38 protein-coding genes and 1 tRNA gene (1 of these 39 running past the window's edge) are annotated in these 57671 nt (G+C 50.6%); 15 read left to right on the top strand and 24 right to left on the bottom strand.

Annotated features, from left to right (window positions below; genetic code table 11):
* From V2I46_11550 to V2I46_11525, 6 genes are all read right to left on the bottom strand, one after another.
* On the bottom strand, positions 1–1368 hold the 5' end (the start) of the coding sequence (locus V2I46_11550; GenBank protein MEE4178131.1) for a choice-of-anchor D domain-containing protein. 5331 nt of this gene lie to the left of the window's left edge; 1368 of the gene's 6699 nt are visible here — the first part of the coding sequence; the start codon lies at positions 1366–1368; the stop codon falls past the left edge of the window.
* 611 nt (positions 1369–1979) lie between these two features.
* A complete protein-coding gene (locus V2I46_11545) occupies positions 1980–4103 on the bottom strand; it encodes a SurA N-terminal domain-containing protein (protein ID MEE4178130.1) in 2124 nt (707 codons plus the stop codon).
* An 83-nt stretch (positions 4104–4186) separates the two neighbouring features.
* Positions 4187–5455 carry a hemolysin family protein gene (locus V2I46_11540; GenBank protein ID MEE4178129.1) on the bottom strand — a complete coding sequence of 423 codons (1269 nt, stop codon included), beginning with the start codon at positions 5453–5455 and terminating at the stop codon, positions 4187–4189.
* A gap of 51 nt (positions 5456–5506) precedes the next feature.
* Positions 5507–6106 (bottom strand): LPS export ABC transporter periplasmic protein LptC, encoded by a 600-nt coding sequence (lptC, locus tag V2I46_11535; protein MEE4178128.1) that lies wholly within the window; start codon positions 6104–6106, stop codon positions 5507–5509.
* 9 nt (positions 6107–6115) lie between these two features.
* Positions 6116–7543, bottom strand: coding sequence for a tetratricopeptide repeat protein (locus tag V2I46_11530; protein MEE4178127.1), 1428 nt, complete (start codon positions 7541–7543; stop codon positions 6116–6118).
* 23 nt (positions 7544–7566) lie between these two features.
* Complete coding sequence (locus V2I46_11525; protein ID MEE4178126.1) at positions 7567–8847, bottom strand: hypothetical protein; 1281 nt, start codon at positions 8845–8847, stop codon at positions 7567–7569.
* A gap of 331 nt (positions 8848–9178) precedes the next feature.
* Here V2I46_11525 and V2I46_11520 point away from each other — a divergent pair.
* Positions 9179–9251 (top strand) — tRNA-Phe (locus V2I46_11520).
* A gap of 121 nt (positions 9252–9372) precedes the next feature.
* Here V2I46_11520 and V2I46_11515 read toward each other — a convergent pair.
* The 4 genes from V2I46_11515 to V2I46_11500 form a co-directional block, all read right to left on the bottom strand.
* On the bottom strand, positions 9373–10005 hold the full coding sequence (locus V2I46_11515) for a ribonuclease H family protein (GenBank protein ID MEE4178125.1): 633 nt from the start codon (positions 10003–10005) through the stop codon (positions 9373–9375).
* A 23-nt stretch (positions 10006–10028) separates the two neighbouring features.
* Complete coding sequence (thiL, locus tag V2I46_11510) at positions 10029–11084, bottom strand: thiamine-phosphate kinase (GenBank protein ID MEE4178124.1); 1056 nt, start codon at positions 11082–11084, stop codon at positions 10029–10031.
* A 10-nt stretch (positions 11085–11094) separates the two neighbouring features.
* A complete protein-coding gene (locus tag V2I46_11505; protein MEE4178123.1) occupies positions 11095–12195 on the bottom strand; it encodes a chorismate mutase in 1101 nt (366 codons plus the stop codon).
* Between the two features lie 245 nt (positions 12196–12440).
* Complete coding sequence (locus tag V2I46_11500) at positions 12441–14801, bottom strand: hypothetical protein (protein ID MEE4178122.1); 2361 nt, start codon at positions 14799–14801, stop codon at positions 12441–12443.
* Between the two features lie 211 nt (positions 14802–15012).
* On the opposite strand from V2I46_11500, the gene V2I46_11495 reads away from it, so the two are divergent.
* Both V2I46_11495 and V2I46_11490 read left to right on the top strand, forming a co-directional pair.
* Complete coding sequence (locus V2I46_11495) at positions 15013–15672, top strand: phosphoadenylyl-sulfate reductase (protein ID MEE4178121.1); 660 nt, start codon at positions 15013–15015, stop codon at positions 15670–15672.
* Positions 15673–15710: 38 nt separating this feature from the next.
* Complete coding sequence (locus V2I46_11490) at positions 15711–16640, top strand: SDR family oxidoreductase (protein ID MEE4178120.1); 930 nt, start codon at positions 15711–15713, stop codon at positions 16638–16640.
* Between the two features lie 380 nt (positions 16641–17020).
* On the opposite strand, the gene sprA is transcribed toward V2I46_11490, so the two are convergent.
* The 6 genes from sprA to V2I46_11460 all read right to left on the bottom strand — a co-directional run bounded on the left by sprA (position 17021) and on the right by V2I46_11460 (position 29480).
* Complete coding sequence (sprA, locus tag V2I46_11485) at positions 17021–24238, bottom strand: cell surface protein SprA (GenBank protein ID MEE4178119.1); 7218 nt, start codon at positions 24236–24238, stop codon at positions 17021–17023.
* A gap of 26 nt (positions 24239–24264) precedes the next feature.
* A complete protein-coding gene (ruvA, locus tag V2I46_11480; GenBank protein ID MEE4178118.1) occupies positions 24265–24855 on the bottom strand; it encodes a Holliday junction branch migration protein RuvA in 591 nt (196 codons plus the stop codon).
* Between the two features lie 97 nt (positions 24856–24952).
* Positions 24953–26410 (bottom strand): NADP-dependent malic enzyme, encoded by a 1458-nt coding sequence (locus tag V2I46_11475; protein ID MEE4178117.1) that lies wholly within the window; start codon positions 26408–26410, stop codon positions 24953–24955.
* Positions 26411–26554: 144 nt separating this feature from the next.
* Complete coding sequence (locus tag V2I46_11470; protein MEE4178116.1) at positions 26555–27538, bottom strand: OmpA family protein; 984 nt, start codon at positions 27536–27538, stop codon at positions 26555–26557.
* A gap of 117 nt (positions 27539–27655) precedes the next feature.
* Positions 27656–28426, bottom strand: a complete 771-nt coding sequence (locus tag V2I46_11465; GenBank protein MEE4178115.1) for an exodeoxyribonuclease III — start codon at positions 28424–28426, stop codon at positions 27656–27658.
* A gap of 445 nt (positions 28427–28871) precedes the next feature.
* Positions 28872–29480, bottom strand: coding sequence for a DUF1847 domain-containing protein (locus tag V2I46_11460; GenBank protein ID MEE4178114.1), 609 nt, complete (start codon positions 29478–29480; stop codon positions 28872–28874).
* 301 nt (positions 29481–29781) lie between these two features.
* Here V2I46_11460 and V2I46_11455 point away from each other — a divergent pair, with 301 nt between their 5' ends.
* The 5 genes from V2I46_11455 to V2I46_11435 all read left to right on the top strand — a co-directional run bounded on the left by V2I46_11455 (position 29782) and on the right by V2I46_11435 (position 34110).
* Entirely contained in the window at positions 29782–30231 is a 450-nt protein-coding gene (locus tag V2I46_11455) for a hypothetical protein (protein ID MEE4178113.1), read from the top strand.
* Between the two features lie 91 nt (positions 30232–30322).
* Positions 30323–31093 (top strand): GNAT family N-acetyltransferase, encoded by a 771-nt coding sequence (locus V2I46_11450; protein MEE4178112.1) that lies wholly within the window; start codon positions 30323–30325, stop codon positions 31091–31093.
* A gap of 218 nt (positions 31094–31311) precedes the next feature.
* Positions 31312–31830: a T9SS type A sorting domain-containing protein gene (locus V2I46_11445; GenBank protein MEE4178111.1), complete on the top strand. Its 519-nt coding sequence runs from the start codon at positions 31312–31314 to the stop codon at positions 31828–31830.
* A gap of 7 nt (positions 31831–31837) precedes the next feature.
* Positions 31838–32467 carry an outer membrane beta-barrel protein gene (locus V2I46_11440; protein MEE4178110.1) on the top strand — a complete coding sequence of 210 codons (630 nt, stop codon included), beginning with the start codon at positions 31838–31840 and terminating at the stop codon, positions 32465–32467.
* Positions 32468–32490: 23 nt separating this feature from the next.
* Positions 32491–34110, top strand: a complete 1620-nt coding sequence (locus V2I46_11435) for a hypothetical protein (GenBank protein ID MEE4178109.1) — start codon at positions 32491–32493, stop codon at positions 34108–34110.
* 115 nt (positions 34111–34225) lie between these two features.
* Here V2I46_11435 and V2I46_11430 read toward each other — a convergent pair whose 3' ends face one another.
* A complete protein-coding gene (locus tag V2I46_11430; protein ID MEE4178108.1) occupies positions 34226–37066 on the bottom strand; it encodes an alpha-amylase family glycosyl hydrolase in 2841 nt (946 codons plus the stop codon).
* 97 nt (positions 37067–37163) lie between these two features.
* Here V2I46_11430 and aroC point away from each other — a divergent pair, with 97 nt between their 5' ends.
* Both aroC and V2I46_11420 read left to right on the top strand, forming a co-directional pair.
* Positions 37164–38246 carry a chorismate synthase gene (gene aroC / locus V2I46_11425; GenBank protein MEE4178107.1) on the top strand — a complete coding sequence of 361 codons (1083 nt, stop codon included), beginning with the start codon at positions 37164–37166 and terminating at the stop codon, positions 38244–38246.
* Positions 38247–38328: 82 nt separating this feature from the next.
* On the top strand, positions 38329–41166 hold the full coding sequence (locus V2I46_11420) for an AsmA-like C-terminal region-containing protein (GenBank protein MEE4178106.1): 2838 nt from the start codon (positions 38329–38331) through the stop codon (positions 41164–41166).
* A gap of 129 nt (positions 41167–41295) precedes the next feature.
* On the opposite strand, the gene V2I46_11415 is transcribed toward V2I46_11420, so the two are convergent.
* Together V2I46_11415 and V2I46_11410 are read right to left on the bottom strand one after the other, a co-directional pair.
* Positions 41296–41676, bottom strand: coding sequence for a thioesterase family protein (locus V2I46_11415; protein MEE4178105.1), 381 nt, complete (start codon positions 41674–41676; stop codon positions 41296–41298).
* 405 nt (positions 41677–42081) lie between these two features.
* Positions 42082–42627: a hypothetical protein gene (locus V2I46_11410; GenBank protein MEE4178104.1), complete on the bottom strand. Its 546-nt coding sequence runs from the start codon at positions 42625–42627 to the stop codon at positions 42082–42084.
* 381 nt (positions 42628–43008) lie between these two features.
* Here V2I46_11410 and V2I46_11405 point away from each other — a divergent pair, with 381 nt between their 5' ends.
* From V2I46_11405 to elbB, 3 genes are all read left to right on the top strand, one after another.
* Positions 43009–44250 (top strand): efflux RND transporter periplasmic adaptor subunit, encoded by a 1242-nt coding sequence (locus V2I46_11405; protein ID MEE4178103.1) that lies wholly within the window; start codon positions 43009–43011, stop codon positions 44248–44250.
* A gap of 10 nt (positions 44251–44260) precedes the next feature.
* Entirely contained in the window at positions 44261–45622 is a 1362-nt protein-coding gene (locus V2I46_11400) for an ABC transporter permease (GenBank protein ID MEE4178102.1), read from the top strand.
* A gap of 175 nt (positions 45623–45797) precedes the next feature.
* Entirely contained in the window at positions 45798–46454 is a 657-nt protein-coding gene (gene elbB / locus V2I46_11395) for an isoprenoid biosynthesis glyoxalase ElbB (protein MEE4178101.1), read from the top strand.
* Positions 46455–46587: 133 nt separating this feature from the next.
* Here the strand turns inward: elbB and V2I46_11390 are convergent, their stop codons facing one another.
* The 5 genes from V2I46_11390 to V2I46_11370 all read right to left on the bottom strand — a co-directional run bounded on the left by V2I46_11390 (position 46588) and on the right by V2I46_11370 (position 54225).
* On the bottom strand, positions 46588–47004 hold the full coding sequence (locus V2I46_11390; GenBank protein MEE4178100.1) for an NUDIX hydrolase: 417 nt from the start codon (positions 47002–47004) through the stop codon (positions 46588–46590).
* 8 nt (positions 47005–47012) lie between these two features.
* Positions 47013–47420 (bottom strand): hypothetical protein, encoded by a 408-nt coding sequence (locus V2I46_11385; GenBank protein MEE4178099.1) that lies wholly within the window; start codon positions 47418–47420, stop codon positions 47013–47015.
* Positions 47421–47431: 11 nt separating this feature from the next.
* On the bottom strand, positions 47432–52399 hold the full coding sequence (locus tag V2I46_11380) for a C25 family cysteine peptidase (protein ID MEE4178098.1): 4968 nt from the start codon (positions 52397–52399) through the stop codon (positions 47432–47434).
* A 12-nt stretch (positions 52400–52411) separates the two neighbouring features.
* Positions 52412–53515, bottom strand: a complete 1104-nt coding sequence (locus V2I46_11375) for a PorV/PorQ family protein (protein MEE4178097.1) — start codon at positions 53513–53515, stop codon at positions 52412–52414.
* Positions 53516–53625: 110 nt separating this feature from the next.
* Positions 53626–54225 (bottom strand): nitroreductase family protein, encoded by a 600-nt coding sequence (locus V2I46_11370; protein ID MEE4178096.1) that lies wholly within the window; start codon positions 54223–54225, stop codon positions 53626–53628.
* 256 nt (positions 54226–54481) lie between these two features.
* Here V2I46_11370 and V2I46_11365 point away from each other — a divergent pair, with 256 nt between their 5' ends.
* Positions 54482–55096, top strand: a complete 615-nt coding sequence (locus V2I46_11365; protein MEE4178095.1) for a TetR/AcrR family transcriptional regulator — start codon at positions 54482–54484, stop codon at positions 55094–55096.
* Positions 55097–55267: 171 nt separating this feature from the next.
* Positions 55268–57301, top strand: a complete 2034-nt coding sequence (locus tag V2I46_11360; GenBank protein ID MEE4178094.1) for a S9 family peptidase — start codon at positions 55268–55270, stop codon at positions 57299–57301.
* Positions 57302–57671 lie beyond the last annotated feature (370 nt).

Genomic DNA, 57671 nt, shown 5'->3' with positions numbered 1-57671 from the left:
AACAGCAGCAAACTGGAAGTGCGTATTGAAGGGGATTTCATAGAAATCAGCCAGGCTGCGCGGAACAATTTGCAGCGTTGTATTGTACTGGATAATCACTCCCGTGATGTTGTGAGGGGTGGTAGGAATTTCTGTTCCGATATAATCTACGTTCCAGAAATCCGTACGCATCACAAAGGTATTGGTCCCATCAGTAAGAGTATAGTTTTGCCCGTTGGCAAAGGTACCGATAGAAGAAAAGGTAACGTTTTTAAACGTCACTAACTTGGCCTGATCATCCGTGGTCACACCATCGAGGGTGAAAACCGTGGGTACTACTGGGTTGCCAGTAGAAACGGCAGCACCGGGGTCGGCAACGGGCACAAACCGAAGCAAATTATTGGCCAGGGAAAGGGTTCCGGAAATGTTCTGGATCTTATCGCCAATCGAATACTCGGTGTCAATAATGCCCTGGTTGTCAAAAATCATGATGGCTGCAGTGCCATCCTGGATAAATTTGCGATTGTTGAAGCCATCCATGGCAGTGATCAGGGCCTCACCCGTCAGCCGGTAAGCCGTTCCGTCAGTCAGCCCTGCTCTCAGGCCAGCAATGGTAGCTACATCGGTAACTGCAGGAAAATTAAAGGTGGCCGAAGCAATGTTGCTGTCATCCAGTCCTTCCTTAATACCAATGGCTTTCACTGTAGTGGTACTACTCACCTCAAAAGGCGCCGTGTAAAGGGTAGCGGTAGCATCCGGATCCGTTCCATCGGTAGTGTAATAAATGGTTGCACCTTCTGTAAGGGTTGAAATGCTGACATCTATCGGAGCATAAAAATCACCTCCATTAGGAGAAAGGGATGGAGTAGCTACCTGCGTAACTGCACCTGCTGCAGTCCAGGAAATATTGTCAATAACAACCTGGCCGTCAGAATTATTTGCATTGATAAACTTTATGACAACGTCTCCACCAACATTCACCGTTATATCACCGGAGTTTTTAACAATGTTGGCTTCGCCAGCACTGGTAACATTGCCTACCAACACATCGTTAACCAACACATTTAGGTTAACATTGGTGGAAAAGGCTTGCATATAATCAAAGTTGATAATGCCAATCCCACCAGAAATAGTTCCTGAATAAACATTTGGCTGGGGGGTTCTGTTTCTTCCAAGCATGATTGCATTGCCCGTAATGGCAATATCTCCCCGGCATTGTTCGTAGGTCCAGGTCGAACCATCCTGACCAAGAAAAGTACCATCAAGGTAACTTGTGCCTGTCAAATCCAGGTTGTCAAATGTTTCTAAACCCTGTCCTGGGCTGTTAAAACTCAGAAAAAGGAATAAGGCCATAAACCAGGGTATGGCCAGTTGTAATTTTCTCTTCATAGTAATTGTTTTTAGTGAGTAAAAAAGGGTGTTTTGATTAAAAAAATCCAAAAGAAAAGCAAGGAAGCGAGTGCTTCCGGGGTGTTAAGGGGGTCTTAAGGCAAGCGGCATGAATCCCTCCTTTCGTTAACAGCGTAAGAAAAACCGGACTTATTAGCCCTTTTCTCCATATAACCGGGAAAAAAAGTCTGTCCGGTCCCCAATTCTTAGCCAAGGGCTAATATAAAAAGAAATATCCTTTTTTGAAAAGGATTTGAGTTAATTTATTCTTCCCCAAATTTGAAGCTTCTAGATATCCAAATTTCCTAAGGCAAGTTTCCTGCTCTATGATCTGAAAAGGATGCTTACAGAAGGACTGAATGTTTTTTTCTTTTAGCTTTGTTGCAAGCTGATTGTGAGATTATTAAGCTGTATTCCCGCCTTATGTTTCTCAGACCTCATTCATAGTTAATACGGAGTTTAGACGGTGTTTATTCGGTTTAAACCGAATAAACACCGTCTAAACTATGACCGTGGTAGGACCGAATAAGGAAGGAGGGAAGATAAAAAAAACCGCCCGGAGATGAATTCCCCGGGCGGTCAAAAATTAATTTTTTGGTTAACAGGTCCTGTTAATAGAACATGGTGCGGTTGTCCTCGATGCTTGCGTTTTCGCGAATGGCATTGAAGACGTCGTTGAGAACACGGTTTGAGAAAGCACTGCTGATCTGGCGGCGGGTGGCCGACATATCTTCGGGTTCAACGGCTTCTTCACGATTCATCACTTCAACCACCAAGACCCCTGCGTTACCCTTGATGGGCTCCGAAATGGTGCTGGGCTGCAGGCCGAATGCGGTGCCAACCACTTTGGGTTCGGGACCTACGTTGGGAAGATTCATCATGTTGAAACGGATTTCGAGGGCTTGCTCGGGAGTGAGCTGTAATCTTTCAGCTATGGCTTCCAGGTTACCTGCTTCGAGAGCTTCTTTCATTTCAGCGGAGAAGGTTTCAAATTTCTTTTCGCGGATGGCCAGGGCCTGGATCTCATCCCGAATCTCTTCCAGGCTGGGGATACCTTCTTCACGTTTTTCGGTGACGGTGGCCACAATAAAGCGATCTTCAACATCAAAGATCTGCGAAAATCCACCAACCTTGGTGTTTTCATCAAATGCCCAGCGGACGATTTCCCTTGGGTTCTCAATGCCGGGCAGGTTCATGTCCATTTCGCGGACCATTTCGATTTCTCTTACGCTAAGACCCTTTTCTTCGGCGGCTTCTTCAAAGTTCTTGTTTTCGCGCAGCAAGGCTGAAAATTCGCTTGCCTGCCCGAAGACGGCCTGGAAGGTGCGGTTGCTGGGTTCGATGTTGCGTGTCAGTTTGGCCACCTGCACTTTTTTGGTGGGGGCTGATTTGCCGGTTACCTCGATTACATGGATCCCAAACTGTGACTCGGCAGTGGTAAATGTGTTCACACCGGCTTCGATCACGGCCTCGGAAAACTCGGGCACCATTTCAAAGTCACGGAACCATTCGAGGTCTCCGCGGTTCGCTTGCGCGGAAGGATCGTCGGAGAGCTCGACGGCCAGATCGCCAAAACGGGCCGGATTACGCCTGACCACTCCAAGGATGCTGTCGGCCAGGATGCGGGCTTCCTCCAGCGTTCGGGTAGTGTTTGGATTGGCAGAAGCCGATCCAAGGTAAGAAACGAGGATATGGCTTGCACGCATGCTGTCGGGGCGAAACTGAACATCGGTCAACTTGGCCATTACGAAAGCGTTTTCCTCAACAATAGGCCCGTAAATGTTGCCCACCGGTGAGTTGAACATGACCGAATCGAGTTCGGGCGAGAGTTCGCCCTGCCCTACAAAGGTGGGGTTGAAACGTTCGTCAGAGGATGAGTTGATAAAGGTCTGAATGTTCTCAGTATTGGCAAATTCTTCCTGCAATTCAAGGATTTCATTACGAAGGGCCTCGCGGTCTTCTTCGCTCGGGAATACGGGAAAAGCCACATACTGCAGGCCGCGTGAGGCTTCCTGTTCGTACAAATGGCGGTTTTCTTCATAAACCCTTGTCAGCTCGCGGTCCGATACCTGGACAAGGCTGTCGGCCAGGGTATCGAAACGTTTTACTACATACTGGAAGTCAGCAGTAGCATTGCGGTCCTGGTATTCGCGGCTCAGCAGCAGCGAAGGCGTATAATAGCCCTGGCGAATCAGGTTATGGTATTTGTTTTCCTGACGCTCACGCTTGATATACTGTTCGATGAGCAACCACTGATTCTGGGTCTCGGGGTCCAGATTGTCAAAGTTTTGCAGAAAATTGATGACCTGTTGGGGATCGTAACTGCCATCATTAGGGTTGGAAAAGTTCCTGACGATGACTTGGTGGGGGTTAGGTCCGTGAATCAGGTAATACAGCTCATCGCCGGAAGTTTCAATGCCCAGTTTTTCCATCTCGCCGTCGAGGAGAATCTCGCGCAGCATGGTGTTCCATACTTGCTGCCTGATCTGGAAAGCTTCCTGGGGGCCGGGGTTTTGGTTACCGGTCTGCATCTTCCAGCCTTCCAGCTGGTCGTTGACGCGCTGTTCAAATTCCTGGTAGGAAATTTTTGTTTTATCAATTTTTCCAACATCAACACTCCCGCCGCGGCTGGGGCCGTATCCAAAGAAATCGCCAAGCACAAAAGCTGCAAGTGCAATACCAATTACGGCAATCAGCAAACCGGAGTAACTCCTTATCTTATTAATTACAGCCATAGCAAAAAATCCTTTTTAAAAATTAGATTGCAAAGGTATAACAGAAATTGAATTAACAACTTATAATTTTTGATTTAGTTCGATCAGGAGTGACTAATTCTTACCTGAACCATCTCAATTCGCTTTTCACTTACCTGGGTAATACGTAAAATAAACCCCGGGATTTGCAGTTCCTGTCCTTTTTCGGGAATGCTTTCCAGGTGATTCAGAATCAGGCCCCCAAGGGTTTCGTATTCTTCCGATTCGGGGAAGTTCAGGTTATAACGTTCGTTGAGATAATCGATTTCGAGGCGGGCTGAGAAAATATATTCGTCCTCCTTAATTTGTTTTTCCAGCAAATTGTCCACATCATACTCATCATCGATCTCGCCGAAGATCTCTTCCATGATGTCCTCAATGGTAATGATGCCTGAGGTGCCGCCAAATTCATCGATTACCACGGCAATGCTTTTTTGCTGCTGGATGAAATTTTTTAACAATTTGTTGACGTGCATGGTTTCGGGCACGAGCATGACCGGCCTGATAATGGGGCGGATGTCTTTTGGCTTTTTGAAAAAGTCGAAAGCATGCACATAACCAATGATGTTATCAATGGACTCTCGGAAAATCAGGATCTTGGAAAGGCCGGTCTGTGAAAAAATAGAACGGATCTCATCAGGCTGTTCATCATGAGGCACGGCCACCACCTCGGTGCGGGGGATCATGCATTCTCTCACCTTGATGTCGGGAAACTCGACGGCATTACGGAAGATCTGAATCTCACGGCTTTCTTCGTTTTCGTCCTCTGCATCGGGGCTAAACTCCTTAAGGAAGTTATCCATATCAACAATGTTAAAAACCTTTTTGCGGTTGCCCAGATCCATATGAAACAGATACCGCAGGATGAATTCGGATAACTTAATGGTGATGAGCACTAAGGGGTAAAGGATAAAATAGAAAAGATAAACCGGCAGGGCAAATATGGATAGAAAACGGTTAGGATTAATTTTAAACAGGGTTTTTGGCAGGAACTCGGCAAAGAGAAGAATGATCAGCGAAGAAACAATGGTCTGTAAAAAAAGGATTCCTGCTTCATTGTTAAAAGGTTCGGGCAAAGCCCTGGCAAATACAGGGTCAAGCAGGGCGGCTATGGCAATACCATAAACCACCAGAGCGATGTTGTTACCCACAAGCATTGCAGAGATGAAGCTGGATTCGGAATGAATGAAACGTGACAGCAAGCGGGCCGAAAAGCCTCCGCCTTTCTTTTCGACCTCCACCTTGAGTTTATTGGCCGAAATAAAGGCTATCTCCATGCCCGAAAAAAAGGCCGATAGCAGGAGGCTGATGACAATGATGGTGTAGGTGTTCAATGTTTGTATAAAAAATTTTTTCCAGGAGCAAAATTACCTAAAATCCAGCAATCAGGGCATGGGTTGTGGTTGTTCTTGCCCAACCTCTCCGGTTTCAACCCTGAAAGTGCCGCGGGGATTCTTGATCTCCCAGGTGGTGAATCTTTCATCGGCATCCATTCCATCGCCAAATAAGACCTCATCGGCTGTAGTGATCTTGACAAACTTCTCTGAATAGATGATGCCTTTTTTCTGGTCCCAGATCAATTGTTCGGTGTTGAGCTTTTCGTTGGCTTCATTGATGACCACCACATCGTTGCGGGCTTCGAAAAGCTCATTGCCTAGATAATTGATGGCGTAATTGGCGGTCAGGGTAGAAGTAACATTCATCAATGAATCATAAAATATCACAGAAATCCCTTCGGGCATTTCAATGTAATTTTTTTCCCCTCCATAGCGATCCATACGGGGGGCTTTGAGGATCATCTGGATCTGTGCATGCTGGCTATAGATCATTTCCACCTCAAACCCGCTCTCAATGGGCGACTCGTCTTTATGTGTCAGCGCCTGTATGGTATCCAGATCGCTTTTGCAGGAAACAAACATTGCCACTCCCAAGAGAATGGCAATGTTTGTGATCTTTTTAAAAAGGGATAAGCTATAGCTTTCCATTTTAATGTGTTAGGGTCTTGGGCGTGCAGTAGTGGTTTCGTTGATCCAGCATCCCACATTGTATGATTTTCCGCCATCCAGCCCGTGGAAGAACAGGATCTCATTATTGGGAAAATACTGTGAGAACGTTGATATTAACTGGTTGGCACGAGCAACGACATCGGGGTCGTCATCCACATTGCGCGCACGGATAAACTTGTCGACAGCGGCCCAGTAAACGGCGCCGGTAGAGACCTCATCGGTTCCGCAACTGCGGGCGCTGGCGGCATACAATTCGCCAATGAGTAGGTAGGGACGTCCATCATCAGGGTTTACTTCAGCGGCCCTGAGAGCATAGGTGCGGGCTTGTGACATCCTGTTGAGGTTACGATATAACAGATCGGCCATCAGCATATAAGTAGTGAACTTATCAGGTTCGTCCTGGTCAGCGCCCAGTTCGATGGCTTGCTCATAATATTCCAGCGCATCGGCATAGTTCTCCAGATTATTCTCCAGGCGGCCCATCAGGAAAGCAGACTGAGCAGTAGGATTTAACTTGTGGAAATTCCGAGTGGCCTTGTAAAACAACTCTTCGCCGGTACATCCCGAGCGGTCCAGCATAAAGGTGATCTTGTCGAGCAATTCGGGGTCTTCTGGACTGGCTTCAAAACGTGGGGTGTATATTTTAACCAGGTTTTCGCAGCTGGCATAGGGCTCAAACAAGGCCTCAATATTATTCTTGGCAGGGTTAAAATAAATGGAGTCTTCCGGGTTGTTCAACAGGTTGAAATCAATGTAGTCCATGGCCCGGTCATAGTTAATGACAATTTTTTCAGGGTCGAGCAAACCAGCTTCTGCCAAACGAATGGTAGCCTGGAAGTTGATCAGCAGCACATCGGCCTGTGAGCCATTGGCTTCCAGTTCGATGGAGCGTTCAGAGATATCATAATGGCTCTGGGCTTCGTTGGGCCGGAAAACATAAAGGTCGGCCACCTTGCGTCCAAGCACATAGCCTTCACGATTGAAATACTGGATGCGCTGATCATAAACCATCATCAGGGTGTCAACATAGGCTTCCCTTTTGATGGGGTCAGTTTCATTCTGATACATGAACTTCACCAGGGTGGCACCGTGTATATAAAGGTTTTGGGTTGCAAGGGGGCAGTTGAAGAACATCCAGCGCCAGGGGTCAATGGACATGGGATAGTTCCGCTGCTTGTAGTATTCAGCATACAAGGACCAATTGGTAACACACTTAACACTGTCATTGCCATAACGGGGTTGGTCCATCAGTGCAGCATCCAAAGCCTCATCGAAAGAAACTTCTTCTGTTTCGTTAGCATTTTCAACCAACACCATGTCTGCTCCACCAGCACTGGCTTTTGACCCGGCAAGGCATCCGCTCAGCCCAAAGAAGACCAATGCGGCAGTTAAGATGAGATAGCGATTCGTTTTCATTGTATTGTGGTTTTTGTTATCTTTTAGTAGAATCTCCGCCTTACAAACCACCTTTCGTGAACGTTTACACCGATGTTTATTCGGTAAAGATTCTCCTTAATCAGGTTATTTTCGGTTGAACCTCGCTGGCCAAGTTCAAAACTTACATTCAGGCCATTGAGTGTTCTCCTTATAGGCATACTTATACCAAAACTTATGCCAAACTCATTTATGGCTTGTTCGTTAAGGTTAAGATAGGTTTGTCCATAGCGTAATCCAGCTTGATATTCAAGGCGACTCAGGAAGTTGGAGTAAGTCTGAACATTGGGGTTGTGTTTCACACCCAATGCAATATTGTAAGTGTTGTTCAGGTTCTCCTGGGCATCAAATATCTCAAATTTTTCCCAGTTCTGCCATTGGAAGTCCAGTCCGCCAGCCCATTGGCTGTTGAGGCGGGCAAACACCCCAGCACCCCAGTAGGAGGGGAGATAGAGACTTCCCTTTACCCCTTCATAATGGCTGATGGTATCGTAGCTTGTAAAGCCGGGCAGCAGGCGCTGAACGGTTTCCATTTCACGGGTACTTATGGAAGTACCGGGGCCAAAGGTGGCGCCAAAGGTAATGTTTCGGGTATCGGAAATTTTATGATGGTATTGGGCGCCGAAACCAAAATAAAAGTCATTGACTTGGTTGGCCTTGATTTGGTTGGTCTGGAAAAATCCGGTGGAATCGGAGTTAACAGTGGTGTGGCGCTCCATGCTTCCAAACAGGTAGGAGGTATTCACCCCCACAGAAAGCCCCTTGAAGATCCTGAATGAGTTGCCGATAAAAACCTGGTTAATGCCACCACTGCCCTCATAGAGGTAGTTGATGGTTCCAACCTGGTCGTCCACCGAGCTGCTCATCACCTTGTAGCCCACTGCACTGAATGGCTTAAGCCCTGCACCGATACCCCACCAGCGTTTGATGGGAAAAGAAAAGGCCAGGTTGGCCAGGGAGGTGTAGTTCCCCATTTGTTTCTCGGTCTGGGTGCGCTGATCATAAAAGTGCGAAAAGGCCAGGGCTTCGAAAACAAAAGAGGTGGAATCGATTGCGGTATAGGAAGCCGGGTTGACGTCGTTGACCGAGTTATTGGAGCGGTAACCAACCCCAATGCCCCCCATTCCCATGTTGCGGAAATTCTGATTAAACATCAGCTCGCCTACCCCAAAGCGGGAGTAGGGTGAGGTGATACGTGTCTGGGCTCTGGCCGGGAACAGAAGCAATAACAGGATTACCAGGGTAAATATTTGCCTGTAAGACCTGCCTGTATGGGAAAAAGACATTATCGTTATGAAGTTGGTTAACCCTTCGGGGCTGTTAAAAATTGACTGCAAATATCCTATTTTTTAGGTTTTTGTCAAAATAAAATGATGGTGACAACTGCTAAAAAACCATAAATCACCCGGAAACGGTATAATAATGGGGAGGGAATGGCCCGTATGATCGTATTTCAAAATAAGTGTGGCTTGAAAAAAACTCAGAACAAAACTAACATTGTTCGTTGAAAATGAGCAACAAAGGTAGGAAAAATTACATTACGGGCTCCATTTGCAAAAAAACCTGCTGAAATTAAAAATGTTTACTTAAATTTGCAGCGTCAAAAAAAACGACAAAGGTACCATAGCTCAGTTGGTAGAGCAACGGACTGAAAATCCGTGTGTCCCTGGTTCGATTCCGGGTGGTACCACGCAAAGGACAGCCTCACAGGTTGTCCTTTCGTGCTTTATACAGTAAGATATTTTTGGATTAAGGGTTGTTTCAGATCAGGTTTGGAATCCCGGTTTCCGGGGGTAAGATCCTTGATTCCATCATTTTCTTCCATAATCTGCCGGAATCTCTCCCCACACTTCGGTTTCCCATTTCAGGATAGGGTTTTCCCAGTTATTATTTTTCAGCCAGTATTCAGCCCGGTCGATCAGGTCAAAAAGCGCTTCATTCTGGCTGTTTTCCTCCACTTTGGTTTTGGCGTGTTTGTTTCTTACCCAGGCCATGGCCGTTTTCGAATCGGAATAAATGGGTAGTTTCAGTTTATTCTTTTGACACCAGGCCAGGGCATGCACCAGTGCCAGGAATTCCCCAATGTTGTTTGATGCTTTGGGGAATGGCCCCTGCTTAAAGAGCAATGTCTTGCTGGCAGTATAAACCCCGCGGTATTCCATGTCGCCGGTGGTCATGTTGCAGGCGGCATCAACCGAAAGGCTGTTCTCAATGGGCATGCCAACGGCCTTTATTTTCTCAGGGTCGGGCGGAGACGGGGCGGCCTTTTTGCCAATATGCTGAAACGGGTTGTCCTGGTAAGCTTTTTTAGCCTGCTCCAGGGTTTCGAACGACTTGTAGCGGGCGCCTTCAAAACCATGGACGGCCTTCCGGCATTCGTTCCAATTGTCGAAAACGCCGGTTTGATGCCCGGCCCATACTACATAATATTTTTTTTTCGGCATGCCTGTCTGTTTTTTCGGGGAGATTAATCTTCCCTTTTTCGCAGGCCGTCCCAGCCCTGGGCAGTCAATTCGATCCACTGCCCGGAAGTGGTAACGAGGTGGGCTCCCTGGGAGGCATCTGCCATATGGCCAATAATTCTAATGCTTTCCAGTTCTTTTATCTTTTCATAATCTTCCTGGCGGGCGGTAAACAGCAGTTCGTAGTCTTCTCCCCCGCTGAGGGCACAGGTGGTGGGGTCGATATTGAATTCATGCGCCACGGCAGCCATACGCTGATCAATGGGGATGTGCTCTTCGTAAATGACAGCACCATTGCCTGAGTTTTTGCAAAGGTGCATCACCTCAGAAGCCAATCCATCAGAGATGTCAATCATTGAACTGGGCATTACTCCGGCCTTACTGAGCATATCCACAATATCCCGTCGGGGCTCAGGCTTTAACTGTCGCTCCAGCACGTGTTCATAACTACCCAGGTCGGGCTGAACATCGGGATTCCCCTTGAAGGCGGCCTTTTCACGTTTCAAAACCAGCAATCCGCAATAAGCGCCACCCAGGCTTCCACTCACACAAATCAGGTCGTTCACTGCCGAGCCTCCCCGGTAAACCACCTTCTCCTTTGGCGCGTGCCCTATGACTGTAACCGAAAGAACCATCCCTGATGGGCTGGCCGTGGTGTCGCCACCAACCATATCCACCCCGTATTTTTCGCAGGCCAGCAGCATGCCTTCGTAGAGTTCTTCGAGGGCTTCAAGCGAATAGCGGCTCGAGACGGCCAGGCCAATGATTACCTGGGCCGGCGTCCCGTTCATAGCATAAATGTCGGAAAGGTTGACGGCCACAGCCTTATATCCCAGATGTTTCAGCGGGGTGTAAACGATATCGAAGTGGACCCCTTCCACCAGCAGGTCTTTTGAGACCAGCATGATCTCCTGTCCGGTTTCGAGCACTGCGGCATCATCGCCAACGCCTTTCAGCGTTCCGGGATTCTTTAATTGGATGTTTTTGGTCAGGTGGTCAATAAGCCTGAACTCACCCAAGCTGGAAATATCGGTCAGGGCTTTCTTTTCGTGTTCACTCATGGGCACAAAATTAGCTGTTTTCGTTCATTATGCGGTTTTGAAGCTCGATGGACTGCTGGTGGACCATTTCGAGCAGGGTGCGCAGGAAGGCCGGGTCGATCCCAAGGTCCTGCCCGCGCTTCATGCGGTCGCGAAAAATATTGTTCCAGCGGCGGATCTGCAGGATAGTGATGTCGTTGCTTTTTTTTAATTGCCCGATCTTTTCCACGATCTCCATGCGCTTGGAAAGGAAATAGAGAATGTTCCGGTCAATTTCGTCGATTTGTCTGCGATAGGCTTCCAGCTGGCGTGTTGCTTCGCCCTTTACGCATCCGGCGCGTCTGACCACCAGGTGGCTGATCAGGTCGAACAGGTCCTCGGGAGTTACCTGCTGACTTGCATCAGTAAGGGCTTTTTCCGGATTACAGTGCGACTCAATCATCAGCCCATCATAATCCAGGTCGATGGCATTTTGGGCCACCTGAAGCAGCAGGCGCCGGCTTCCGCTGATGTGGCTGGGGTCGCAGATAATAGGCAGGCCCGGGAAAGTTCGTTTGAGTTCAATGGGGATTTCCCAGAGGGGCACGTTGCGAAACACGCTGTCGTCGTAAGTGTTAAAACCCCGGTGAACGGCAATGATGCGGTCGATGCCAGAATGGTAGATGCGTTCAATGGCGCCAATCCAGAGTTTCAGGTCGGGGTTGATGGGATTCTTCACCAGCACGGGCATCTCAGTACCAAAAAGGGCATCTGCGATTTCCTGAACAGAAAAGGGGTTCACGCTAGTGCGGGCACCAATCCAGACCATGTCAATATCATATTTCAGGCACAGCTCCAGGTGGGCGGGCGAGGCTACCTCCACCGCAATGGGCAGTCCCGTGGCATCGCGGGCCTCCACCAGCCACTGTAGGGCCTCTTCACCCCTGCCTTCAAAAGAACGGGGACGGGTTCGGGGCTTCCACACCCCTGCCCGCATCACACTTACCATTCCCGTGGCAGCAAGGCCCAAAGCCGTTTCCATCACCTGGCGCCGACTCTCGGCACTGCAGGGACCCGAGATTAGAAAAGGGGTGCTCACCGGTTTGATCCAGGAAGTCAGGGGACGGAATTTTATGGCGTCAACGGCCGGCATGGAACATGGTTTTTGGTTTACCAGCAAGGGCTTTTCTGTGCAAAATTACAACATTCAGACGGATAAATGGTTCAGCAGTGTTTTCAATAATAGACCTGGGTTAAGATCATGGCTGAGAGCAGCTTTTAGGATATTGCAGTTCACCAAAAGATGCCCGGGGTAATGATTTAGGCTGGATAATAATTTATTTCAGCAGGCAGGAAGGCTGCCAGATGAATGACTGGGGAACGGGTTTTGTTTCCCGCTTACCGGTAAGCCGGGAGTTCCTTCGGGTCAACAAAGCCAGCAGGAATGACCGACTTCCGGTGGAGCCTGAAGTTTCGCCGGCCTTTTCCCAACAGCAATTCCGCCCCTTCTTCCAGGCAGACCACACCACCCCTGTTAACCCGTATCCTTCCGTTGCCGGGGATTTGAACCCTGGCCTGTGATGATATTCTGAGGGTGTCGCCTGTGCCAACGATCAATGTGGCCCCGTCGCCGATCGAAAGCAGGCTGCCTGGTTTCAGCACCAGTGAAGAGCCCTGGCTTAGTCGTACTTTTGACCGCTCCTTCAGGATGAAGGCTGAACTTCCCTCCAGGGTCAGTACCGTTGGTTTTGCAAATAAACCCGAAACGGTGTCACGGGTGATCTGATTTGGGGTCAGGCTTTGGTTTAGTTCAATGATGCGGTTTTCCTTTACAGTGACTTTTTCTTTCACAACAATGTTTCCGGTCCAGCGGACATCGTCTGCCACCTCGTAATCGTCCCAGCTTATTTCCACCCTGAAGTTGCCCTGGCTGAGCGCTTCCATTTCGACCCTTAAACCGCTGAGATAAATGTGCGAGGTATTGATGTTTTGGCTGGAGATGGTGTGATTGTTATTCCCCTCATGGCGCTGGTTTACATAAAAAGTCGTCACATTGGCCGCTGGGGGATTGCTGCCCAGGTTGAGTACAGTTTTTCCTGTAAAGGCATCCAGGTCATCCCCGTAATAGGAATAAGACACGTCCTTGTCCCCTACGCGCCGGGAGAAATATTTGATGGCGATGCCATCGCCGTCCACCCTGCGGATCACATCCTGTCCATCGGGCGGGAAAAAGTGCGTTGTTTGATCCTGATAACCTGAAAGGGGATTGGGCTTAAGCCGGAGTTCCGTTCGCCTGTTGTGATCGTAGGCCACGCAGGAATATTCCCCCTCCATCAGTTCGAAGTCCCAGTTTCCCTCGGCGCTGAAAACCCGAAGGTTATCGGTTTCGTTAAAGGGAAACACCTCTGAGGAAGTGCCTTCCAGAATATCCTTGCCTACTTGAATGTAAGCATAAATGCCCGGTGTTCCTGTGTGGCGGCAGGGGTTCAGGGTATCCCCGAAAAAATCCAGCGAATATTGCAGATAGTCCAGCTTATTGTTCAGCCCCACCTGGTGGTTTTCGAGCCATAGGTATTGGTTAGATGCCCCTTCATCCTTATAGGGGAGCAAAACCCGGATGGCATCCCCGGTGGTGACAAAATCCCTCAGAAAAAAGCGCTTCGGACCATCTTCCTTTCGGATATCCGCCGGTTCCCCTCCAGCCTGGATGAGATATCCCCGGGGGTTGTAGTCCTGGCTGGTCCATTGCATGCGCCAGCGTTCATAGCCATTGCACGACACCAGCCCGGAATGGTAGCTGCCCATCAGGCCATAGCCTCCTTCCGTGCCGAAAAAGGTGTTGGTGCCTCCGCCCGTGTAATGATTACCCCCGGAGGCGTGAAAGTTGTTGCCGCCAAACAGGTTGTGCGAAAATTCGTGCTGAATAATATTGGTGGGGTTGTCCGTAAAGTTTACATCGCCGACACACTGGATGGTTCCAAGGTCGTAGCCGTAAAAGGTATTTCCTGCTCTGAGTTCATCGGCTGGTTTATAGTTTCCCCAGCCCTGCCCGTACCTCAGCTGCCCGTATTGAAGCCTGTGGGTTAGCGTTTTGCCATCCCTTACAAAAGTGGTGTCAACATAGGTCGTATTCCTTGTCATGATCTGGATGAAGTCAAACTTCCCGTTGGGTTCCATTGCCTTGGGCTTACCCATGCCTGATGGGGTAAAGGTGTCGTATTCTGCCATATCGTTGTGGCCGTAAATGGTTTTCAGCCCCCCATTTTCATTGATGAGGCTGATGGCAGCCCTGACCAGCAAGGTCAGTGAAAACTGACCCAGCTCCTTTCCGAAATAACGGTCATTGCTTTTTGGGATTTCCGATTGCCTGATGTTGACCACCATAAAATCACCCAGCAAAACCAACCGATCGAAGGAGGACTCGCGATACAGCCGGGTCATGACCCCGTAGCCGCCCGAAGCATAGAACTCCGTGTCCATAAACTGCTCCAGGTAGGCAGGTGCATCGGTGTTGATGCCTTCCTGGATGGCTTCCGGCCAGATGTCATTCGGCTTTTGGATGGGGTCGATATGCGGGGTCTCATCATAAATGATGTTGATAAAAAGATTCAGGACCCGGTATTGCCCGTGGGGGTTTATCATATTACCATTAGAACTCCTGAGGGGAGGATTCTCCTGTGCAGATAATTTCAGGCCTGCGACCAGAAACATCATGATCAGTAAACAAAATAAGCATACGTTGTGGGAGAATCGTTTCATTCAGCAATTTCTTACGGGCACCCCCTTCAAACCCTCATAAAGGGATGCTGGATCTTTGATCAATAAAGGTATTGATTTCCCTGCTCTTTGCAATAACTGTGCCTGCGATTTATCCCCGTTGCTGTTAACCTGAAATAAAGGAAGGGCTTTTTCCCCTGGAAACAGCCTGAAAATTATTGTTACATTTGTTCTGCAACAAGCTGGCTTAATAATGGATATTTCCTCCATTCAATATAAGATTGAACACTACCTTGAGCTTGGCAAACGCTTGTTTTCCACCTCCAGCTTCCAGACCCACAGCGTGGTGCTGCTGCACATCCTAAGCCGCATTGACCGCAGCATACCGGTATATTTTATCAATACTGGTTACCATTTTCCCGAAACCATTTTATACAAGGAGGAGGTGGCGGCCGCTTTCGGGCTGCGCGTGATAGATCTTTTTCCACTGGTGCCCAAGATCATGCAGCGCAACCGGGAAGGGACCCTTCTTTTTACTTCCGATCCCGACTATTGCTGCTATCTCAACAAGGTGCAGCCTGTGGAGGGCCTGCTGGAGCTTTATGATGTCTGGATTAACGGGGTGCGTGCCGATCAGAACAGCCACCGCCAGCAAATGCAGGAAGAACTTATGGTACAGAAAAACACCCTCCGTTATCATCCGGTGTTGCACTGGACAAGGGATATGGTGGAAGAATACATTGAACGTTTTGGCCTGCCCCGTCACCCCCTGGAAGAGAAGGGCTACACCAGCATTGGATGCGAGCCTTGCACTCGCCCCGCTGAAAAAGGAGATGGGCGCGGGGGCAGGTGGTTCGGACAAAAGAAAACCGAGTGTGGCCTCAATGCCGAACTGATTGAAAAAAAAGCCTGAAATCAGCAGGAAAAGAAAGATAATTAAATTGACCTGAGATGAAGATCCTGATCACCGGAGGAGCTGGTTATATTGGCAATGAACTGATTTTTGAACTGCTGAAAGATCCCGCAGTCGAAAAGATCGTAGTTTACGACAACCTGAGCAGGCGCAACCACAACCTCTTTCTCGACCACCGCTACGAGCCGCACAAGATCAAGTTCATCATGGGCGAATTGCTCGATTCGCGCAATCTGCGAAAAGTGCTCGAGGATATTGATGTGGTCTATCACCTCGCCGCCAAGGTTTCCACCCCCCTTGCCTCAGAGCATTCACACCTTTTCGAGCAGATCAACCACTGGGGCACGGCCGAACTGGTCTATGCCGTCGAAGAAAGCCAGGTGAAGCGCTTTGTTTATCTAAGCACCACCTCTGTATACGGTGCTTCCGACGAAATGATCACCATCGATACCCCGCCCGACCCCCGGACTTTTTACGGCAACAGCAAATTGCGGGGCGAGGCCCACGTGGAGCGCCTCTTTGACAAGATGAATACCTGGGTCATCCGTTGCGGAAACGTTTATGGCTACAGTCCCAGCATCCGGGTGGATGCAGTCATCAACCGTTTTATGTTTGAAGCCAATTTTATCGGACGCATCCAGATCACCGGCAACGGAAAACAGCAGAGGGCTTTCATCCACGTCGACAAAGTGGTGAACGTACTTGCCAACCTGCTCCGCGAGGATCTGCCTTCCGGAACTTACAACCTCAGCGAGCACAATGTCTCCATTGAATCCATTGCAGGGCTCATTAAAGAAATCTATCCTTCCCTGGATATGATCTTTGTCAACCAGCACCTGGTAATGCGTGAAATCAAGTTAGCGCCCGACCTTCGCATTCAAAAGCTGCTGTCCCTCCCCCCTGTCATCATGAAAGAAGAATTGATTCACCTAAAGGATAAGTTCTCCTTCTCTTCCTTTAGCAGCTAGGATTAATCCCCAGGAGCTTAATATCCAGGCGATCTCCGAAAGAAAATAAACTGCTCGTAAGGTCCAGGCACAACCCTGTCTGGTCCATTTCTTATTCGGAGTTTAAACGTAGTTCAGACGTAGTTCAGACGTAGTTAAGACGTAGTATAAACGGTTTTACACGTCTGAACTACGTCTGAACTACGTGTCAGATACGTTTGAACTTAGGTCCGGGTATAGCCTTGAAAGGGGATCTTTACGACCTGGACTGGGAGCAATATTCAAGATTGATTGAGAACAAAGGGGGTGAGGTGAGCCTTCTTTAATTTCTCGGGGGTAAAATGAAAAAGGCTGTCTCCGCGTTGTGAGACAGCCTTTTGTTTTTTTATGGCTTGCCTGCTTTACATCAGCATAAACCGCAAGCTAAAGCCGGCATTGGTGTTGACGTTGGTAAACTGGTTCGACACAAAGGGATTGGTGAAGACCCTGTCGTAGAAGAGGCGGAAATTCACCCTGGGGCTTACCTGGTAATCAGCCGAAGTATTGATCGAGAAGGTACGCTGGCCTGCAGAGATCAGGTCCACATCTTCCACCAGCTTGCGCAGCACGGTGCGGTTGGTGCGGATCGAGAGATCAAAGCGCAGCACCAGGTCGCTTTCGATGCGCTGACGGCCTCCGCCCTGTGAGATGTTAAAGGCCAGGTCGCGGAAGCGGTAACCCGTTCCCACGATGATCTCGTTGCTGCTTACATCTGTGATCTGGTTGTTGGCAAAGCTCAGGCCGATGTCTCTCGACTTGCGATATTCGAAACGCGTCAGCAGGCTGTTCTGCCAGGTCATGTCGAAGTTTATCAGCGGGTTGAACTGTTCGCTGATGGATACCTGCGAGATCTCGTATTCCGAAATGTAGTTTCCCGAAGTGGCTTCGCGTGCCTGCTGGAAGCCGTCGGCCGATTCGCGGTAGCGGATATCGGAGGTGAAGTTTCCAATGTTGAAGGTGCTCCGGTAGCCGTGTGCAATGGTCACGTTCTGGAAGTATTTCTGCAAGGCAGGGATCTTGGAAAGGCCATCGTAGGTCAGACGCCAGCTTGGCATGGGAATTTTCAGGAAGGGCGACAGCGATGAGCCTGAGGGATCCCAGCCTGCGTATGCCGCCATAAAGGCAGGGATCATGACATCCTGCGAGGTGGGTCCATAACCCGTTGGGAACCCGGTGATGGAATCGGTGGTCTGGTCCCAGTTAGGGTTCCGGTCTGCCAAACGGAAGGCGATTTGCTGACGGTATTCCTTAAAATTCTCGAAGTTCTCGGAGGTGTTGAAACGGTTGTCGAACGATTCAAACGTAGTCTTGAAAGAGAAGAACGAAATGCTGAAGCTACCCGTTTCCATGGGACTGAATGACCCAAAGTTACCCAATGAGTCGGCTTTGAAATATTCGGAGCGCGACAGGGCATAGTTTCGGATAGCGGTAAATTCTACCCGCAGGTTAGGCAGGGGCTCAAACTGGCTTCTGGCCGAGATGTTCTGCGTATGATTTTTTGCAAACGCATTGTTGAGCATGGGGTTGGTGGTGAGCCACCCTTCCCGTGCCGCCTGTTCGCGGATGTCTTCCTGGCTTCCGAAAATAAAGCCTGTACCCGGAGACATCAGTGTCCAGTTCTGTCCCAGCAGTCCAGGGGTAGGAACAAAGCCTGGAAGGCGCGTACCATTGCTTTCGGTGAAATTGATGGACAGGTTGCGGAACCCCATCAGGAATCGCATGGTGCCTTCAAAAAGGATTTTCCCGTAATCAGGACGTTCCGGTGGAAGGGTATCCTGTTGTTGCTCTTCCTCTTGTGGTGGACGGGGCCGGCCTCCGGGTCGCCGTGGCCCGGCACTGGCCTGGCTCTTCTGATTGATTTCGCGAAGGAAGCCCACTTTATTGTAAAGGTTGACAAAGTTAGCGTTCAGGTTGAGGCGCTTGGTCTGTGAGTTTTCGACCGTGTTGCCCAGTTCCCGGGCTGCAAGGGCTGCAGCAGCCCAGTCGTAATTACCGGCATATTCGGCATTGGCATTGACCCAGTCGAGCAAGGGAAGTTTGTTGATCGGGATATTATAGGTAACCTTCATGCGATGATTGTAGAAGGTGGTGCGCCCGAAACTGCGTATGTTCTCCCAAATGGAGTCGCGTTTCCACTGGTAATCATCCTGACCCCTTTGGATACGGCCTTCCGGCTCATCGATACGGGCATTGTTGGTGGCAGTGAACTCCAGTTTCAGGCCGCGGGTGAGATCCCACCGTAAGTCATACAACCTGTTCCATGCAAAAGTTTTCACATAGTTTGGCTCAAGAAGCACGATGCCTGTGCTCTTGGGGCGCATCAGCGACTCAGCATAACCCCTATCAATATTCGTGCGGAACGACAGCATGCGGGGCATGTAGTAAAAGTTGAAGTCGCGGATCAGGCTAAAAGCCTTATGGCTGAAGAGGTTTATCTTCGAAAAGGGGGTCACGGGATCGGGGTTGGCTGTAAAGTTATAACCCAAAGCGCCGCGCCACTGCCTTTGCAAGTCGTATTCAAAGTCCACGCTCCGCGAATAAATCTCGGTAAAAGCGTAACTCATGTCAAAATTCTCTATGCCATAGATCCTCGAGGGGCCTCCGCCGGTTCGGTTCTTGGCCACATTGGTGAAGTTAAGGCTCTTGCGTCTTGTATAGTCCTGCGCCAGGTGGCGGATGGAGTCGCGCTCAGCTTCGGTCTCATAGGTATCCAGATCATCCTTGAAAAGGATATCAGGGTTCAGCGGGTTATATTGCGGGTTGCTGATGGCTTCCGAGAAGCTGAAGTGCATGGGGATGCGCAGCCCGAAATCCTGCGGGAAGAAACGCCCCAGTTCCAGGTTGGTGGCCAGGTCGTAGGAGGTAAGCTGCTCTTTCGAACGTTCGTTTACCTTTTGTTCAATGCCACCAAATCCCGGCGTACTTAAAAAACCGGCCAGGGTTACATTACCCAAATCAGCCAGCGTGGCATTGAGGCGGCCGTTGGCAGCCCAGCCTCCCTGGTCATCAAATTCATAGAGGCGTAACTCGTTGACCCACACCTCTGCCGATTTGGGACGGCCATCGTCAAGGGGTGTTGTGAAAGTCTTGCGGGGATTGCGTACACCCACCATGATCACCTTTATGCTGCTCAGCGTAGGGGTACCAACAATGGTCATTTTGTTGTTACCATCGGGCTGGGTGAAAGGCACCGTCATGGTTACCCCAGTGGAAGCATCGCGCGAAAGCGAGTTGCGCAGCAGTTTCAACTCCTGCAGTTTGTTGAATTCCAGGTCTATCTCATTCTCTTCGGGCCAGATGCCTCGCTCATTGAGGGCGCTGGTATTCCAGGCCGTAACCCTGAGGGGGACCTCGTATTCATAATAGTTGCTCGTAAAGTCCGATCCCAGCCTGACAAACACCGTTAGTTCGTCATCGCTCAGGTCTTCGGTTTGGCCGGCAGCTTCCGCGTGAGCGAACATCTTCAGGCGGTTGTATTGGCGAACATCCAGATCGGATGTCTTGTAAACGGCACGGGCATCTCCGTCCTTCAGGCCGAAGACGCGCAGCGACAGTGACTGCTCATTGCGCTGCTGCAGGGTCGTGGTGCCCAGGTCGATCTCGCGTTCAATGCCGGGAGGCAACACATAGGGCACCGGCGAACGCTGACCATTCTCTTCCAGGTTGACCGTAAACACCTCGAAAGAAGTGTCGTCATTATCAATGGGCACATATTCACCGGGGCTGGTCAGCGAACGGTCATAGGTGCGCCAGGTTCCGCGTACCAGTTCCAGGGTGGCAAAACGGCAAATAATAGGTTCTTCAAAGCCCTTGAAAAACATGCGCAGGAAACGAATCGACTTGAAATCCTGGATGTTGCCCACAGCCTGACGGTTGGGGTCGCGAAGGGGGATCTTAAACTGGTACCAGCGGATATTCTCCACTTCATTGTTCGCCAGCCTAACGCTGGTTTCCATCACATCGGTGATATAGTTCTGCCCCGAAACCATGTCTTCAGGACGCAGACTCACCTTGTACTGGAAATAACGTTCCGCTTCGTTCAGCGTTCCGTCGCGGTTGATATCTTCGGTGTTGGGAAGATTGGTGGCTGAGGTGGGATAAGCCTCAGGCGACTGCTCCGCTGTCGGACTATTGCGCTCGTTGCCGTTGTAACGCTTGTAACGGTCCAGGATGCTCACCTCCTCCGCATCGTAGTTGGTGCCGCGATAGTAATGATACAGGTCGGAAGACGGATCCTCCAGCGACTGCTGGTAAGCCAGCGAAGAGGTGCCAAAAAGATTGGCGATCACATCCAAAAACTGTTCAGCGAAAAATTCCCGTTCGCGTTCCACACTTAAGCCGTCAAGGCCCACATCCTGATATTGCCGGGAAGCGAGGTCGTTGTCGAAAGCATTGACCACCGCCTGCACTGTGGGTACGATGCCCCAAAAAGTGGTGTCAACATTGATCATTTCTTCGGTAACGGGCAAGCCGTTCTCAAATGCCTTGCGGCCATCGCGCAGCACGTCTTCTGAGACATCCCCAAGGTTAAAATACAGATCCCCTCCCGTATGCTCCGGATTGTAAACAAAGGGATCCATCATCCAGAACTCAATGTACTCGATGTTCGATGCTTCAAAATCTGTTGTCTGTAAGCCTCTTTGCACTCCCCCCCAGCGTGTTTCCGGGTCAATCAGGCTGCCGTCCTGGGCTATCCCCCTGCTGTATGGCGAGGAAAGTGCATCATAGTTATATTGTCCTCTTTCACTGGGATAAAACGCCATGTTCATAATGGCAATGGGCGAGGGGATGCCCGTGGGACTTTCCTTGTTGGGCCATATCTCGGTTTCGAGCACTTCCCTGACAAAGTGGTTCGACCGCTGATTGACGTCATTGCGTAAATGGGTGGGCGTCAGGTTGCTTACCCGGGTAAACAAGGGGTCGATGATATACCATGCCAGTCGGGCTACATTGTAACGGAAGGCTAAATCCGTTCCCGGTGCACCTTCTGGAAACATCCCCGACATGAGCTGATTCTGGGGTGTGCTGGCAATGAACCAGGTCTGCACATTTTTTAAATCGATTGACGACTTACTGCCTTCAAAATCGTCGATATAAGCCGTTCCGGCGCTGCCTATTCGGCGCGAATGCCCGGGGATCAGGTTGGCAAATTCACCCACGAAAGTTAGGCGCGACGCGGTATTGCTGCTGAAGAACGGGAGCTTGTCAAGCACTTTGGTGAGCAGCAGCGACTCGGTGGAATAAGTCGTGTTCAGTCCCCAGATGGTATTGGCAATCGGTTCATCCCCATAGTTCACCTTTTGTGTCAGCGGTCGCTCTGACAGGCGCATGATGGTGGCACCCACATTGAAGTTATCGCTGATGCGGTGATTGATATGGGTTCCCATCAGGGTCTTCGTCTGTATGTTAAACAGGCTGGCGCTTTCCAGCGAAATGCGTATGGGTGTGCCCGAGTTGAGGATCCCTTCGTTGATGATCCTTACGCGGCCAAGGGTATAATCCACGGTAAAGTCCACATTCTCGGTCAGCGGTTGTCCACCAGCCGTTACGATCACTGAGCCCGGGGGAACGTTGATTGCATTCAAGGGGATCTCAGAGCCCGACGAGGACTTGTAGGTGCCCTCCAGCATAAAACGGTTGCGCTCAGGAAACTGCTGTGCACGGTATTTGGTGGTGGTATACAGGGAATCGAAGGCGTATTTGTCACCCAGTTCCGGGTCCTGCAGCATTTCGCGCAGGTGCGACCCGAAGGGCTCCGCCACCGGGAAATAAATGCGACCGTTACTCGACTGTATGGTACCCCCCTGCGTGGCCGCCTGGTCCACAAAGTCAAACACCCCATCGGGAATGGGGTCGAGTTGTGTGTTCAGGCGATCAAGACCCATCACCCGGATCAGCGGCTGGCCCGATATCGGTCCCTCATCGATAAAGCCTACGTTTACGCCCAGTTCCTCACTGTCATACAGGATGTTCAGCCGAAAGTCCTGGGCGTTGATCTGGAAGGCCCCCAGACTGTAAACGTTTTTCATCATCAGGTCCCAGATGGGCAGACGCGTGTCAACCGCAGTACTCTTCAGCAACTTTACGATGAGCGAGTTGGGGGCATTGACCTCGTTTGAGAATTCACCCACCTGGTAAGTCGTGGTGTCACCGATCAGGGTATACTGGAAAGCCACTGCAAGCACCTGGTCGGGATTGACGGCTTGATTCAGTGAAATAAAACCCAGTTTGGGGTTGTAAGTATATTCGTTGGTGCGCAGTAGCCGGGCGTTTTCAACGTTTTCAAAGTCTGTGCCCGAAACAAAGCCTTCAGGACGCTGCTGCAGATAGCTGTTGGCCTGCGACAGGTCTCGGACAGGGGAATCGAAAAGTGTCGAATAAATGTTGTTGGAGTTGTTGGAAGGCGCGGGGTTGAAGCTACTCCCCACTGCGGGGTTGTTTGGGGTCGACTCCCCAAGGTCGGCCATGGCAACGATGTTACGGTTGTTTTCGGTGGCAGCCCCAATATTGGTGATCCACACCTCCAGCCGGGTGATGTTGATATTCGAATTGATGATGGGCAGCATTGACATGGCCTCATCATATTTGTTCCGGAAGAATTGCCCGATGAAATAGTGGCGGTTTTCCTCATATTCATCGGCCTTGATCTCAAACTGGGTCGTCTGCGCGCCGCCCGAGACTTCGATCGTTGATGACTCTGTCTTTTGTTGCGAGAAGACACTGGTAACGGTGGTGTTGCCAAAACGCATCTGGGTCTTGAAACCAAACAACCCCTGTGTTCCCGTAATCAGCGTCCCGGGCAGTGGCAGCGTCACGTCGCCCGCTTCCACCAATTGCAGAATTTCATCTTCTGTTCCCCGGTATTCCACCTTCATGCGGTTCTCAAAGTCGAAGGTGGCCTCGGTGTTGTAGTTGCTCTGGATGTCAATTTTTTCCCCGATCTTGGCCTGAACGCTCAGCTGGATCTTTTGCTGGAAATCAAAATTAGTGGTACGTCGTCTTTTCTCGTCCAGCGAAGGGTCGTCGCGGCGGTTCGACATGACGCCAAAGATCAGTTCAGCTGAACCGGTGGGTCGGATGTCAATGGTGCTGCCCCCAAAAATGCGGTCGAACAATTCTCCGCCAACATAAATCTCAGGAATCACCCCTTCGCGGCGCTCAAAACCCTGGGGGGTAGCCTTATCTCTCCAGTACTGCTGAAGTGCGTGGTCGAAATCGTATGCAAGGTAATCTTCAAAACTGATGTATACAGGGCGGCCAATCATACGGTCGCCCACCTTGCGGGTCTTGACATACATCCCCGATTCCGGGTCATAGTTGATATCGGTGGTGACGTTGGGCGGATCGGCTAAATAAAACCCTCCCTGGGGAGATTCGTAAATAGTGTATTGATCCTCATCTTCATAGGGATATGGAAGGGTAACCGGTTCAACGGGCTGCAGGGTATCCTGCGTAACAACGGGGGGTTGTTGCAACTGTCCTGCTGAGACTCCAACTGAGAAGGCGTCCAGCGCAAACAAGGCAAGGGCCCCAAATAACCAGGCCCCTAAAAATACAATAACAACTCGCCTAATAAACACCAATGTAGTATACGATTATTGCTGAATCAGAAACTTTTTAATGCCTCCTTCACGAGCTCCTCGGTAGTAACCGGGGATCCCTGCTTCTTTTTCAGAATGGCAGCAAGGGCTTTTTGCGCTGCATTTTTAGCAAAGCCAAGCATTACTAATGCAGATAACGCTTCTTCGTGCATAGTATTGTTTGTAAAAACCAAATTTTCGTCTTTAAAAACCCCTTCTTTTTCGAGCCGGTCACGCAGATCGACCACGATACGCTGGGCCGATTTGGCGCCAATGCCCTTGATAGATTGCAGCATGGAAACATTATTGCTTACAATGGCGGTTTTCACTTCCGTGGGGTTCATCGACGAGAGCACCATGCGGGCCGTGTTGGGGCCGATGCCACTCACCGAGATAAGCAGCCTGAAAAGCTCGCGCTCATCCACCCCCGAAAAACCGAAAAGCTGGTGGGCATCTTCACGGATTACCTGGTGGGCGAACAGTTTCACCGAACCCTTTTCAGGTAGCTGGGAGTAAGTGTGCAGCGAGATGTGCAGCATATAGCCAACCCCATGACAATTTACTACCACAAAGGCCGGGTTCTTTTCTTCCAGCGTTCCTTCAATAAATGCGATCATGCGTTTGGTTTTCGGTCGGTAAACAATACCGTGACCCGAATTTCCTCCGGGTCACGGCAAAGATATATAGAAAATAAAATGAAAAAGCCGTGAGATGCTATTGTTTTACGCTTTCAATGGCATTTTGCAGGGCTTGGTCTACCAGTTCTCTTGGGGGCTGGGCAATCAAACCATGTTCAACGAGGAATTCGGTGGTCTTACGGGCATGAATAATGTCGGCCTTTGCCTGGTCGAAAGCTTCCTGCCAGGTCATGGTTTTGCGGGCTACCCCATCCTTGATGGCCTGCATGGCCACGTCGGCGGCTTCCACCGGGAATACATCGGGTTCGTCCATCTTAGCTGTGATGTTGTCCGGATCAATACCCCTTTGTTCGGAGTAACGGGCAATGGCATGTGCGGCGGCAATGGCCATGTTGTCGGTGATCTTGCGGGCTCTTACCATCAAGGCGCCCTTCAGGATGCCCGGGAACCCCAGTGAGTTATTCACCTGGTTGGGAAAGTCACCACGCCCCGTAGCCACGATATAGGCCCCGGCTTCCTTGGCAGCATATGGATAGATCTCGGGAACCGGGTTTGCACAGGCAAACACAATGGGCTTGGGTGCCATGGCCTTGATCCATTCGGGTTTGACCACATCGGGCCCCGGCTTTGAAAGGCTGATCAACACATCGGCATCCTGCATGGCATCCATGATATCTTCAACAAAATCGGGATTGGTCACCTGGCACAGTTCCCATTTGCGGTAAAAGCGCTTGTCGGCCTGGATGTCCTTGCGGTTCAGGTGAAGACTGCCGTGAGAGTCAAACATAATGGCACGTGCGGGGTCAGCTCCTGCAGCATGAATGATGCGGGCGATGGTGGCATTACTGGCACCCGCGCCGTGATACACGATCTTTACATCTTCAATTTTCTTGTCAACCAGCTTCAGCGCATTGATCAGGCCTGCCAGGGTCACGCAGGCTGTACCTTGCGCGTCATCGTGCCAAACGGGGATGTCGCACTCCTCGCGAAGTACATCCAGCACCCGGTAACAATTGGGCTGAGAAATGTCTTCCAGGTTGATCGCCCCAAAGCTATGCTGAACCATTTTCACAAACTCGATGATCTTCTCGGGGTCGTTCTTTCCGTCCTTGCCCTTGCTGTCCACACAGAGGGCCACGCCATCCACCCCGCCCAGGTATTTCATCAGGAAGGCTTTGCCTTCCATCACACCCAGTCCACCCGGAGGCGTGCAGTCGCCATCGCCCAGCACCCGGGTTGAATCACTTACAACTGCTACCAGGTTGCCCCGGTTCGATAGTTCGTACGAGATATCGTTGTCCTCGCGGATGGTCGTCGAGATCTTCGACACCCCCGGCGTATACCAGGCGTTAAACCAGTTAAAGCCCAAAACCGGAGCTTTGGGCAAGGTTTGCATCTTGCCGCTGTAAAACTTGTGCGCCTTCAATGCCAGTTCCTTGTAAAAGAGGGTCTTGGCCTTGGCTTTTTGTTCCTGGGTGAAGTCCTCGGGGAACATCTCATCCAGGTTGTCGAGGGTCAGATTCAACTGCTTCATGAGTTCTGGTTTTATGTTTGAGGTAAAGATATAAATTTTGATTAGTTCGATACCTGCTTTTGATTTATATTTTTTTTGCAGGAGATATTGCAGGAAAAAAAAGCCGGGCTCGATCAGGCCCGGCTAATAAATTTCCGTATGGGTTTAGTTCATTTCGATGATCTGGAACAGGGCATCGAGTTTTGGGGTCAGGATAATCTCAGTACGGCGGTTTTTGCGCCGGGCTTCAGCGTTTTTTGCCGGGTCAATGGGCAGATGTTCGCCACGCCCTGCCACGATGAAACGCTCGGGTTCTATTCTGCCGTGCTTGAGCAGGATCCGCACAATGGCTGTGGCACGCAATACGCTCAGGTCCCAGTTATCGCGGATGGAGGCCCCGGGACGCAAAGGCACATCATCGGTATGGCCTTCGATCATGATGCTGATGTCGGGGTTTAGTTCCAGCACCTGCGCCAACTCTTTCAGGGCCGACTCGCCCTTACTGTCAACGGTCGTACTGCCTGAAGCGAACAGGAGGCTTTCTTCCAGCGAAACATAAACCTTGCCGTTCCTGGTCTCCACTGTCAGGCCATTGTTTTCGAACCCAAGCAATGCGCTCGATACCGTTCGCCGCAATTCCTGCACCACCGCCTCCTGGCGGCTGAGGATGCTTTCCAGTTCGTTGACGCGAGCTTCCTTGGCGGCAAATTCCTGCATCAGCGCATTAAGGTTTTGCTCTTTTTCCCGCAACTCATCTTCGCGACGCTGAAGGTCTTCCTGGGTCTCCTGAAGCTTGCCAAGGATCTGCTGCGTCTCGGTGGCTCGGCCTGCCAGCAGTTTCTCGTTCTGCTCCTGCACCAGGGCGTAGGTGCGGTTCAAGGCCTCGTAATTCTGGGTCAGGTTGCGGATGTTGGTCCCCAGACGTGTGGTATCTTCCACCAGTAGCATGTGGTGGCGGTTCAGCTCGCTGATCTCATCGTTGAGTCCTGCAATGCGTTCGCGTGCATCCTTATTGTCGGCCAGCAACTGGTCAATTTCAAGCGAGCTTTCAAGATAACGCGCCTCCATATCCTGGTACTTGCGCGCCGATACACAACCGCCTGCCATCACGGCGGCCAACAGCATAATGATTATCAGGTTCCGGTTCATAGTTGTGGGGTTTGATTCTTGTTTTTATATAAAAAACGAAATGGTTTTTCCATATTGCTTGAATAAGTAAATGTACGAAAAAAGGCTGAAGATCCGCCTGATTTGAACGCCTGTCATTTAAATATCCGAATCCAGATCCAGCCATACAGGGCAGTGGTCAGAATGCACCACATCGGGCATAATACCGGCTCCCTTCAGCTGCTTCTCCAGGTTGTCAGTCACCATGTGGTAATCAATGCGCCAGCCCAGGTTCTTCTGCCGGGCATTGGCCCTGAAACTCCACCAGGAGTATTGGTGTGGAGCCTTGTCAAAATAACGGAAGGTGTCGATATGCCCTGCCGTAAGGAAACGGCTCACCCACTCGCGCTCCTCGGGCAGGAAGCCTGAAGATTTGGCATTTCTTACCGGGTCGTGGATATCGATGGGCCGATGGCAGATGTTGTAATCGCCTGCCATCACCAAAAATGGACGCTCCCTCCTGAGTTCCAGGATATATTCCAGGAAATGCTCCAGCCATTGCATCTTGAAGGCCTGGCGCTCATCGCCGCTACTGCCGCTGGGATGATACACGCTCATCACCGAGAGCGGGCCATAATCGGCGCGGATCACGCGTCCTTCCCTGTCGTAAAGGGGATTGCCCATTCCATATTCCACGTGATCGGGCTCCTCGCGACTCAGAATCGCAACCCCGCTGTAGCCCTTCTTTTCGGCCGAGTGCCAGTAGCTGCGGTAGCCCAGCTCTTCAAAGTGAAACATCGGAATTTGATCGGGCTGGGCCTTGGTCTCCTGCAGGCATACCACATCCGGTCGCTCTCCCTCGAGCCATTCAAGGAAACCCTTGCTGATGGCTGAACGGATGCCGTTAACGTTATAAGAAATGATTCGCATTTGTTTTTGGTAAAAGGACAAAGATAAGGGTTTTGAATGTTTGAATTGAAAATGGTTAGAAAGAGCTTTTTGCTTTGATGAGGAAGAAGCAGGCATGCTAAAGATCTTGATTGACCGGGAAAGCTTTTAAGGCCTGTTTAGTCTCTTGCAGTTTTACACTTCAGACATAGTTTAGACGGTGTTTATTCGGTTTAAACCGAATAAACACCGTCTAAACACCGGTTAAACCCCTAAGATGGTTACTGGAAATAAGGATTAAAGCAGGCAGCAAAAGCGAAAAAAATTCCCGGGAAGAAACCCTTCATTAAGTTTAATTTCATTGGCTTTTTAAGTCAACGATATGCAAAAGCATGTTGTCAAAAGATAATTCCTGGAATAAAAGGCATTTCCCCAGCTCAGGCAGGAATAGGAAAGAAAGAATGAAAATGGGAGATTACAAAAGGGATCAGGGTGTGTTAAGTTTTTTCTTGTAATAGTTCGAATAGAGTGTCACCGCAGGGTTGTGTCCTGTAACCCTGTCCTTCACCAGAAAGGTGGTTACGGGCGCTTCCGAGTATTTGGTGAACAGGATATCGTGGCCAATGCATAAGCCCACGATCAGGTTCAGGTCGGTCTTGAGGTCGTTGAGGATCATAGCCTGGCCTATTGGGTTGCAGATGGCTTCATAGCGCTCGTCCCTGATCTGGCTAAGCTGGTAATCCTTCTTGTCGATGCCCGAGAATTTACAGCAAATGGTATGGACAGTAAATTTGCTCTGGAGGATGTCCCTCAGTAGTTTTGCCTCGTTGGTCAGCCCCACACAATGGGCTAAGCCAATTGTTTTATAGCCCATCTGTTCGGCAAAGCCGATAATCTCCTCCAGGCGGGTCCATTCCATATAGTGTTCGCCTTCGATCCGGGTTGACACCGCCAGCATCTTTCTGTTTTCCTCCAAACCAAGGGCTTCCCGCACAGGGCCGTCATATTCGCTGAAATCCTGCCCCCGGACGCAGTCCTCGCCCTGGTAACAAGGATAGGTCTTGCATCCAGAACAGTTTACGGTTTTTTCTTCCATCATTCAAAGCATTTACAGAAAGAATTCCCAGGTTCTTTCTTTTTGGATAAGATCATTCAAACTTAATAAAAAATCACCGCATCCTGGTTTTTAGGGTAAGATTGATTCAGAAAACCCTTTTTTTAAGCAGGAGAGGGAAGGTCATGCCATTGGCTTTGCCCTGAGGAAGAGATTAATGCTGCAATACCTTTCCCTTTTGTCAATTATTGAATATATTTGCATTCAAGGTGACAAATCCTGACTTTCAGGAAGTTCCTTTCGGGAACCCCTATTTCTCAAGTCAAACTAAAAACGAAGCCTTATGGAAATCATTACAGATTCAACGCTTGACAGAAACCTGCTGGGGCTCAATCAGGAAGCCATGAGCCATTTGGAAAAGGCCAGGAAATGGACCCTTTTCCTATCGATTATGGGCCTGATCTTTATCGCCCTGATGGTGCTTACACCCTTTTTCGCCATGCGTCATTTCGCCCTGCCCGAAATGCCCGCTTTTGGCACCCCCATGTTTACCCTGATTCCCTTGCTGATCTTTGCGGTGATTTATTTTTTCCCGTTCTGGTACCTGCTTCAATTCTCACGCCTGTCGAAATCGGCCCTTGAAACACGTGACGAAAATACCCTTGCACGTGCTTTGCATTTCCTGAGACTGCATTATCAGTATATGGGTGTGCTGGTCATTATCGGGGCCGTGATTTATTTACTGGCCATCTTCGGGATGATGGTCGGAGTAAGCATGATGAACGCCTTTTAAGGCGGAACTTCAGCATTCTTTTTTCACTTCATTCAGGCCCTGAATGCCCTGGATGTTTGTAACCATTCATCAAGGTTAAAAAGTTTGACTGATGGAAAAGATCAGTATCATCGGTGTAGATGCAAACAACCTCAGCCAGTATCCTGACGTGGTTTGCTTTATCAACCCAAAGCATCCAAGTTTTCCCCATAAGACAGAATGGCTGAAGCAGCGTTTTTCGGAAGGTTTGCAAATTAAGCTGTTGTTTGTGGAAGGCCAGAAAAAGGCTGCCGGTCTGATTGAATATGTCCCTGGACAGTTTGCCTGGCGTGCCGTTTCGGCCGAAGGATACCTGTTTATTCATTGTATTTTTTTGTATCCAAACAACAACAAGGGAAAGGGATATGGTTCGTTGCTGGTCGAATCCTGCCTCGAGGATGCCCGGGAAAGCAATGCCCTCGGGCTTGCCGTGATAACCAGCAAGGGTTCGTTTATGGCCGAAAGCAGGTTGTTTCTGAAGAACGGCTTTGAACTGCTGGAGGAAGATGGTGCAGGCAACCAACTATTGGTCAGGCCCCTGAAGGAAGGGCCCCTTCCGCATCTCAACGACTGGAAAGCCAGGCAGGCCGATTTCCAGGGCTTGCATATCCTTTATTCCAGGCAATGCCCCTGGGTAGCCCGGCTGATTGATGAAATCAGGGAGGAGGGTCTTGAGGACAAATTGAAGATGCAGATCAAAGAGTTGACTGTGCCGTCTGAAGCCCAACAGGCCCCTTCATCTTACGCGGTATTCAATCTCTTGCATAATGGCAGGCTGCTGGCCGACCGTTATGTTTCGGTGACGCGGCTGAAGAATATCCTGGAAAAGGAAAAACTCCTCTGAGCAGGACAATTAAGTAGCTCATACAATTACCTTCCTTTCAGGTTTTCTTTTTTTTTATTTTTTTGACTTCTTGGGTGATGAAACTCTTCGTTGAATTTACATAATTGCATATTATTTTTATATTTGCGAATGATTGGTTTATAAAGTCTTTGATGATCTTCTGCCCGATTTTTCTTGTTTTTTGCTGTTTCCTCTTTTTGTAAAAATATTCATAAGCCATGAAAAAAAAACATTTCGAAGTTTTTTTGATTGCTTTATCGATCATGGTGGCTATCCTTGGGGTGCCTAAGGAAAGTTTTTCACAATCCATAAAGCGTCAAAGCATATCTGCCATGGGTTCAAGTACATTGACCGACGGTATCCTGGTTTCACAAACCGCAGGGCAAGCTTTCAACACCACTGGCATTTCGGATAATAAGGTTGCCATCCTGCCAGGCTTCCAGCAGCCCAATACTTTGTCAATAGAAGCGTTGACGGAACTTTCCCTTGGGGCTTTGGACCTGAAGGTATTCCCCAATCCGGCCAGCTACTCTTTTACCTTACAAAGCAGGGAAGAGCTGGAAGAATCCATTATTCAGGTGTGGGATATGGAGGGACGCCCCATCCTTGTGGAAAGGGTACAGAACCTTCAAACATTCCGGATGGATTGTGAATCATGGGTCAATGGCATTTATTTTATTACCGTTTCGGATCAATCCCAAAGGAGTAGCACATTTAAACTTGTAATCTCAAAATAATCCTGCGATGAAAATCATAAAACAAATTGTTTTGCTTGCAAGCGTCATGGTCTTTTCAGCCCCGCTTATTGCACAGTCGAGCCTTTCCGCAGAGGTCTCACAAGCCTACACTTCCTTCCTGTTTACCGCCAGTGATGGACAACAGCTCAACAAGGAATACCTTGGAATTTTCAATGGTGCCTATGGTTTTGGATACCGGTATGTGACCGATGGCGGCTTCGTAGTCCGGTCGGTGATTGGCATGCGAAAAGCAGGTGCCAGCCTGGTTTATGATGACATGAACTATTCCTGGGACCTGCAATATGCAGATTTAAAGGCTGGCCTCGGCTACATGTACAGGTTTGAGAAAGTCTTTCCCTACCTGGTGGCCTCATGGTACACCTCTTACTTGCTGAGAGGCTTCCAGACCCTTAATAATGAAGATTTCAACATCACTAAGGCTGATTTGCTGAAAAGGTGGGACTATGGGCTGGTCATTTCCCCCGGGGTTGAATTAAAGCTGTCGGAATCTGTTGCCGGCTTTGCCGAATTCAATTATATCCGCGGGCTGCAAAACATTGAAACGGATGAAGGGCAAAAAGCCAGCAATGTGGCTTATTCCCTGACCCTGGGTCTTTCCTTTAACCTTTCCAAGTAATGATTAACCTAAAAGCAAAAAAGATGAAAAATATTTTATACCTGGTTGCATTGCTGTTCACAGCCATGACCCAAAATGTTTCCGCTCAGAATATTGGGGACCTCAATGGGATTTATTACCAGGCGGTGGCCGTTGATGAAACCGGCCAGGAGATCGTGGGTATGGATATTGAAGGCAAGCCCTTGTATCATAAAGCCATTGGGGTGCGCTTTACCATTACCAAAGGACTGAATGGACCCATTCAATGGCAGGAGACGCATACCACCACCACCGACAAGTATGGCTTGTTTTCACTGGTCATTGGCCATGGAGAGCAAACGGGAAACGGCGGCTATGAAAGATTGCTTGATTTACCCTGGATTGATGCCGATCAGTTTCTCAAGGTTGAAATTGCTACAAGAAACGATGGCAATTACAAAATGGTCAGCTACCAGCAATTCATGTCGGTGCCCTATTCCTTTTATACCGATGACATTGCCGATAATGCCATCACCACCGAGAAGATCCTCGACTATACCATCCTTAACCAGGACATGTCCACAGGGAGTATTGATACCCGTACCCTCCTGGATTATACAATTCTGAATGAAGACATTGCCACGGGTTCTGTGGATACCAGGACCCTGCTTGATTTCACCATCCTCAATGAAGACATTGCTACTGGGTCGGTTGATACCCGCACCCTGCTCGACTTTACCATCCTGAACGAGGATATTGCCACTGGCTCAGTCGACTCCAGGACAATCCTTGACTCCACCCTGGTCAACCAGGACATTGCCACCGCTGCCGTTGATACCCGCACCCTGCTCGACTTTACCATCCTGAACGAGGATATTGCCACGGGCTCCATTGACACCAGGACCATTCTTGACAACACCCTCCTGAATCAGGATATGGCTACTGGTGCCGTGGACACACGCGTTCTCCTTGACTTAACCATCCTGAATGAAGATATCGCCACGGGTTCGGTGGATACAAGGACTTTGCTGAACAATACTATTATAAATGAAGACCTCTCCACGGGTTCTGTTGATTCTAGGGCCATCCTTGACAATAGCCTTGTGAATATCGACCTGGCAACGGGTGCAGTGGATAGCCGCACCATTTTGAATGAAACCATCCTTAATGAGGACATTTCCAATTCAACCATCGACCTGACTACCAAAGTCACCGGCATTCTTCCGGTGGAGAACGGTGGGACGGGACTGGACGCCAGCCTGGCAGGCGACGGGCAACTGTTAATCGGCAATGCTACAACCGGTGATTTCGACATTGGCAATATTTCTGCCGGTTATGGCATCGTGGTAAACAACTCCCCGGGAGGGATCCAGATCGCCTCTACCATTACTGGCGGGGTCAACTCGAATGCCAACACTACGGTAAATCCCGGAAACATTACTGCTGGCTCAAGATGGCTTTCACCTACCTTCGTGCTTCAGCAACCCGAGGACTTTCCTGCCGTTGAGATGGGCGATATCCTCATTGCATCGGCCGATGTTAGCCTGCAAGGCTGCCTGATGAACGTTTACCTGGAAAGCGTGAATAATGGCACCGCCCATGCCAGGGTAGCCATTTTCAATCCGGGGAATACCCCCGTCAATTTAGGCAATGGGGTTAACATCAAGATTTTGGTTGTAAAATAAGGCCTTGATGGTCATTTCTGGCCAGATTCTCCATAAAACAAAAAACCGCCCGTTTAAAAAGGCGGTTTTTTGTTTTTCTGAAAAAAGGATCTGCAATGTGCGGATCACAGGGATTTTATTTTATCATAAGCCTTCCCGAGAACGACTGGTTTCCGGTGAGGATGCGGTAGAAATAAAGCCCTGCTTTTTCCCTTTCGCCGGCAAAACCATTCCAGAACCAGGTGTTGATGCCGGGAAGACCTTCCTGCTCCTGGCGAAAGACTTGCTTACCCTGCAGGTCGAACACTTCCAGTGTCACCATGCCTGCACGGCTTAGGGGTATTTCAAACCAGAAGCCTTTTGCAGATGGGTTGGGGTATACCTTTGCCTGGTTGTTCAGGGTTTCAAGGGGTTCTTCCGATGAGAGCGGCAGGCCGTGATCAGGGAAGGCCACCGTGGAATAGAGGCGATACTCACCAGGCTCAAGGGTGATGGCATCCGTGGTGTTGGTAACATTCAGCGTTTGTCCGCTGAAGTATTCGTGCCAGGTGCCCGTTTGCTGGAAGTTGGGAATGGTGACGAACTCTTCGATTCCAAAGTTTCCGATGATGGTCACCTTATTGTTGGGATGGTTCAGGTGAATCCGCTTGACATTGCCCGCCAGGTCCAGCGTAAAATCTTCAGTGCTGAATACCTCCTCCGAGGTTTTCAGATTGGCCATCAGCGAATAAATGTCGTAAACCCGCTTGCGCCTCCAGTCATCGAAGTAATCCCAGCGCACAGGTTTGGGATCGGTGCGGCACTCATCACTGATCTCCCCGTTGTGGGGACAGTAGTTGATGGAATAATCGTAGCCCAGCTCGCCAAACTGCCAGATCATCCTCGGGCCGGGGATGGTAAGGAGAAATGTTGCGGCCAGCTCGGCACGGCGCAGGGCAATGCTCAGATCCTTGATGTTGTATTGCGGATTATTTGAATTACCATAGGTAATGTTCTTGTACATCATCCTTTCCTCATCGTGGCTTTCCATATAACCCACCAGGTGGGGGTTGTCGTAATCCCTGGCGTTATAGGAGATCCACTGGAAATTGCTCTCGGGGATCCAGCCCATGGCCGCTTCCAGGTAGTTGTGGTTCATGTTGCCCCAGATCATCATCCCGTAATTGGCCAGTTCCTTCTCCTCGCTGTTGTCGGTGAAATGCTCAAGGATGACATAGGTGTCGGGGTTGACGGTCCAGATATGGTCAGCCATTCTTTTCAGGAGTCCAACCCGCACGGCATCATAATTCCAGCCCTGACCTCCCGACTGCACATTGGTGAAGCCCTTGGTGAAGTCAAAGCGGAAACCATCGACTTTAAACTCGGTCAACCAATACTCATTCACGCGGTCAACAAAGGCCTGGGTATAGGGGCTCAGGTGATTGAAGTCGGCACCCCAGCACCAGGGCTCGTGGGGGCAAGTGACATTGTACCAGGGGTTGTCGGAAGAGGGCTCCCAGAAGTTTTCGCCCGAATACATATGGATCAGGGGAGATTGCCCAAAGCTATGGTTCAATACCATGTCAATCACAACAGCTATGCCGCGGCTGTGGCATTCATCAATGAACGCCTTGTAGTCGTTCATCGTGCCATAGGCCTTGTCGGTGGCAAAGTAGAACGAAGGGTTGTACCCCCAGGAGTTATTGCCTTCGAACTCATTGATGGGCATCAGCTCAATAACATTTACGCCCAGGTTCTGCAGGTAGTCGAGCGAGTCCCTGACCGTTTTGATGGCACGGGTGTCCACAAAGTCGCGGATGTGCAACTCATACACTACCATATCCATTGGGGCAGGCGGTGTAAAATCAGTCACCTGCCATTGGTATTCGGCCTTGCCTGGATGGATGACACTCACGATGCCTTCGGTCTTGCCTGCAGGGTAAGGCTTCAGGTTGGGGTAGTTGAAGCTTTCGATCCACTGATCATTCCAGGGATCGAGAACCTTATGCGTGTAGGGGTCGGCCAGGCGTATCTCTCCGTCAATATAATACTGATAGGCATATTCGGTATCGGGGGTTAGGCCGTCGAGGGTAATCCAGTAATATTCCCCGTCAGGGGTGCGGTTCATATAATAGTCCTCGTCGATTTCCCATTCATTGAAATCGCCGATCAGGAAGACAAATTCCTTCATTGCTGGCGGGTCGTGCAAAACCAGTGTCACAGTACTTGCATCCAGGTAGTTGGCCCCGCTGATCAACCCTTCGGGAAGGGCTGCCACAGGCACGCTGCCCCTTACATAAAAGTAAGTGGTGGCCTCCACGGTTTCTTCGTTCTCGTCTTCGGCTACCAGCCTTACATCATAACGGCCTTGGCTTGTCGCTTCCCAGTCATATGATAAGGTAGCCTCGGTGGAGGTGGAAGTAAGTTCATCATTAACAAAAAGGGAAATCAAAACCGCATCGTTGGCAGCGCCCGAAATAGTGACAGTTTCTCCCAATTCAAAGATGGGTTGCAGCCCGATGGGCGATGTGATGGTCACGCTCAGGCCCGCCTGCACCACTTCCAGGAAAATGTCAGGGCTGGTCTGAAGATAAGGATCATTGGCCGAGCGAATCACCAGGCATATTTCAGTAATCTGCAGATTTTGGGGGACGCCATAAAATTCGCGGATGCTGGGTTCAAGGATGAGTTCATACAGGTTGTCGCCTATTTCCGTCCACTGGGGTTGGGTCTCGTTTTCTCCCCAGTCGCCGATCACATATTTCCAGCGGCCATTGTCACTGGGGTTGGTTGCACCTTCGATGGTTACTCCCGTATGCGAATAAATATTGCCATCATAATCTTCAAGGGCAGTGCCAACGGCATTGAAGGTCAGCACCACTTCATCGGTAGCAGTGGGTAGAGGCGGGTTCATGGTGACCTGTGCGAAAATCCCCTGCAGGCCAAAGCCCGTTAAGAGGAAAATAAACAGGGACAGTTTGGGAAAAGCGTTTTTCATTGATGTAAAATATAGATTGACAGGATAATAATTAAACAAGAAAAAGACGCCAGATGTTTATCTTTCAGGCAAAGCAAAAATACCTTAAATTTGTGATATGTCGGGAAATACCTTTGGAAGCCTGTTACAATTAACGACTTTTGGCGAGTCGCATGGTCTTGCTATTGGCGGTATTCTGGAGGGTTTCCCTGCCGGTATTGACATTGATCTCTCGCTGGTGGCCAGGGATATGGCGCGCCGCCGCCCGGGGCAATCAAGCCTGACCACCCCCCGCAGCGAGGAGGACCAGGTGGAGTTCCTTTCTGGAATCTTCGAAGGCCGCTCGCTGGGCACTCCTATTGCCTTCCTGATCCGCAACAAAGATACACGTTCAAAAGATTACAATGCGCTCAAAGATGTCTACCGTCCTTCGCACGCCGACTATACCTGGGAGAAGAAGTTTGGCCTGCGCGACCACAGGGGCGGGGGTCGCTCATCGGCCCGTGAAACCGCAGCCCGCGTTGCAGCCGGGGCACTGGCCAAAATGCTGCTGGCCAGGGCAGGGGTCGAGGTGCTGGCCTGGGTTTCTGCTGTCGGGCCTTTTGAAGCCCGGGTGGATCAGGATACCGTAAACCCAGATCAGATAGAGTCCAACCCCTTGCGCTGTCCTGATCCTGCGGCCGCCAGCCAAATGATGGAATATATCGAACACCTGAAAGCTGCGGGCGACAGCACCGGCGGGGTGATCACCGGCTTGTTGCGGGGCGTGCCTGGAGGACTGGGAGAACCTGTCTTCGATAAACTGCAGGCCGAGCTTGGAAAAGCCATGCTCAGCATCAATGCCGTGAAGGGCTTTGACTATGGCAGTGGCTTTTCGGCCGCCGCCATGAAAGGCTCCGAGCATAACGATGCCTTCAGCACAGGCCCCAATGGGGAGGTGATAACCCTCACCAACCGCTCGGGGGGGATTCAAGGGGGCATCAGCAACGGACAACCTATTTATTTCAGGGTGGCATTCAAGCCCGTAGCCACCATCGCATCGGCCCAGCAAACCATCAACAAAAAGGGCGAAGCGGTGACCCTTGAAGCCAAAGGCCGCCACGACCCCTGTGTGGTGCCGCGCGCCGTGCCCATTGTCGAGGCCATGGCTGCGCTTACCCTGGCCGACCACCTGTTACGAAATAAGGTAGCATCCCTGTAAGGGAACAGGCCTGGTCTTTCGTCTGATATTCTGTTTTCAGATATATAATATTTTTGAAACAACCCATTAAAGCATTACAGAAATGGTTAAGAAAACGCTGAAAATTGCTGGCATCATTATTGCCTTTATCCTGTTGTTGCTCCTGATTTTGCCCTTTGCTTTTAAAGGGCGCATCGTAGAAAAGGTAAGAACCGAGATCAATAAAAACCTGAACGCCACCGTTGAGCTCGGCGACATTAGCCTGTCGCTGATCCGCAACTTTCCCAATGCCTCACTGGGTATGAACGATTTGAAGATCATCGGGGCGGAGCCCTTCGCAAAGGATACCCTGGTAGCCATCGAGCGCACCCGCCTGACCATCGACCTCTTTAGCCTCTTCGGGGATGGTGGCTTTGAGGTCAAAAGAATCAGCCTCACCCGGCCCGATCTTCTGCTGAAGGTGCTGGAAGATGGTACGGCTAACTGGGACATTATGAAGGAAACGGAAGAAGAGGAAATTATTGATGAGGAAGCCTTTGTGCTCCACCTGAAAAGCGTGAAGATCGCTGAGGGCAAAGTTGCCTATCTTGACGATGAGGGGGAAATTTATGTGGATGTTGATGACCTGAACGGAGTTCTAAAGGGCGACCTGAGCCTGGATGTAACCGACATCTCTACCCGCAATGCCACCATAGGTTCCTTCAGCCTGCGCTACGGACAGCTGCCAATCCTGTCGAATATTGCGGGGAAGGTTTCCGCTAAGATGGAAGCCAATCTGGTGGATTATGTTTACACCTTCAGCGACAATGAATTTTTGCTGAATGAACTTCCCGTGAGCTTCGACGGGATGATTTCCCTTCCCGGTGACGATATCGTGATGGATTTTACCTTCAGTGCCCTTCAGTCTGATTTCAAAAACTTCCTGTCCATCATTCCTGCCGTTTACACCGAGGACTTCAGTGCCCTGAAGACCTCCGGCAGTATGGAGCTTGAGGGTTTCGTGAAGGGGACTTATAATGATGATGAAACGCCTGGCTTTGGCCTGAAGCTTGGCATACAGGACGGGATGTTCCAGTATCCTGATCTGCCGGCCTCGGTGAGCAATGTGCAGCTCAGGCTGAATGTTGATAATCCCGGCAAGGACCTTGACTTGACAGTGGTTGACCTGCCTGTGTTGAAAATGAACCTGGGCGGCAATCCACTGGATGCCAAACTGACCCTGAAGACACCGGCCAGTGACCCGGATATAGATGCCCTGCTCATTGGTCGCATCGACCTGGGTGAGCTCGGCCGTTATTACCCCCTGCCTGAAGGGACCACCCTGAGGGGCATCCTGGACAGCGACCTGCAGGCCCGCGGAAAACTGTCGGCCATTGAAAACAAACAATACCAGGACTTCTTTGCCGAAGGGCATTTCAAGGTGAATGAACTGGTGTATGCCTCTCCCGATTTGCCCCAGACCGTGGAGGTGTCGCGTGCTGAATTGCAGCTTTCGCCCCAGTTCGTTAGCCTCCCCGCCTTCTCCCTGAAGATGGGCGAGAGCGACCTGAATGCTACTGGTCGAATTGACAACCTGCTGGGCTACCTGCTCGATGACCAGTTACTGAAGGGAAGCTTTGAAACCCGTTCCGACTTCTTCAACCTCAACCAGTTGATGGAAGGCCTGCCCGAAGATGAAACGGAAGATACAACCGAACTGTCTGTGATCAAGGTGCCCGCTAATATTGACTTTACCCTGCGTTCACGCTTCGAACGCCTGGCCTTTGGCAAACTTGACATCACCGATGCAGCAGGGATGATCCGCCTGGCTGATGAAAAGGCTATACTTGAAGGCCTCAGCATGGACCTGCTCGGGGGTTCGCTTTCCCTGAACGGCTCCTACAGCACTGCAGGTGATTTACCTGAAGTGGATTTTGGCCTGGATATTTCGCAGTTCGACATTCAGCAGGCATTCAATGCCTTTAACACATTTCAGATACTTGCTCCTGTCGGGGAATATGCCCTGGGTAACATTTCAGGAAAACTGAATCTGAGCAGTATGCTCGATAACTCCCTGAAGCCCTTACTGGAAAGCCTCACTGGCTCGGGCAGCATGAGTTCACCGTCCTTGTCACTGGAGGGTAGCCCAGCCATGACCAAGCTGGCCGACCTGACCAGAGTGGATGCTTTTAATCAAATCTCCATTCGCGACTTGATGCTCAGTTTTGAATTTCAGGACGGCAGGGTGGATGTGAGTCCCTTCAACCTGGAATTCGGGCAATCGAAGGCTACGGTCAGTGGCAGCAACTTCTTCGATCAGACCATCAGCTATGTGATGAATATTGAAATGCCTCGTGAGCAGTTTGGCGGGGCTGCCAACCAGGTGCTCGATAACCTGGTGAACCAGGCAGCGGGAAAGGGCTTGAATATCATCCCGGGCCAGACGGTAAACCTGGATGTGATCATTGGGGGCACTTTTACCAATCCTGAAGTGAGCTTTGGCCTCTCGGGGCTGATGGATGATTTGACGGGGCAAGTTCGCGACCAGCTTGAGCAGCGCGTGCTGGATGAAGTTCAGGTTGTGCGTGAGCAGGCAGAGGACCGCGTGCAGGAGGAAGTTGATGACGCCCGCCAAAAGGTCCAGGCTGAACTCGATGCCCGGGCCGATCAGATCATGCAGCAAGCACAGCGTCAGGCCGATAACCTCAGGCGCGAGGCAACCTCAGCGGCCGAACGCATCCGCAAGGAAGCCCGCGACCAGGCCCAGCGCCTCGAGAACGAAGCTTCAGGCCCCATCGCCAAAGCAGCAGCCCGCCGTGCCGGTGAAGCCCTTATCCGCGAAGCTGATCAGCGAGCCGCACAGGTGGAACAGGAAGGCGAAAGCAATGCCCAGCGCATTGTCAGCGAAGCCCGGCAACGCGCCGACCGCATCCGGGCAGGGGAAGAAGGTGAGAATGAATAATGAAAAATGAAAAATAAAGCATGAGGCGTGGGGCATTGTGCATGGAGCAAGGGGAAAACCTGAAACCTGGAACATTGAACCCTGCCTGCCAGCAGGCAGGCTTGAACCCCTAACTACAAACCCCTAACCTTAAATCTTTTTCAGGAAGCTTTCGGCATGCACCACATATCGGGTGTGCGTTCCCATGCCGATCTGCCCTTTTTCGTCATAAGCGCTTACGCGGAAACTAAGTTTATTGCCTTCCACTTCCAGGAGCTCGCACTCAGCCGTGACGGTCATTCCCACGGGGGTGGCCTTGATGTGGCGGATATTGACTTCTGTGCCTACTGTAATGAATCCTTCTTCCAGGAAAGGCTGCACGCTGAGGTGGGCGGTGTTTTCCATCAGCCCGATCATGGCAGGCGTGGAAAAGACCGCTACGATGCCCGATCCGTAGGCTTCGGCCGTATCCTTTGGCGTTACCTTCAAACTAGATTTTCCTTTGATGCCGGGTTTCAATGTATGGACCATAGGGTGGTTTTTTTGCAAAAATAGGAAAATCAGCCCAAAGCGATTTCATTTCCTGAAGTGAGGCCGATCATTCTCTCCATTTTTCCCGGATTGGAATGCGGCAATTGTCAATTCTGTTTCGTAAAGGGTTCAGCACCGAATCTTGTTTGGATCAAATTCTTTGTTCGACCGTATCATAAACGGGTCATAAACGTTTTAAAACGTTTATGACCCGTTTAAACTACGTTTAAAGTTCGACCCTGATACGACCCTGGATCCTGGAAGGCAGGGGTGACCTAAAAATGAACCCTTTCCTGTCTGTATGAATTAACAATCAGGATGTCGGGCCGGAAAAAACAAACCGCACCGACATTGCTGCCGGAGCGGTCATCCACCAAAATACAGGATACGAATCAGGAGAAATTTTTATCGGTTTTCAGCACGCTGAGGGCTGATGCCTGCCGGGCGCTTCACACAGTCGCCGGTAACGGCTTCAGTGGTTTGTACGGTTTGTACCGCTGGGCTTCCGCAATCGCCGGCAGCTTTGACAGCTGCAGTTTGCACTGCGGGGGTTCCGCAATCGCCTGTGGCGCTGGTGGCGGCAGTTTGAACGGCAGGAGTCCCGCAATCACTGGCAGCTGAAGTGCTGGCAGTCTGAACGGCAGGAGTTCCGCAATCACCGGCAGCAGAGGTGCTGGCAGTCTGAACGGCCGTGCTGCTGCAGTCAGCGGCTTTGGTTGCATTGGCTGTCTGGGTAGCGCTGCTACCGCAATCGCTTGCTGCTGCCTGGGTACTGGCGGTTTGGACTGCCGGTGTGCTGGTGCATCCGGCTTCAGCTGTTTTGGCTGCTGCCTCACAACACGCTTGTTCAGTTTTGGTCTCTTTGGCTACAGGTTCGTCTGCAAATAATACCAGTCCGGTTCCAGCAAAAAGAAAGAGCCCGAATATGCTTGTTAAAAGTACTTTTTTCATAATTGTCAATTTTTAGTGAGAGGATGTTATTCTTATTTAGACCAAATTTAAATAAAAAAACTTTTGAAACAAACATTTTATTCAAAAAAAATCAAAAAAAATCATCGTCAAATAATTATAAAATGTACACCAACAAGATAATTATATAGCTCTGGTTAAAACCGCTGAATAAATAATTCTACTTAAGGGGTTGATAAGCAATGGGTTGACTAAAATAGTTTCATGAGTAAGTTGTTTATTACTTTGCTTTCAAAAGGTCTGATTTGTTATTATTTTTACAGAATGAACGGGTTTTCGTGATTTTTGAGGGGTTTTCTGATAAATTTGCAGGTTCGGGTATAGCCACGAAAATGCTTATTAATACTATCTATTTGAATTGTTATGATAAAAAAGAAATGGATCCTGATCAGCCTGGGGATAATAATCCTTGCAGCGCTGTGGTATTTTTTACGTTCTGAACCGGTAGTGGTTGAGACCATTACTGTTCCGGTTGAGCGCGGCGATTTTAAGATCACGGTTTACACCAGCGGTGAGCTGGAGGCCAAGAATTCGGAAGAAATTCAAGGGCCTTCCAATTTGCGTTCGGTAGGGGTTTATAACGTCCAGATTGCTGAGTTGATTCCCGAGGGAACCGTTGTAGATGAAGGCGACTGGGTGGCTACGCTCGACCGCACCGAAATCACCAGCCGCCTGAAAGATGTGGAAACCGAGCTGGAAAAACTGCAGACCATGCATACGCAGACCATGCTTGACACCACTATGGATCTTCGCAATGCGCGCAATGACCTGATCAACCTCGAGTTCAGCTTTGAGGAGGCGCAAATTTCCCTCGACCAGTCGCGTTTTGAGCCCCCGGCAACCATCCGTCAGGCGGAAATTAATCTGGATAAGGCGCAGCGGGCCTACGACCAGGCCAAGACCAATTATGAATTGCGTCAGCGGCAGGCACAGGCCAAGATGCAGGAAGTCAACGCTTCCCTCAGTCAAATCCAGCGCCGGTATGATAACATCGTTTCGGTGATCGACGATTTTGTGATTTCTGCCCCCCAGGATGGCATGGTGATTTACCGTCGCAACTGGGATGGCACCAAGGTCACCATCGGATCGCAGATCAGTACCTGGGACAATGTGGTGGCAACCCTGCCCGATTTCTCCGTGATGATGTCGCGAACCTTTGTCAATGAAGTCGACATCAGCAAGGTGAAGCCCAACCAGCCCGCCGAAGTGGTCGTGGATGCCTTCCCCGAAAAGAAGTTTACGGGCTTCGTGACCGAAGTGGCTAATATCGGCGAGCAACGCCCCAACCAGGACGCGCGGGTGTTTGAGGTGAAGATCCAGATCAACGAGGCGGATACCATCCTCCGGCCGGCCATGACCACCAAGAACACCATCATCACCCACGTGGAGGAAGATGTGTTGTTTGTGGCTATTGAAGCCATTCACGGCGATAACGATCTGACCTGGGTGTACCTCCAGGACCACAACAAAGTGGTGAAGAAGGAAGTTTCTGTTGGGCTGCGGAATGAAAACCAAATCATTATTGTGGAAGGCCTGAAAGAAGGCGACCAGGTGTTGCTGACCATTCCTGAAAATGCGGATGAGTTAAAACTCATTGAACTTTAAGCGGCTATTGATGGAGTATTTCGAAAAGTATTTCTATAACCTGAACATTGCCTTTGAGGCAGTCATTGCCAATAAGTTCCGGTCGATGCTAACCGCCCTGGGCATCATTTTTGGTGTTGCAGCAGTTATTGCGATGCTGGCCATTGGCAACGGGGCCCGGCAGGAGATCCTCGAGCAAATGAAGATGGTGGGGGTGAACAACATCATCATACGGCCACTATTTGCAAAGGACGAAAGCCAGGACGAGTCCCAGCGAGGGAAGTTCTCGCCGGGGCTGACGCTGGCTGATGTGGAAAGCATCCGCGAAGTTGTTCCCACCGTAAAGAAACTAAGCCCCGAAGTGGAGATCAGCACTTTTGCCATGAACGAAGGTATCCGCAGGCCGGTCAGGGTAGGTGGCGTCACGCCGGATTATTTCGAGGTGTACCGCCTGAAGATCGCCCAGGGCGAAATGTTCTCGGAGGCCCACCTGAAAGAGGGCGCCCCAGTGGCCATCATTGGCAACAACATCAGGGGCATCTTTTTTGGCAGTTCAAATCCCATTGGTAAACAAATCAAGGCTGGCAGCAATTGGCTTACGGTAATCGGGGTGGTGGAAGATCGTCTGGTTACCGAGGATGCCATTGAGAACCTGGGGGTGAGTGAATTCAACAACGTGATCTATACGCCGGTGCAAACCCTGCTGCTGCGTTTCCAGGACCGCTCGGCCATTTCGGTAGCAGAACTGCAGCAGAGCAGACGAGGTGGAGGCCGCGGGCGCGGTAATTTCGTCGTAATTGGCGGGGTGGCTGCTTCCAGTGAGGAAGACCAGGCGAAGAATTACCATCAGCTCGATCGTATCACGGTGCAAGTGGAAAATTCCGAACAACTGACACCTTCGGCCGATGTCATCCAGCGCATGCTGATTCGCCGGCATTACGGTGTGGAGGACTTTGAGGTCATTGTTCCTGAACTGTTGCTGGAACAGGAACAGCGCACCAAGGATATTTTTAACATTGTGCTGGGGGCTATCGCCGGTATCTCGCTCATTGTAGGCGGGATCGGCATCATGAATATCATGCTGGCTTCAGTGATGGAACGCACCCGTGAGATCGGTATCAGGCTTGCCGTGGGTGCCCGCAAATCGGATGTCGTGTTCCAGTTTCTCTCAGAATCCACCATTATCAGCGTCAGCGGGGGCATCCTCGGAATCTTCCTGGGTATCGGGCTCTCAAGGGCCATTATGCATTTCACGGATATTCTCACCATCGTATCGCCCGAATCCATCCTGGTCTCCTTTGGGGTGGCTGCCACGGTGGGCATTGTTTTTGGCTATATGCCGGCGCGTAAAGCCGCTGAAAAGGACCCGGTGACCTCGCTCAGGTATGAGTAGGAAGTCGAGGTTAAGGTTAAGGTTGAGATTGAGGTGGAGGTTGAAGTTTGGCGATTGAGGAGAATTTCTGCTCCTTCCCGGTTGAAAGCAATTGGCAAGGTGGAAGGGTTTGGGCTTTTGGGAAAATTTTACGATTTTTGTTTGTAGTAAACTGAAATCATTAAAAGCCAGCGATATGAAAAAATTTGCAATCGTATTAAGCGGATGCGGGGTCTTTGATGGGAGTGAAATTCACGAGGCCACCCTCAGCATGTATGCCATCAAAAGGCAGGGCGGGACCTATGATGTGTTTGCCCCTGACATTGTGCAGCACCACGTGGTGAATCATATCACTGGGCAGGAGATGCCCGAGACACGTTATGTGCTGGCCGAGTCGGCACGCATAGCCCGCGGGAAGATCCAGGCGCTGAATCATTTTAACCCTGCTGATTACGATGCCCTGCTGTTTCCCGGCGGATTCGGGGCAGCCAAGAACCTGAGCACTTTTGCCTTTGATGGCCCCGATTGTAAGGTTAACGAAGATGTGGAAAAGGCCATAACCGGGATGCATCGTGCAGGGAAACCCATTGGCGCCCTTTGCATCTCCCCGGTGCTGCTGGCCAGGGTTTTGGGTCAGGGCGAACTGACCATCGGGAAGGATGAAGGCACTGCTTCAGCCATCGAAAAGATGGGCGCCATCCATAAAACCACCGGGCACGGGGATGTAACCATTGACAAGCAAAACAATCTGTTTACTACGCCTTGTTATATGCTCGATGCCGACATTGCCCAGATCGGCCAAGGGGCGGAAAATTTGGTGAAGGCGATGATGGAGGAGATGAGAAGGAAGTAGGGGTTGTGGAGGTTATCATTGTTATCATTCCTGCCTGCCGGTAGGGAGGGTTGTCTTTGTTGTCGGATATCTGGGACAAGGCGTACAATTTAATCAACAAAATAACAAAGACAGCCTGACAACCTGACAACACTTAAAATGCTGCTGCTATGATCTTCCCGTGGTCAAATGCCAGGGGCGGCAGGTCGTTGAGGGGGAACCAGCGGGTATTGCTGGCATCGCTGCCGGCTTTGGGATGGTGGCTTTCATTTGCACGGGCAAGAAAGGCTACGGTAATGGTGCGGTGACGGGGGTCACGGTCGATGGCACTGAAAGCGCCTATCTGAATAAAGTCAAGTCCTTTAAGCCCTGTTTCTTCTTCCGTTTCGCGGGCTGCACATTCTTCGAGGGTTTCATCCATATCCATAAAACCGCCGGGCAAGGCCCACATCCCCTGGAAAGGGGGTGAGGCACGCTGTATCAGCAGCACCATCGTTTGCTCTTCTATCTCCTTCAGGATTACTGCATCGGCCGTAATGGCCGCACGGGGATAGGCATAGGTGTATTCCATAGCTGGTATTAAATGTGGAATCGGTGGTAATCCTTAAGCTCAAACTCCTTGCGCTTGATTACCTCCTGCGTTTTTTTGGCGATGATTATAAAAACATCCAGCTGCTCATCCCTAAACCACTGGATGGCTTCGTCATCGCCCCTGGAGGCATCGGCCAGCTTCAACAATAGTTCAAAATCGTGCTTTTTTAGCCAGTAGTAGGCTTTTTTGTCGTCCCACACCGCTTTTGTGAATGCCCCAAAATGGGGAAACTTATTTTTCATCAGCCAGTCGAAAGCCTCCTCGTTCAGGTGAATGGCATTGGCAATGGCAGCGAGTTCAGGATAGCCGTTTTTGAGCAACCAGTAAAAAATGTCGTGGTTCTCATCAATGGCTTCCGAAAGAGCGATCAGTATTTTTGGAGGGTAATTTATCATAAGGATGTTGCTTATCTGATCAGATACATTTTCCCCATTTCGCGGTGGAAGAAACGGCTTGCTGCGGTGGGATTTCTTTCGATTTCCTCACCGTTAATGTTGGTGATGATGCGGTAGAGATACACGCCATTGGCCAGCCTGTCGCCATATTCATCGGTACCATCCCATGCGTACTGGGTGATGTTGCGCCCGATGCGCAGGGGCCCCAGTTCTTCCATGTCGATCTCTCGCACCACCTTTCCGGTGATGGTCAGAATCTGTATGCGGAAGAAGGTGGGCAGCTCCGACCCCGTAAGGGTAAACACAAAATGGGTAGCCGTGCTGAACGGGTTGGGCCAGTTGAGTACTTCGGTGATGGTGCTGCGGTTGATCACCTCGAAGCTCACCGTGTAATCTTCATCGCCTGATTCGTTGAGCGACTTATCGGAGGCCTGAATGCGCAAATGATAGGTACCATCCTCAAGGAATTCGGGATCGTACTCGATGACGCAGGTGTTGTCGGGCAGGCTGGCAGGGAAGAATCGCATTATCTCTTGTCCGCCCTCAGTGAAATAAACCCTCTGTGATTCAGGCTGCAGGGGCGTCTGCAGGAAGACTTTTAACAGGGAGGTGTCGTTGAGCAGCAGGAACTGATTTTCATCGTTGAGGGTGATACGGACGTGGGGCTTGGGTGATACTACTTCCCCGTCGAGAATGCGGATACCATCGAAGGTCACATCGAGCAGGGGGTTGGCCTTGTCGCGTTCAACATAAAAGGGCAAGCTGCCAATGTTGTTAAAGAGGTATTGTTCCAGCTGATCGTTATCAGGATTGACCTCTATCCAGAAGGTGTTGTTTCCCAGCAATCCCCGGGTGGAGAACTGAACGGTATCGATCAGGCTCTGTCCTGCCAGCAGGGGCGCCTGGCGGGGATAGGCGATGGGATGCGTCTGGCGGTTCTCGTCCACAATCCAGTAGCGTACCAGCAAGCTGTCCATATCGTAATTGCTGATGTTGGTGATGGCCGTGCTGAAGATCAGGTCCTGCCCCTCCTGCAGTGTGTCGGCCTGGAACACAAAATGTTTTCCCGGGTCAAGGGCCGCTTCCGGGATCCCTTCGTGTAATACCTGCCAGCGATCCATCTGGGCAGGGGTGCGGTTGATGTTGTCGAACATGTTTACGCGCAACTGCAGCAAGGGATATTGACTGGCATCGATGCTGTCGCCCAGGTTGTGGATATCGGTTTGGCTGGGCGAAAGGTCCTCGTAAAGCAGGACGGGTTCCCCGCCGGGTTGCATTGCAAAGACGTCGAGGCTCACTTCATCAGTATTGGGCTCTTCCAGGCTGTTTTGACGCCAGTGGATGGACTCCCAGCTGCTGGCAGGGCCGATGGGTTCGGAAAGGATGAAGCCCCTGTTCCAGTTGGTTTCCAGGCTGTCTTCGATCTGGATGATGGAGGTGATGGTTTGACCGATGGCTTCATTGGCTGAGCCGATGGCTTGCCCTTTCTGTCCCCAGATGAGGTAAGGCAAATTATTGGGCAGGTTGCGTATCAGGCCACTGCCAAAGGCTTCAAAGCTTTGTTTGAGTTCTTCAGAAAAATTCTCTGCATAATGGTTGCGGTGGCTCCAGGCCATTATGTAATGATCATCGGGGATGCTGTCGAGAAAGATACGCACGCGCTCACGCCACTCATCGGTATGTGTATAGAAATCAAAACCTGTCCGGCTGCTTACTGTGCAATGGTTATTGCCGAACTGCCCCAGGCCATCGCCCTGCGGAATGCTTAGCCAATTTTCGCCGCTTACCGGGTCAAAAACAAAGAATACCATGCCATGGCCGCTGGTGCTCAGGCAAGACCAGACGCGGGTCAGCACGCCATTGACACGCAGCCAGTTTTCAAAGTATTCCATATAAGGGTAATAGCCCGTCTGGGCGGCAACAGTGATCCGGTTATTCTCAAAATCCCAGAGGCGTTCCGTTTCATTGTAATTAACATAACGATAATTATTCAGCCCAAACTGGTCGAAATGGGCCTGGCTCCAACCCCTTTGCCCGCTGATGTATTGAAAAGAGCTGTTGCGCCAGTTATATTCGCCGGTATAGGTGGAGTCCTGGCTCACCCGCCAGAAATAAACCGTGCTGTCGGTCATAGACAGGGGAGGGCTCCAGGTGATGACCCCTGTCCCGCTGTTGATGTTTTCCCTTAAGGGGTTCAGGAACCTGGCGTTGGTATCCAGTTCAAAGGTGTAGTTGCGCGCCTCCCCGAAAGGGTTGCCCACCGAGGCCTTAAGTGTGACCTGTGGTTCGGGAACCACTGCGTATTTTGGTGGATAGACCGGTTGCAGGTCAGCCGATTTGATCAGCAGGCTGGTGGTGGCCAGATTATTGGATTCGTTGAGTTCTTCGATCTCATTGTAGGCGTCCAGCGTGGCGGTAAAATAATTCAGGCCAATACCATTCACCCGGTCAATGGGCAGGCGGAAATCTACGTCACTGCGGAATAGTGGGGTAGTCACCCGTTTCAGGTAGTTTTTCGTACTCCCATCGGGCAGGGTATGGACCAGCTCTACCATCATTGAATCGGTAATGGCTTTCCCGATGTTTGTGGCCCTGAGCCGCACGGTGAAGGTATCCAGCTCAGCGGTAACATCCTTTGGGATAAAGGAAATGTCGGGCTGGGTCAGCCTGTAGTCAGGCTGGGGGAAACTGTTGATTATCAGCGCGGGATCGGCGTGCAGGGCTGAGTAAAGGCTGATGTATTTCAGCGAATAAATGGGGGCCTGCAGGTCGCGGATGGTCTTACGGATGTTTTTACCGATAGACTGCCCATACATATCATAGGACAAATTCCCGAAAAAGCGGTTGGAAAATTGGTGAAGGTCTCCTGTTCCTGCAAGGGTGGTGGCTCCCATATATCCTATGGCCCCCTTGTTTTCAAGCAGGACAAAATCTTCACTGGTACTCAAATAATTGCCGAAAAGGTCACCCGAATAACAGGAGTTGGCGGTTACGAAGGGATAGCGGCCTGCGTTATCGTATTCGGAAGGCTGGTCAATGCTGATGTCGAAGCCAACCCCTGTGGCGTGGCCAAAGAAGGTCATCAGCGACACCCCGTTGTTGATGATCTGTTTCAGGGAGTCGCTCTGGTTGATCTGGATAGGTTCGGTGCTGCTCTTCAGGAAAGTGCGCACATACCCTCCGAAATAGGGTGCTTCCAGCTTTTCCTTGTATTGCCTGAGGTAGTTGTAGAGGAAAACCTGTTCGATCTGGCTGCTGCCCCCACCAAAATGCAGGATGTTTTTCATCCAGTCCTGGGGCTCTTGCTGGGCGGCTTCATATTCGATGACCTTATTGAGGTAAAGGTTCACGTGGGCCGGGTTGCGAGCTGAAAGCCTCCCGGTGGCCAGGGCGGGAGCATATTGGTAGCCGTCGAGGCCCGCGGTGATCAGGGCATCCGAGCTTCTGTCCCCAAAAGAAGGCACCAGGTTGGCAGCATATACCGAAGCATTTTTTCTTGCACTGCGGGCGTCAATGCCCTTGCCCACCAAGAAGAGGTACTCGGGAAGTGCCTCGGGATTCCGGTCCATAACAAAGCGGACAAAGTTGCGCAGGGCCAGGGGGTGCTTGAAGGTGCCATAGGCATATTGGTGCATGAGTTCATCCACCTCGGCCATCAGCACCTGTTGACCCGTGCTGTTGCGGTAGTTCATATATTGGGTGGCGGCATCCCACAGGCTGTGATGGGTGATGAGCAGGTAATCGGCCTCCAGGTAGGGTGGGCTGCCGAAATTTCGGAAACGGGCAAATTGCGAAGGATTCGTGCTTACTGGTTGAACCTGATCCACGGCTTTGATCCTGGCAGAGGAGGTCAGGAAAAGGCTCCTTAACTGGGTTCCGTCGGGCACCAGGGCTTTCCATTGTTCACCCTCCAGTAACACCGGGATCTGGCGGTTATTGCCCAGGTCGAAGACCCATACAGTATCATTTTCTGTGGCGTCAAAACTGCTAAAGTTGATCAGCGTCTTGCTTTCATTGCCTGCCGGGAGTTCCAGTTTCAGCTGGGGCAGGTTGCGCAGGTTCCAGCTATGGGGATAGCGTACCTGGATGTAAATAATGGCGCTACGGTCAACGGGGCTGTTCAGGTTGTTGATGGAGGTGAACACAAAGGGGGTGCCCGCAGGGTTTAATGATGAAACGTTCACATTACGGGTAAACTTCAGCAGTTTATAGCCGTCATACAGGGTATCGATCAACTGGCTGGCAAACTGGATCTGGAGGTGGTGATCCGGACTTAGGGTGGCATAATTGGAGGCACCAGCCACAGCCATATCAATTCTGGCCTGTGGACCAGCCAGATAAAGGTTGGGGGTAGGAATGGTCTTGCTGCGGCTCTGCCCCAGGGTGAGGGCAGCATCAAACCAGCCTTGCGCCTGGGTGTATTCGGGATCGGTGATCCCGACATTATTGGTTTCCCCTGCATAATAGGTGCCGGTATAATCCTGGCGTTCCGTATGCCAGAAATAAGGGGCTGGGGTATACCCTTCAAAGTTAATGTCGGTTTCCAGAACAAAACGCCGGTTGTTCAGCAAGCTGTTCCAGGTGAGGTAATAGGTGGCCGTGTCGGTATAAAGGCTGTAGTTGGGGTTGGGATGAAACTGGGAGCCCTTGTAAAGCTCTTCATCCAATTGGCCGTCATTGCGATCGCCATAAAAGAGGATGTAATCTCCGGGCTGAAACAGGCCGCTTTGCTCATTGGCGACCACGATGGGCTGTTCCTGCCCCCTGAAGAATAGTTGAAAACTCCTGGGATCAAAGCTTCCCAGGGGTACCCCTGCATCCAGCAAGGCGCCATAGCTGATACGGTAAAGGCCCTGTTCATATACCTTGATGGTGAAATACTGCTGGTTGTAGTTGATCCATTCGTTGCCAAAGGGCGCCTGGCCAAAACTCAGCAGGCCTAAGAACAGGAGGATGATATGTATTAGGGTCTTTTTCAATGGTATAGGTCCTTATTCTGCCGTTTCATTTCGTTCCCTGCGGTCGATGTTAAACCGGAGGGAAAAGATATTGGAATAGAGGGCAACGCTTTGGTCGCCAACGTCGGTTAGCGCATAATCGATGCTGAGCCGTTCGCCCAGGTTGATGCCCAGGCCCATATTGAACTGCATGCTTCCGCGGGTGGTTTCATCATTGCGGGTATAGCGCTGGTAATTGCCAAGACCGGTACGCAGAAAAACCAGGTTTTTATACGACAACTCAAGCCCCAGGCTGGGGTCCAGACTGAAGGGGTCGCCCTTGATCATTACGTTGCGGCGGCCATCGGTGGTGATGACCATATCGAGGGAGGCCTGTAAGCCAAAGTCCTGGTAAAAGCTGAACTGCCGTGCTGCACCCAGGACTATCCGTGGCAGGGTGACCTCCAGGCTGCTCTCGGGGATTTCATTCCCCGTCAGGGTAAACACTTCGCGCATCTGCTCATCGAAGTCATAGCTCCAGGCATTGAAGGTAGAAGTGATGTCGCGTCCCACCGCCGCAAAGTGCCAGTCTTTCCACTGGTATTGCAACCCGATATCCAGCCCGAAGCCCCAGGCGCCTGCAAAGGAACCCGCAGTGCGGCGGATGATCTTGGCATTGGCCCCGATACGCAGGTTTTCTATATTGGGAAACAGGCGGGCATAGGAAAAGAAAACGGCATTATCGGAAGCTGAGAACGAACGGATGCGGTCGTAGTTGATGTTGCCTTCGGCGTCAATAAGCTCTGAGGTGTCGGGAATATCATCCACCCCAAAGCGGATGAAGGATACGGCAAAATGGTTGTTGTCGCCAGAGCGAAAAGCCAGGGCGCCGTAGTCATAGCGCGCAATGCCTGCGAAATACTGGGTGTGCATCAGCGAAAGCTGCAAATTCGACTGGATGCGGGTCAGGCCTGCCGGGTTCCAGTAGCCTGCCGTGGCATCATTGGCCAGGGCAGTGAAAGCATTGGAAAGCCCCAAAGCACGCGCACCGACCCCAATGCTCAGAAACTCATTGCTGTACTTGGGGGCCTGGGCCTGACTGCCAAAGGCAAGCAGGCTCAGGAGGGAAAAGAAGAATAGGATGCGGCGCACTTCCATTGGCAGACAGATATCCGTTATTCAACCCAAAACCGGGCGTCCCAAATATACAAAAATTCAGGGGGATTTTTCGGTGGAAATACGGAAGCTGTCCTGCAGGAATGCCCGGATTATTTTGCCAGGGGGGATGGCTGCCCGAAACGTCCGGCAAAGACTTGTTCTTCAGGTGTCCTGCGGCGCCGCTCATTGTATTCCATTTTGGCAAATTCCTCGGGCAACTGCTCAGGAGCAGCTTGGTAGCCTATGGCTGAAACCGTCAAGGGCTGAAATTCTTCAGGAATATCGAAATTTTCTATGGCCTTCTTTTTTGAAAAACCACCCATCTGATGCATCATCAGCCCTTCCTCCATCACCTGGAAGGTCATATGGCCAATGGCTTGCCCCACATCGTACTTATAGATGTCGCTCTCCTTGCCGGTCATCTCGTAATGCTTACTGCCGATAGCCATCACCAACACCGGAGCTGTAACAGCCCATTGCTGGTTCCATTCCAGCAGGCTGTCGAAAATCTTATCCCAGGTCTCATCCCCCTTAATGCCCAGCATAAAGCGCCAGGGCTGCTCGTTGAAGCTGCTGGGCGCCCAGCGGGCCGCCTCAAAAATGCGCTGCAATTTATCGGCCTCAACAGGACGTGAATCAAACGAACGGGGGCTCCAACGGCTTTTCAGCAGGGGGTGAAGGTTCTTATCGGTAATGGCAGGCTTTTCCATTGTGTTTTTGTTTTTGTTCAATTAACAAAATCGACCTGCATTTGTTTGATGTTTTTTTTGATAAGATTAACTAATTGGTGAAAATTTTTGTTATGGATGGATTTTCCCTTAAATTTGGAAAAGCGAAGAGAATGGGATGATGTGCTGATGTGGTAATTAGTTGATTACACGGATAAGGTCCTGGGACTTAACCTTAACCTTAACCTTAATCTCAACCTTAACCTCAACCTTAACCTTAACCCGAAAGCTGAATATTATGGAAGAACATAAGCAAAGCGCCGAGCAGCGCATACTGGAGGCTGCCACCCAGAACTTCCTTTTCAGGGGGTATGCGGGCGCCCGCATGCAGCAGATCGCCGATGATGCCGGGGTCAACAAGGCCCTGTTGCATTATTATTTTGAAAGCAAGGAGTTGCTGTTTCGCAAGGTGATGGAAGACGCCCTTACGGGCTTTGCCTCGCTAAGCGAAATGGTGGTCGATAAGCAGGCCGCAACCCTTCGGCAGCGCCTGCAGATGCTGGTCGACCGCTTTCTGCAGGTCCTGTTGCGCAAGCCTTTCCTGCCGGGATTTATCCTGCAGGAGGCCCAGCAACACCCCGAAATGATGTACCCCATACTGGAAAGCTACAAGGCCGACCTGAACGCCCTGCAGCAGGAGATCAACGAAGAAGCCTTGCTGGGGCGGATGCAGGCGGTGGATGCCCGTGAACTGTTGGTCAATATGTTCTCTGTATGCCTGTTCCCTTTCCTGGCGATGCCATTGATCAGCCAGGTATTGTATCCAGGCGGTGAAGAAGCCCTGGGGCGCCTGCTCGACCAACGCAAAAAAGCTGTGGATGAGCTGGTACTCGAGAAGGTGTTTAAGGTTTAAAGTTCAAGGTTCAAGGTTCAAGGTTTAGGCTGCTGGGTGTCACGTTTTAAGGTATCAGGTTTCGGGTGTCAGGTGTCAGGTTGTAGGTTTTGGGTGTTGGGTTTTTGTAAATCGCAAATCGCAAATCCCTGCCTGCCGGCAGGCAGGGTTAACCGTTAATCATAAATCAAAATGAAAGCTCTAAAACTTCTCCCGCTCGTAATTTTCGCTTGCTCCTTCCAGCCTCTCCTGGCCCAGGACAAATCTCCCATCACCCCTGAATTGCTCTGGCAGATGAAGCGGGTGGGCAATCCCGAGGTTTCACCCGATGGGCAATGGACCGTCTTTACGGTGAATGAATGGGACATTGAAGCCAATAACTCAGCCACCGACATTTATTTGCTTAACAACGCCACAGGCGAACAGCGCCGCCTTACCTTTAGCGGGAAAGAAGGGTCACCTGTGTGGAGCCCTGATGGAACCCGCCTGGCATTTGTTTCACGTCGTCATGATGGCCCGGCTCAGGTCTATATCCTGCCGCTTCAAGGCGGGGAAGCCCAAAAAATCACTGACCTGCCCGTTGGCGTCTTTGGCCTCAAATGGTTCCCCGATGGCAACCGGATTGCATTTGCAGCCAACATTTTGCCTGAATACAATGGCGATTGGGATAAGCTGCGCGAACTGCAAAAGAAAATGAGCGAAAGCAAGGTGACCGCCAAAGTGACCGAAAACGCCATGTACCGCTACTGGGACCGCTGGCTTACGGATGGTTATTACCCCCGCCTGTTCAGCCTTGAGCTGCAGTCAGGCAAGGTGACCGACCTGATGCCCCATACGGTGAATTATTTTGATATGATGGGCGGGGTGAGCTATGATATTGCGCCCGATGGCCAAAGCATTGCCCTTAGCATGAACACCACCCCGCCGCCCTATGAGGACACCAATTACGATGTCTTCCTGCTGGCCACCGACGGCAGCGGGCAAATGACTAACATCACCCCTGAAAACACGGCCGACGACAGCAGCCCGGTGTTCAGCCCCGATGGTCGCTATGTTCTCTACGGGAAGCAAAATATTTCCCACTTTTATGCCGACCGCGTGGTGATGACCCTTTACGACACCCGGACTGACTCAAAAAACCCACTCAGCGAAAACATCGACCTCTCGTGCTCCGACTGGTTCTGGTCAGCCGACGGGCGCACCGTGTATTTCCACGCCGAAGACCAGGCGATGCAGTCCATCTTCAGCATCCCGGCAGCAGGTGGGCAGCATACCCGCCTCTTTCATTCAGGCACCAACAGTGGGGCACAACTATCTGGCACCCAGACCCTGGTCTTTAACCACCACAACCTCAGCAGTCCTGCTGAGTTGTACCGCCTCGATTTAAGCCGTCGCGACGGGCTCAGCAAAATGACCGCATTCAACGATGACATCCTCAGGAAGATAGACTTTGGACGCATTGAGAATGTGACTTTCAAGGGCGCCAACGATGCCGATGTGCAGATGTTCATCAACTACCCGCCCAACTACGATCCCTCGAAAAAATATCCCCTGGTGATGATGATCCACGGGGGTCCCCACGGCACCTTTGGCGACTACTGGCACTACCGCTGGAACAGCCACCTCTTCGCCTCGCCCGGATACATCGTGGCCTTCCCCAACTTCCACGGCTCCACCAGCTTCGGACAGGACTTCGCCATCAGCATCCACGGCGAGAATGCCAACAAGCCCTTCGAAGACATTATGAAAGCCGCCGATTACCTCATTGAGCGGGGCCTGGTGGATGAGAACCGTATGGCTGCTGCAGGCGGGAGCTATGGTGGCTATATGGTCAGCTGGATTGCAGGCCATACTGACCGCTTTGCCGCCCTGGTGAATCATGCCGGGGTGTACGACCTGCACCTGCAGTTTGCCAGCGACTATTCGGGCAATCGCGGTGCACAATATGGCGGCACCCCCTGGGAGAACTTCGACCGGCTCAACAGCCAGAACCCCTCACAGTTTGCCCACAACTTCAAAAGCCCGATGCTGGTCATCCACGGCGAGCGCGACTACCGCGTGCCCATCAACCACGGCCTCCTGGTGTACGGCATTTACAAGGCGATGGGCCTCGATGCCCGCCTGGTGTATTTCCCCAACGAAAACCACTGGGTCCTTTCGCCCCAAAACTCCATTTTCTGGTATAATGAACTTTTCAACTGGTTTGGGCGTTATTTAAAGGATTAAAACACCTTTGCTAACGGTTTGATAACCAGTGAGTTTTTTGAGAAGGTATTCAATTAATAAAATATTTTCATTACCTGTCTGTTTTTTCGACGGATGAATGAATAATATTGCTAAATTTGCTACTTATGTGAAATTGGGCGAAATGTGTTTTGTTGGCGGTAAACGTTCGTAAAAACCCGGAAGACTGCCTGCAAATTTCCCCAATGAAAATTGTTTTTTGAATTTAAATGCCCAAGGGCTTTAAAATATAGGAGGTTGGATATGATAAAAAAAATACATTTCACCGAAGTGAAAATCTTATTGGTTTTATTATTGTTTTTTTCTAATGGTTTCATTGGGTTTTCTCAGGACTTTATTTTTAATATTAACG

The sequence above is a fragment of the Bacteroides sp. genome, from assembly GCA_036351255.1.
In the GTDB taxonomy this organism is placed as follows: Bacteria; Bacteroidota; Bacteroidia; order Bacteroidales; family UBA7960; genus UBA7960.
Note: the sequence above shows the minus strand (reverse complement) of the source record. Positions and strands in the feature narration are given on the sequence as shown.

Excerpts from the sequence above, each read along its gene's own strand:
- aroC (MEE4178107.1), top strand. The coding sequence starts at position 37,164 with ATGTCGGGAAATACCTTTGGAAGCCTGTTACAATTAACGACTTTTGGC.
- V2I46_11500 (MEE4178122.1), bottom strand. The coding sequence starts at position 14,801 with ATGAAACGATTCTCCCACAACGTATGCTTATTTTGTTTACTGATCATG.
- V2I46_11445 (MEE4178111.1), top strand. The coding sequence starts at position 31,312 with ATGAAAAAAAAACATTTCGAAGTTTTTTTGATTGCTTTATCGATCATG.
- V2I46_11390 (MEE4178100.1), bottom strand. The coding sequence starts at position 47,004 with ATGGAATACACCTATGCCTATCCCCGTGCGGCCATTACGGCCGATGCA.
- ruvA (MEE4178118.1), bottom strand. The coding sequence starts at position 24,855 with ATGATCGCATTTATTGAAGGAACGCTGGAAGAAAAGAACCCGGCCTTT.
- V2I46_11515 (MEE4178125.1), bottom strand. The coding sequence starts at position 10,005 with ATGCCGAAAAAAAAATATTATGTAGTATGGGCCGGGCATCAAACCGGC.
- V2I46_11455 (MEE4178113.1), top strand. The coding sequence starts at position 29,782 with ATGGAAATCATTACAGATTCAACGCTTGACAGAAACCTGCTGGGGCTC.
- V2I46_11545 (MEE4178130.1), bottom strand. The coding sequence starts at position 4,103 with ATGGCTGTAATTAATAAGATAAGGAGTTACTCCGGTTTGCTGATTGCC.
- V2I46_11525 (MEE4178126.1), bottom strand. The coding sequence starts at position 8,847 with ATGTCTTTTTCCCATACAGGCAGGTCTTACAGGCAAATATTTACCCTG.
- V2I46_11415 (MEE4178105.1), bottom strand. The coding sequence starts at position 41,676 with ATGGTCCATACATTGAAACCCGGCATCAAAGGAAAATCTAGTTTGAAG.
- V2I46_11385 (MEE4178099.1), bottom strand. The coding sequence starts at position 47,420 with ATGATAAATTACCCTCCAAAAATACTGATCGCTCTTTCGGAAGCCATT.
- V2I46_11420 (MEE4178106.1), top strand. The coding sequence starts at position 38,329 with ATGGTTAAGAAAACGCTGAAAATTGCTGGCATCATTATTGCCTTTATC.
- V2I46_11410 (MEE4178104.1), bottom strand. The coding sequence starts at position 42,627 with ATGAAAAAAGTACTTTTAACAAGCATATTCGGGCTCTTTCTTTTTGCT.
- V2I46_11435 (MEE4178109.1), top strand. The coding sequence starts at position 32,491 with ATGAAAAATATTTTATACCTGGTTGCATTGCTGTTCACAGCCATGACC.
- V2I46_11505 (MEE4178123.1), bottom strand. The coding sequence starts at position 12,195 with ATGCCGGCCGTTGACGCCATAAAATTCCGTCCCCTGACTTCCTGGATC.
- lptC (MEE4178128.1), bottom strand. The coding sequence starts at position 6,106 with ATGGAAAGCTATAGCTTATCCCTTTTTAAAAAGATCACAAACATTGCC.
- V2I46_11470 (MEE4178116.1), bottom strand. The coding sequence starts at position 27,538 with ATGAACCGGAACCTGATAATCATTATGCTGTTGGCCGCCGTGATGGCA.
- V2I46_11450 (MEE4178112.1), top strand. The coding sequence starts at position 30,323 with ATGGAAAAGATCAGTATCATCGGTGTAGATGCAAACAACCTCAGCCAG.
- V2I46_11475 (MEE4178117.1), bottom strand. The coding sequence starts at position 26,410 with ATGAAGCAGTTGAATCTGACCCTCGACAACCTGGATGAGATGTTCCCC.
- V2I46_11375 (MEE4178097.1), bottom strand. The coding sequence starts at position 53,515 with ATGGAAGTGCGCCGCATCCTATTCTTCTTTTCCCTCCTGAGCCTGCTT.
- V2I46_11460 (MEE4178114.1), bottom strand. The coding sequence starts at position 29,480 with ATGGAAGAAAAAACCGTAAACTGTTCTGGATGCAAGACCTATCCTTGT.
- V2I46_11465 (MEE4178115.1), bottom strand. The coding sequence starts at position 28,426 with ATGCGAATCATTTCTTATAACGTTAACGGCATCCGTTCAGCCATCAGC.
- thiL (MEE4178124.1), bottom strand. The coding sequence starts at position 11,084 with ATGAGTGAACACGAAAAGAAAGCCCTGACCGATATTTCCAGCTTGGGT.
- V2I46_11370 (MEE4178096.1), bottom strand. The coding sequence starts at position 54,225 with ATGGAAAAGCCTGCCATTACCGATAAGAACCTTCACCCCCTGCTGAAA.
- V2I46_11405 (MEE4178103.1), top strand. The coding sequence starts at position 43,009 with ATGATAAAAAAGAAATGGATCCTGATCAGCCTGGGGATAATAATCCTT.
- V2I46_11430 (MEE4178108.1), bottom strand. The coding sequence starts at position 37,066 with ATGAAAAACGCTTTTCCCAAACTGTCCCTGTTTATTTTCCTCTTAACG.
- V2I46_11365 (MEE4178095.1), top strand. The coding sequence starts at position 54,482 with ATGGAAGAACATAAGCAAAGCGCCGAGCAGCGCATACTGGAGGCTGCC.
- V2I46_11495 (MEE4178121.1), top strand. The coding sequence starts at position 15,013 with ATGGATATTTCCTCCATTCAATATAAGATTGAACACTACCTTGAGCTT.
- V2I46_11400 (MEE4178102.1), top strand. The coding sequence starts at position 44,261 with ATGGAGTATTTCGAAAAGTATTTCTATAACCTGAACATTGCCTTTGAG.
- V2I46_11490 (MEE4178120.1), top strand. The coding sequence starts at position 15,711 with ATGAAGATCCTGATCACCGGAGGAGCTGGTTATATTGGCAATGAACTG.
- elbB (MEE4178101.1), top strand. The coding sequence starts at position 45,798 with ATGAAAAAATTTGCAATCGTATTAAGCGGATGCGGGGTCTTTGATGGG.
- V2I46_11360 (MEE4178094.1), top strand. The coding sequence starts at position 55,268 with ATGAAAGCTCTAAAACTTCTCCCGCTCGTAATTTTCGCTTGCTCCTTC.
- V2I46_11530 (MEE4178127.1), bottom strand. The coding sequence starts at position 7,543 with ATGAAAACGAATCGCTATCTCATCTTAACTGCCGCATTGGTCTTCTTT.
- V2I46_11440 (MEE4178110.1), top strand. The coding sequence starts at position 31,838 with ATGAAAATCATAAAACAAATTGTTTTGCTTGCAAGCGTCATGGTCTTT.